General features: G+C 64.7%; 58 protein-coding genes and 1 pseudogene (2 of these 59 running past the window's edge). 36 read left to right on the top strand and 23 right to left on the bottom strand.

All coding sequences use genetic code 11. The annotated features are described in order from the left end of the window. The 6 genes in view from BLJ79_RS08125 to BLJ79_RS08100 are tightly spaced (at most 3 nt apart) and all read right to left on the bottom strand, a layout consistent with a single transcriptional unit that may run on beyond the window. Positions 1–260: the 5' portion of a lycopene cyclase domain-containing protein gene (locus BLJ79_RS08125; RefSeq protein ID WP_071214202.1), read on the bottom strand. Its footprint begins 97 nt before the window's first position; 260 of the gene's 357 nt are visible here — the first part of the coding sequence; it begins with the start codon at positions 258–260; its stop codon lies off the left edge, out of view. Continuing rightward, the gene (locus BLJ79_RS08120) at positions 257–616 is read right to left on the bottom strand and encodes a lycopene cyclase domain-containing protein (RefSeq protein WP_083411165.1); all 360 of its coding nucleotides are present in this window, start codon (positions 614–616) and stop codon (positions 257–259) included. Before BLJ79_RS08120 ends, BLJ79_RS08125 begins: the two co-directional genes overlap by 4 nt. After that, positions 613–2,235 carry a phytoene desaturase family protein gene (crtI, locus tag BLJ79_RS08115; RefSeq protein ID WP_071214200.1) on the bottom strand — a complete coding sequence of 541 codons (1,623 nt, stop codon included), beginning with the start codon at positions 2,233–2,235 and terminating at the stop codon, positions 613–615. Before crtI ends, BLJ79_RS08120 begins: the two co-directional genes overlap by 4 nt. Then, entirely contained in the window at positions 2,232–3,164 is a 933-nt protein-coding gene (locus BLJ79_RS08110; RefSeq protein ID WP_083411107.1) for a phytoene/squalene synthase family protein, read from the bottom strand. The genes crtI and BLJ79_RS08110 overlap by 4 nt, the downstream gene beginning before the upstream one ends. Before the next feature lie 3 nt (positions 3,165–3,167). After that, positions 3,168–4,286 carry a polyprenyl synthetase family protein gene (locus BLJ79_RS08105; protein WP_071214199.1) on the bottom strand — a complete coding sequence of 373 codons (1,119 nt, stop codon included), beginning with the start codon at positions 4,284–4,286 and terminating at the stop codon, positions 3,168–3,170. Beyond that, complete coding sequence (locus BLJ79_RS08100; RefSeq protein ID WP_071214198.1) at positions 4,283–4,783, bottom strand: MarR family winged helix-turn-helix transcriptional regulator; 501 nt, start codon at positions 4,781–4,783, stop codon at positions 4,283–4,285. The genes BLJ79_RS08105 and BLJ79_RS08100 overlap by 4 nt, the downstream gene beginning before the upstream one ends. A 122-nt stretch (positions 4,784–4,905) precedes the next feature. Between BLJ79_RS08100 and BLJ79_RS08095 the strand changes: the two genes are divergently transcribed. Both BLJ79_RS08095 and BLJ79_RS08090 read left to right on the top strand, forming a co-directional pair. Further along, positions 4,906–5,718: a TspO-related membrane protein gene (locus BLJ79_RS08095; protein WP_071214197.1), complete on the top strand. Its 813-nt coding sequence runs from the start codon at positions 4,906–4,908 to the stop codon at positions 5,716–5,718. Then, positions 5,715–7,187, top strand: a complete 1,473-nt coding sequence (locus tag BLJ79_RS08090; protein ID WP_071214196.1) for an SDR family oxidoreductase — start codon at positions 5,715–5,717, stop codon at positions 7,185–7,187. Before BLJ79_RS08095 ends, BLJ79_RS08090 begins: the two co-directional genes overlap by 4 nt. Here the strand turns inward: BLJ79_RS08090 and BLJ79_RS08085 are convergent. Further along, on the bottom strand, positions 7,184–7,750 hold the full coding sequence (locus tag BLJ79_RS08085) for a MarR family winged helix-turn-helix transcriptional regulator (protein WP_286135309.1): 567 nt from the start codon (positions 7,748–7,750) through the stop codon (positions 7,184–7,186). The two genes, BLJ79_RS08090 and BLJ79_RS08085, sit on opposite strands and share 4 nt — an antisense overlap. A gap of 152 nt (positions 7,751–7,902) precedes the next feature. Beyond that, on the bottom strand, positions 7,903–8,433 hold the full coding sequence (locus tag BLJ79_RS22325) for an HNH endonuclease (RefSeq protein WP_217641838.1): 531 nt from the start codon (positions 8,431–8,433) through the stop codon (positions 7,903–7,905). A gap of 412 nt (positions 8,434–8,845) precedes the next feature. On the opposite strand from BLJ79_RS22325, the gene rlmN reads away from it, so the two are divergent. The 6 genes from rlmN to BLJ79_RS08055 all read left to right on the top strand — a co-directional run bounded on the left by rlmN (position 8,846) and on the right by BLJ79_RS08055 (position 14,076). Then, positions 8,846–10,051: a dual-specificity RNA methyltransferase RlmN gene (rlmN, locus tag BLJ79_RS08080; protein ID WP_071214510.1), complete on the top strand. Its 1,206-nt coding sequence runs from the start codon at positions 8,846–8,848 to the stop codon at positions 10,049–10,051. A 54-nt stretch (positions 10,052–10,105) separates the two neighbouring features. Next, positions 10,106–10,573 carry a carboxymuconolactone decarboxylase family protein gene (locus BLJ79_RS08075; RefSeq protein ID WP_071214194.1) on the top strand — a complete coding sequence of 156 codons (468 nt, stop codon included), beginning with the start codon at positions 10,106–10,108 and terminating at the stop codon, positions 10,571–10,573. 7 nt (positions 10,574–10,580) lie between these two features. Further along, complete coding sequence (locus BLJ79_RS08070; RefSeq protein WP_083411104.1) at positions 10,581–11,411, top strand: oxygenase MpaB family protein; 831 nt, start codon at positions 10,581–10,583, stop codon at positions 11,409–11,411. A 237-nt stretch (positions 11,412–11,648) separates the two neighbouring features. Beyond that, complete coding sequence (locus tag BLJ79_RS08065) at positions 11,649–12,248, top strand: SipW-dependent-type signal peptide-containing protein (protein ID WP_071214193.1); 600 nt, start codon at positions 11,649–11,651, stop codon at positions 12,246–12,248. A gap of 21 nt (positions 12,249–12,269) precedes the next feature. Further along, positions 12,270–12,875: a SipW-dependent-type signal peptide-containing protein gene (locus BLJ79_RS08060; protein WP_286135308.1), complete on the top strand. Its 606-nt coding sequence runs from the start codon at positions 12,270–12,272 to the stop codon at positions 12,873–12,875. A 1-nt stretch (position 12,876) separates the two neighbouring features. Continuing rightward, positions 12,877–14,076: a signal peptidase I gene (locus BLJ79_RS08055; RefSeq protein ID WP_071214191.1), complete on the top strand. Its 1,200-nt coding sequence runs from the start codon at positions 12,877–12,879 to the stop codon at positions 14,074–14,076. 595 nt (positions 14,077–14,671) lie between these two features. On the opposite strand, the gene BLJ79_RS24035 is transcribed toward BLJ79_RS08055, so the two are convergent. After that, a complete protein-coding gene (locus tag BLJ79_RS24035; protein ID WP_498681093.1) occupies positions 14,672–14,788 on the bottom strand; it encodes a DUF8730 family Cys-rich protein in 117 nt (38 codons plus the stop codon). 128 nt (positions 14,789–14,916) lie between these two features. Here BLJ79_RS24035 and trxA point away from each other — a divergent pair, with 128 nt between their 5' ends. The 3 genes from trxA (at position 14,917) to BLJ79_RS08040 (ending at position 17,167) form a co-directional block, all read left to right on the top strand. Beyond that, positions 14,917–15,282 (top strand): thioredoxin, encoded by a 366-nt coding sequence (gene trxA / locus BLJ79_RS08050; RefSeq protein ID WP_071214190.1) that lies wholly within the window; start codon positions 14,917–14,919, stop codon positions 15,280–15,282. A gap of 126 nt (positions 15,283–15,408) precedes the next feature. Beyond that, positions 15,409–16,614 carry a pyridoxal phosphate-dependent aminotransferase gene (locus BLJ79_RS08045; RefSeq protein ID WP_071214189.1) on the top strand — a complete coding sequence of 402 codons (1,206 nt, stop codon included), beginning with the start codon at positions 15,409–15,411 and terminating at the stop codon, positions 16,612–16,614. 142 nt (positions 16,615–16,756) lie between these two features. Then, on the top strand, positions 16,757–17,167 hold the full coding sequence (locus BLJ79_RS08040; protein ID WP_071214188.1) for a DUF2695 domain-containing protein: 411 nt from the start codon (positions 16,757–16,759) through the stop codon (positions 17,165–17,167). A 6-nt stretch (positions 17,168–17,173) separates the two neighbouring features. On the opposite strand, the gene BLJ79_RS08035 is transcribed toward BLJ79_RS08040, so the two are convergent. Then, positions 17,174–17,659 carry a septum formation family protein gene (locus BLJ79_RS08035; RefSeq protein ID WP_071214187.1) on the bottom strand — a complete coding sequence of 162 codons (486 nt, stop codon included), beginning with the start codon at positions 17,657–17,659 and terminating at the stop codon, positions 17,174–17,176. 143 nt (positions 17,660–17,802) lie between these two features. On the opposite strand from BLJ79_RS08035, the gene BLJ79_RS08030 reads away from it, so the two are divergent. Both BLJ79_RS08030 and BLJ79_RS08025 read left to right on the top strand, forming a co-directional pair. Next, positions 17,803–18,444 carry a hypothetical protein gene (locus tag BLJ79_RS08030; protein ID WP_071214186.1) on the top strand — a complete coding sequence of 214 codons (642 nt, stop codon included), beginning with the start codon at positions 17,803–17,805 and terminating at the stop codon, positions 18,442–18,444. After that, positions 18,441–18,641, top strand: a complete 201-nt coding sequence (locus BLJ79_RS08025) for a DUF6186 family protein (RefSeq protein WP_071214185.1) — start codon at positions 18,441–18,443, stop codon at positions 18,639–18,641. Before BLJ79_RS08030 ends, BLJ79_RS08025 begins: the two co-directional genes overlap by 4 nt. A gap of 19 nt (positions 18,642–18,660) precedes the next feature. On the opposite strand, the gene BLJ79_RS08020 is transcribed toward BLJ79_RS08025, so the two are convergent. Both BLJ79_RS08020 and BLJ79_RS08015 read right to left on the bottom strand, forming a co-directional pair. Continuing rightward, positions 18,661–19,098, bottom strand: a complete 438-nt coding sequence (locus tag BLJ79_RS08020) for an acyl-CoA thioesterase (protein WP_083411102.1) — start codon at positions 19,096–19,098, stop codon at positions 18,661–18,663. 85 nt (positions 19,099–19,183) lie between these two features. Further along, positions 19,184–19,699, bottom strand: a complete 516-nt coding sequence (locus BLJ79_RS08015; protein WP_071214184.1) for a MarR family winged helix-turn-helix transcriptional regulator — start codon at positions 19,697–19,699, stop codon at positions 19,184–19,186. A gap of 92 nt (positions 19,700–19,791) precedes the next feature. On the opposite strand from BLJ79_RS08015, the gene BLJ79_RS08010 reads away from it, so the two are divergent. Together BLJ79_RS08010 and BLJ79_RS08005 are read left to right on the top strand one after the other, a co-directional pair. After that, on the top strand, positions 19,792–20,463 hold the full coding sequence (locus BLJ79_RS08010) for an NADPH-dependent F420 reductase (RefSeq protein WP_071214183.1): 672 nt from the start codon (positions 19,792–19,794) through the stop codon (positions 20,461–20,463). 39 nt (positions 20,464–20,502) lie between these two features. Beyond that, positions 20,503–21,546 carry an LLM class flavin-dependent oxidoreductase gene (locus BLJ79_RS08005; RefSeq protein ID WP_071214182.1) on the top strand — a complete coding sequence of 348 codons (1,044 nt, stop codon included), beginning with the start codon at positions 20,503–20,505 and terminating at the stop codon, positions 21,544–21,546. Between the two features lie 374 nt (positions 21,547–21,920). Here the strand turns inward: BLJ79_RS08005 and BLJ79_RS08000 are convergent, their stop codons facing one another. Then, positions 21,921–22,817 carry a hypothetical protein gene (locus BLJ79_RS08000; RefSeq protein WP_175475421.1) on the bottom strand — a complete coding sequence of 299 codons (897 nt, stop codon included), beginning with the start codon at positions 22,815–22,817 and terminating at the stop codon, positions 21,921–21,923. Positions 22,818–23,090: 273 nt separating this feature from the next. Here BLJ79_RS08000 and BLJ79_RS07995 point away from each other — a divergent pair, with 273 nt between their 5' ends. After that, entirely contained in the window at positions 23,091–23,456 is a 366-nt protein-coding gene (locus BLJ79_RS07995) for a dihydrofolate reductase family protein (RefSeq protein WP_071214181.1), read from the top strand. A 102-nt stretch (positions 23,457–23,558) separates the two neighbouring features. Here BLJ79_RS07995 and BLJ79_RS07990 read toward each other — a convergent pair whose 3' ends face one another. Beyond that, the gene (locus tag BLJ79_RS07990) at positions 23,559–24,104 is read right to left on the bottom strand and encodes a YceI family protein (protein WP_071214180.1); all 546 of its coding nucleotides are present in this window, start codon (positions 24,102–24,104) and stop codon (positions 23,559–23,561) included. A 351-nt stretch (positions 24,105–24,455) separates the two neighbouring features. Here BLJ79_RS07990 and BLJ79_RS07985 point away from each other — a divergent pair, with 351 nt between their 5' ends. After that, complete coding sequence (locus tag BLJ79_RS07985; protein WP_071214179.1) at positions 24,456–25,553, top strand: pyridoxal-phosphate-dependent aminotransferase family protein; 1,098 nt, start codon at positions 24,456–24,458, stop codon at positions 25,551–25,553. Between the two features lie 64 nt (positions 25,554–25,617). Here the strand turns inward: BLJ79_RS07985 and BLJ79_RS07980 are convergent, their stop codons facing one another. Continuing rightward, positions 25,618–25,866 carry a hypothetical protein gene (locus tag BLJ79_RS07980; protein ID WP_071214178.1) on the bottom strand — a complete coding sequence of 83 codons (249 nt, stop codon included), beginning with the start codon at positions 25,864–25,866 and terminating at the stop codon, positions 25,618–25,620. Between the two features lie 338 nt (positions 25,867–26,204). Here BLJ79_RS07980 and BLJ79_RS07975 point away from each other — a divergent pair, with 338 nt between their 5' ends. The 12 genes from BLJ79_RS07975 to BLJ79_RS23335 all read left to right on the top strand — a co-directional run bounded on the left by BLJ79_RS07975 (position 26,205) and on the right by BLJ79_RS23335 (position 36,191). Continuing rightward, a complete protein-coding gene (locus BLJ79_RS07975; protein ID WP_071214177.1) occupies positions 26,205–26,555 on the top strand; it encodes an ArsR/SmtB family transcription factor in 351 nt (116 codons plus the stop codon). Beyond that, a complete protein-coding gene (locus tag BLJ79_RS07970; RefSeq protein WP_071214176.1) occupies positions 26,552–27,037 on the top strand; it encodes an SRPBCC family protein in 486 nt (161 codons plus the stop codon). Before BLJ79_RS07975 ends, BLJ79_RS07970 begins: the two co-directional genes overlap by 4 nt. 160 nt (positions 27,038–27,197) lie before the next feature. After that, positions 27,198–28,442, top strand: a complete 1,245-nt coding sequence (locus tag BLJ79_RS07965; RefSeq protein ID WP_139194776.1) for a LolA family protein — start codon at positions 27,198–27,200, stop codon at positions 28,440–28,442. Next, positions 28,439–29,410 carry an ABC transporter ATP-binding protein gene (locus BLJ79_RS07960; RefSeq protein WP_071214174.1) on the top strand — a complete coding sequence of 324 codons (972 nt, stop codon included), beginning with the start codon at positions 28,439–28,441 and terminating at the stop codon, positions 29,408–29,410. Before BLJ79_RS07965 ends, BLJ79_RS07960 begins: the two co-directional genes overlap by 4 nt. Further along, entirely contained in the window at positions 29,400–30,215 is an 816-nt protein-coding gene (locus BLJ79_RS07955; RefSeq protein ID WP_286135307.1) for an ABC transporter permease, read from the top strand. The genes BLJ79_RS07960 and BLJ79_RS07955 overlap by 11 nt, the downstream gene beginning before the upstream one ends. Before the next feature lie 38 nt (positions 30,216–30,253). After that, positions 30,254–31,201, top strand: a complete 948-nt coding sequence (locus tag BLJ79_RS07950; RefSeq protein WP_071214172.1) for a hypothetical protein — start codon at positions 30,254–30,256, stop codon at positions 31,199–31,201. 538 nt (positions 31,202–31,739) lie between these two features. Beyond that, positions 31,740–32,546 carry a hypothetical protein gene (locus BLJ79_RS07945; protein WP_071214171.1) on the top strand — a complete coding sequence of 269 codons (807 nt, stop codon included), beginning with the start codon at positions 31,740–31,742 and terminating at the stop codon, positions 32,544–32,546. Positions 32,547–32,774: 228 nt separating this feature from the next. Further along, a complete protein-coding gene (locus BLJ79_RS23695; RefSeq protein WP_286135305.1) occupies positions 32,775–33,725 on the top strand; it encodes an excalibur calcium-binding domain-containing protein in 951 nt (316 codons plus the stop codon). Between the two features lie 244 nt (positions 33,726–33,969). Next, positions 33,970–34,674, top strand: coding sequence for an HNH endonuclease family protein (locus BLJ79_RS07935; protein ID WP_071214169.1), 705 nt, complete (start codon positions 33,970–33,972; stop codon positions 34,672–34,674). A 125-nt stretch (positions 34,675–34,799) separates the two neighbouring features. After that, positions 34,800–35,372 carry a hypothetical protein gene (locus tag BLJ79_RS07930; protein WP_071214168.1) on the top strand — a complete coding sequence of 191 codons (573 nt, stop codon included), beginning with the start codon at positions 34,800–34,802 and terminating at the stop codon, positions 35,370–35,372. Then, a complete protein-coding gene (locus BLJ79_RS07925) occupies positions 35,369–35,938 on the top strand; it encodes an OmpA family protein (RefSeq protein WP_083411098.1) in 570 nt (189 codons plus the stop codon). Before BLJ79_RS07930 ends, BLJ79_RS07925 begins: the two co-directional genes overlap by 4 nt. A gap of 85 nt (positions 35,939–36,023) precedes the next feature. Continuing rightward, positions 36,024–36,191 (top strand): hypothetical protein, encoded by a 168-nt coding sequence (locus BLJ79_RS23335; protein ID WP_175475420.1) that lies wholly within the window; start codon positions 36,024–36,026, stop codon positions 36,189–36,191. A gap of 166 nt (positions 36,192–36,357) precedes the next feature. On the opposite strand, the gene BLJ79_RS07920 is transcribed toward BLJ79_RS23335, so the two are convergent. From BLJ79_RS07920 to BLJ79_RS07910, 3 genes and pseudogenes are all read right to left on the bottom strand, one after another. Then, on the bottom strand, positions 36,358–40,194 hold the full coding sequence (locus BLJ79_RS07920; protein WP_071214166.1) for a choice-of-anchor I family protein: 3,837 nt from the start codon (positions 40,192–40,194) through the stop codon (positions 36,358–36,360). A gap of 200 nt (positions 40,195–40,394) precedes the next feature. Then, a pseudogene (locus BLJ79_RS07915) lies at positions 40,395–40,715 on the bottom strand (TAXI family TRAP transporter solute-binding subunit); the annotation flags it as partial. A gap of 131 nt (positions 40,716–40,846) precedes the next feature. After that, positions 40,847–41,632 carry an IclR family transcriptional regulator gene (locus BLJ79_RS07910; protein WP_071214164.1) on the bottom strand — a complete coding sequence of 262 codons (786 nt, stop codon included), beginning with the start codon at positions 41,630–41,632 and terminating at the stop codon, positions 40,847–40,849. A 196-nt stretch (positions 41,633–41,828) separates the two neighbouring features. On the opposite strand from BLJ79_RS07910, the gene BLJ79_RS07905 reads away from it, so the two are divergent. From BLJ79_RS07905 to BLJ79_RS07880, 6 genes are read left to right on the top strand one after another with little or no spacing between them, the layout of a single operon-like run. After that, positions 41,829–42,944, top strand: a complete 1,116-nt coding sequence (locus BLJ79_RS07905) for an ABC transporter ATP-binding protein (protein ID WP_071214163.1) — start codon at positions 41,829–41,831, stop codon at positions 42,942–42,944. Then, positions 42,937–43,581: an ABC transporter permease gene (locus tag BLJ79_RS07900; protein ID WP_071214162.1), complete on the top strand. Its 645-nt coding sequence runs from the start codon at positions 42,937–42,939 to the stop codon at positions 43,579–43,581. Before BLJ79_RS07905 ends, BLJ79_RS07900 begins: the two co-directional genes overlap by 8 nt. Beyond that, positions 43,578–44,312, top strand: a complete 735-nt coding sequence (locus BLJ79_RS07895; RefSeq protein WP_071214161.1) for an ABC transporter permease — start codon at positions 43,578–43,580, stop codon at positions 44,310–44,312. The genes BLJ79_RS07900 and BLJ79_RS07895 overlap by 4 nt, the downstream gene beginning before the upstream one ends. Next, positions 44,309–45,220 carry an ABC transporter substrate-binding protein gene (locus BLJ79_RS07890; protein ID WP_071214160.1) on the top strand — a complete coding sequence of 304 codons (912 nt, stop codon included), beginning with the start codon at positions 44,309–44,311 and terminating at the stop codon, positions 45,218–45,220. Before BLJ79_RS07895 ends, BLJ79_RS07890 begins: the two co-directional genes overlap by 4 nt. Further along, the gene (locus tag BLJ79_RS07885) at positions 45,217–46,371 is read left to right on the top strand and encodes a flavin reductase (protein ID WP_175475419.1); all 1,155 of its coding nucleotides are present in this window, start codon (positions 45,217–45,219) and stop codon (positions 46,369–46,371) included. The genes BLJ79_RS07890 and BLJ79_RS07885 overlap by 4 nt, the downstream gene beginning before the upstream one ends. A gap of 53 nt (positions 46,372–46,424) precedes the next feature. Next, positions 46,425–47,780 carry an LLM class flavin-dependent oxidoreductase gene (locus BLJ79_RS07880; protein ID WP_217641835.1) on the top strand — a complete coding sequence of 452 codons (1,356 nt, stop codon included), beginning with the start codon at positions 46,425–46,427 and terminating at the stop codon, positions 47,778–47,780. A 191-nt stretch (positions 47,781–47,971) separates the two neighbouring features. Here BLJ79_RS07880 and BLJ79_RS07875 read toward each other — a convergent pair whose 3' ends face one another. Genes BLJ79_RS07875 through BLJ79_RS07865 form a run of 3 tightly spaced genes read right to left on the bottom strand, consistent with a single transcriptional unit; the run spans position 47,972 to position 51,080 of the window. Next, the gene (locus BLJ79_RS07875; RefSeq protein ID WP_071214158.1) at positions 47,972–48,985 is read right to left on the bottom strand and encodes a TAXI family TRAP transporter solute-binding subunit; all 1,014 of its coding nucleotides are present in this window, start codon (positions 48,983–48,985) and stop codon (positions 47,972–47,974) included. Then, on the bottom strand, positions 48,982–50,415 hold the full coding sequence (locus BLJ79_RS07870; RefSeq protein ID WP_071214157.1) for a sensor histidine kinase: 1,434 nt from the start codon (positions 50,413–50,415) through the stop codon (positions 48,982–48,984). The genes BLJ79_RS07875 and BLJ79_RS07870 overlap by 4 nt, the downstream gene beginning before the upstream one ends. Next, on the bottom strand, positions 50,412–51,080 hold the full coding sequence (locus tag BLJ79_RS07865; RefSeq protein ID WP_071214156.1) for a response regulator transcription factor: 669 nt from the start codon (positions 51,078–51,080) through the stop codon (positions 50,412–50,414). Before BLJ79_RS07865 ends, BLJ79_RS07870 begins: the two co-directional genes overlap by 4 nt. A 303-nt stretch (positions 51,081–51,383) precedes the next feature. On the opposite strand from BLJ79_RS07865, the gene BLJ79_RS07860 reads away from it, so the two are divergent. Then, on the top strand, positions 51,384–52,820 hold the full coding sequence (locus BLJ79_RS07860; protein ID WP_071214505.1) for an MFS transporter: 1,437 nt from the start codon (positions 51,384–51,386) through the stop codon (positions 52,818–52,820). Positions 52,821–53,172: 352 nt separating this feature from the next. On the opposite strand, the gene BLJ79_RS07855 is transcribed toward BLJ79_RS07860, so the two are convergent. Both BLJ79_RS07855 and BLJ79_RS07850 read right to left on the bottom strand, forming a co-directional pair. Beyond that, positions 53,173–54,558, bottom strand: coding sequence for a sodium:solute symporter family protein (locus BLJ79_RS07855; protein ID WP_286135304.1), 1,386 nt, complete (start codon positions 54,556–54,558; stop codon positions 53,173–53,175). Positions 54,559–54,698: 140 nt separating this feature from the next. Continuing rightward, positions 54,699–54,793: the 3' portion of a MurR/RpiR family transcriptional regulator gene (locus BLJ79_RS07850; protein WP_071214154.1), read on the bottom strand. It continues 757 nt past the right edge of the window; 95 of the gene's 852 nt are visible here — the last part of the coding sequence; its start codon lies beyond the right edge, outside the window; its stop codon occupies positions 54,699–54,701.

The raw sequence follows: 54,793 nt of genomic DNA, 5'->3' as shown, positions 1-54,793 counted from the left end.
GCCGCGCAGAACGGGTAGCTGAAGTCCTCCAGCGGGGCCAGGCCCACGCGGATGCCCAGCAGGGTCTGGCTGTTGTAGTCAAAGAGGCCGGAGCCGATCATCACGTTGTCGAACACCGCGGTCAGCACCAGCAACACCGCCAGGGTGAGCCCGGCCGCGGGGGCGACGTCGCGCAGCCGCACACCGCGCATGCGCAGCGCTACGGCGAAGAGCACCATGGAGCCGAGCATGAAATAGAGGGACAGATGGGCGAAGCTCATGAGTTTTCCTCCAAGGTCGCCGCGGTTGCTGAGGGGCGTGTCGCCGTGGCGCGCCGTGCCCCCAGGGCCAGGGTGCCGGTGAACAGGACCATCGCGTTGTAGCAGAGGAAGAGCAGGAAGAAGGCCTCTTCCAGCGGCAGTTGGGGACCGAGCATCACCCCGGTCATCAGCGCCGACTCGCGGTGCAGGAAGATCCCCAGGTCGATGGCGATCACGTCCCAGAGCAGGAACATCGCGGTGCCGCCGGCCAGTGCCAACAGGGCGGGTGCGGGCCGGGCGAAGACGAACAGCCGGTACCTGGCATCCAGGGCGGCCATGCAGGCGATCAAGGCCAGCAGGATCAGCAGGTAGGTCACGGGCGTGCCTCCCGGGCCGCCGCGGTGCGCCCGGCCGCCCACGCCGGGTGGCCGGGGTCGATGGGCCCCTTGCCCGTGAACCCGTTGACTTTCTTGGCAATGATTTCGGCACTGATCAGGCACATGGGGATGCCGATGCCCGGACGCACCGAGCTGCCGGCGTAGTGCAGTCCGCTGACCTTCGAGCTGTGGTTCGAGGGGCGGAAGAAGGCCGACTGGCCCAGCGTGTGGGCCAGCCCCAGGGCCCCTCCCTGCCAGGCATTGACGTTCTGCGCGAAGTCTCCGGGGCCAAAGCTCTGGCGCACCACGACGCGCTCGCGCAGGTCCTCGATCCCCGCCCAGGCGGCCAACTGGTCGAGCGCGGCATCCGCCACGGCCTCCACCTGGTGCGAGCCGGTGCCGTCCGGGCCGCCGGTGCCCCATGCGGGCAGGGCGGGGGCGGGAACCAGGATGAACAGGTTCTCGTGGTCCGCCGGTGCCACGGAGGGATCGGTCGCGCTGGGCATGCAGACGTACAGGCTGGTTTCCTCCGCGAGGTCCTCCCCGCGGTGGATGCGCCCGAAGTTGTCGTCCCAGTCGGCGGTGAACAGCAGATTGTGGTGGCTGAGCTCCGGTAGCTTGCCGGAGATGCCCAGGCAGAGCAGCACGGCGCTGGGCCCCGGATCGCGCCGCTTCCAACTGGCCGCGGAGGAGGAGCGATGTTCCGCCGGGAGCAGCTCGGTCTCCAGGTGGTGCAGGTCCGCGGCCCCCACCACGGTCTGCGCCTCCAGGTGCCGTGGGGTGCCCTCCTGGATCCAGCGCACGCCCCGGGCCCGGGCGTTCGCGCCGGTGCCGGAGACCTCGATCCCGGTGACTTCGGCGCCGGTGATGATCTGCACCCCGGCATCGATGCAGAGCGAGGCCATGACATCGACCAGCTGCGCGAAGCCGCCCATCGGGTATTTGACGCCCTGGGTCAAGTCCAGGTGGCTCATCAGGTGGTAGAGCGCCGGGGTGCGCTTGGGGCTGGAGCCCAGGAACACCGCGGGATAGCCCAGGATTTGGCGCAGCCGCGGATCGCTGAAGCGCTTGGCCACAAAGGATTCCAGGGAGCCGGCCAGCAGCGGCGCGAGCCGGGGCAGCAGCGGCAGCAGCCGGGGATCGAGCACGGAGGCGGCGGAGGACAGGTCGGCGTAGAGGAAGTGCTCCAGGGCCAGGTCGTGGCTCTCGGCGGCCTTTTCCAGGTAGCTGTCCAAGGCTGTGCCGGCACCGGGCTGCAGGGACTCGAAGGCGTCCCGGGCCCCGGCCCCCGATGGCATGTCCAGCGGGGTGTAGTCGCTCTGGAACCAGGTGCGGTAGCCGATGGGCAGGTCCACCAGGTCCAGCTCGTTCTGCGTGGAGGTTCCCATGAGCTCGAACCAATGCTCGATGACCTCCGGCATCAGGTACCAGGAGGGGCCGGTGTCGAAGCTGAATCCCGCGCGCCGCAGTCGTCCGGCGCGGCCGCCGAGCTCTTCCTGCTTTTCCAGCAGGGTCACCCGGTGGCCGGAGGCGGCCAGCAGGCCGGCGGTGGCCAGGCCGGAAAATCCTCCGCCGATGACCACCACCGCGCGTCCGGAGTCGGTCGGTGTGTTTTTCATGGTCGTCCCTTGGTCGCTGAGGTGGCGGTGGCGGTGGTGGGGCGTCGGCCCAGGGCGGTGCGCAGCGCGATCAGTGCCTTGCGTCCGGGCGGCACCGAGATCCGCCGCGTCATGAGTTCGGCGGCGGGGGTGCGTTCGATTCGGTGGTTCAGTTCGCTGAACAGCCCGTGGGCCATGGCCACGGCGCGGGCGGCGCCGGGGGCCAGGTGCTCGATGCCCAGGGCTGCGGCGTCGAGGTCCGCGCGGATCTCCCGCACCAGGGCGTTTTTGTGTTCGTCGGAGAAGGTGCGCGGATCCAGCCCCGGGAAGTAGCTGCGGCCCAGCTCGGAGGTGTCGGCGGCCAGGTCGCGCAGGAAATTGACCTTCTGGAAGGCCGCACCCAGGCTCCGGGCGGCGGCCTCGGTTTCCGCTTCGTGCCCGGCCGGGGCGCCGGGCATGGAGCCGAACACCCGCAGGCACATGAGGCCCACGACTTCCGCCGATCCGTAGATGTAGCCCTTCAGGGTCTCCGCGTCGTGGCTGGCGACCTGCAGGTCACTGCGCATCGAGGCGAAGAACGGGCGGGTCAGCTCGGTGTCGATGCCCCGGGACCGGGCGGTGCAGGCGAAGGCGTGCACGATCATGTTGGTGCTGTAGCCGCTGGCCAGCGCCGCCTCGGTTTCGGCCTCGAGTTGTTCCAGGGCCGCGGCGACCTCCCGGGCCTCGAGGCCCGCCTCGCGGGCGACCCCGTCGACGACCTCGTCGGCCAGGCGCACCAGTGCGTAGATGTTGGAGATGTCCTCGCGGGCCGGGCTGCCCAGCAGGCGGCAGGCCAACGAGAAGGAGGTGGAATACCGGGTGATGACAACCCGGGCGCTGCTGCTGGCCGTGGCCGAATAGCGTTGCAGGGCGGTGGGCCCGCCGGTTCCGGCCATGGTGTGGGCGTTCATGTCCTAGGCACCCCGGTTCAGGATCAGGTCGGCGAAGTCCTCGAGCTCGGAGCTGACGGCCACGGGCAGGTTGAGCGTGCGCGAGGCCGAGGTGGCGCCGGCGCACAGGTCATGCGCCAGCTGCCGGGCGAAGCGCTCGGCGCCTGTGGCTTCCAGTGCCGAGCGCATGGCCGGGACATCCGCATCCGGATCACGGAAAAGCTGCAGGTGGGCTGTGAAGCCGGGAGTGGCCGCGGCCATGGCCGTGAGGATGGTGCTTTTGCCTTCGCGCAGGTCCGACTCGATGGACTTGCCCGTCTGTTCGGGATCGCCGAAGGTCCCCAGGATGTCGTCGATGAGCTGGTAGGCGACGCCCAGCTGGCTGCCGATGTTGGCCAGCGCCGCAGCCCCGGCGGCATCGGCGCCGGCCAGCAGCGCCCCGGTGTGCAGCGGCACCTGGAAGGAATATGCGGCGGTCTTCAGCTTCTCCATGCGCAGCACCTCGTGCACCTGGGCCGGAACCGGGTCCAACGAAAAGAGCAGGTCCTCCAACTCGCCGGCGGCGGCGTGGTGGATGGCCTGGTGGAAGGAATCCTCGATGGCCTTGGCGGCGGGCAGCGATTCCGCGGCGCCCCGGGCGAGCTTGATCGCGGCGGCCAGCAGCAGGTCCCCGGCAATGATGGCCGCCGAGTGGCCCGCGTGTTCGGCGTCCTGCGCTGACTTGCCCCGGGCCAGGGCATCGTCGCGGTACAACGCCGAAAGGGTGGGGCGCCCGCGGCGGGTGAAGTCGCGGTCTATCACGTCGTCGTGCATCAACAGCGAACCGTGGAGCAACTCGAAGGCGCAGCCGAGCTGGATGACGCGTTGGAGTCGCTCCCTGGACTCGGTTTCGCCGGCGGCGGGGGACGCGAAGGCCTCGTGGCCCAGCAGCACCAACCGTGGCCGGGTGAGCTTGCCTCCTTCCAGGGCCAGCCCGATGCGGGTCCAGAGTGTTTCGGTGGCCTTCGAATACTCGCCGGCGGCTTCCCGATGCTCCTGGATGACGGCCGCCAGGTGGAGCCGGACCCGCTGCTGGAGTGCGTCCGATGCCGGGGCTGGTCGTGGTCTGCAAGTCTGCGCGTGACTTTGGCTGGGCAGGCTCATGATCGTTCGTTCCGTTTCTTGGTGGCGGTCGGAGGGGTGAGGGCGTCGATCCGGGTTTGCATGACGGAGAGGATGTATTCCAGGTAGCGCACCACTGCGCGTTGCCCCTCGGGGCTCAGCCCCTGGATGGCGAGTTCGGCGTCGTCGACGAGCGGCCGCAGGGCGGCCATGGTCCGGGTCACGGCCCGGGCGCTGGGCCTGAGCAACAGGCTGCGCCGGTCGGTGGGGTGGGCCAATCGCACCACGAACCCGCGCCCACTCATCCGGTCGATCAAGGCGGTGGTGGCGGCGCTGGAGATGTTCAGCTTCGCCGCCAGATCCCGGGGAGTCATGGGATGGCCGAGCATCAGGTGCTGCAGGGCCTGGAAATCGGTCTCGTTGATTCCGAGATGGCGGCACAGGGCATGCTCCAGTGCGGCGTTGAGCTGCAGCACCGAATGCAGCAGTGCGGACGCCGCGTGCGGGCCGGATGTCTCGCCGGTGGAAACCTGGATCACGAATTCCTCGAATGGTTGATTACTAGCCTAACTAGATACATCATGGGTTAACAAGATAGGGTTTGTCGAGTAGGGCAGATCGATTCAGTGCATTTTTCCCCGAGGCAAAGGAAACCGAATCCATGCAATCGACACCACCGGCGTCCATCGCGAGCCGGATCATCTGCGCAGCGGCGGTTTTCGCCGCCATCGCCGGGGCCTTCATCGGAAGCGGCGCGCTGGGCGGCACGCCCATTGCCGAGGCCGCCGACGGACGCCTCGGGGCCGATTCGACACTGCTGGCCCCGGGTACCGGAGCCTTCTCCATCTGGAGCGTGGTCTACATCGGGCTCGTCGTCTACGCGATCTGGCAACTTACACCGGCGGCGGCGCGCAGTGCCACGCAGCGGCGCATCCGACCGTGGGCCGCCGGCTCCGCGATCCTCAACGCGCTGTGGATCGGCGTGGTGCAACTGGGCTGGCTCGGTGCCAGCGTCGTGGTGATGCTGCTTCTGCTGGCGGTGTTGGCCAGGATCTTCGTGTTGATGAAGCCCCGGATCGAGAGGCACGCCGAGCGCTGGATCATGGCCCTGACCTTCGGGCCGTATCTGGGCTGGGTCAGCGTGGCGACCGTGGCCAACATCGCCGCCTGGCTCTCCGCACTCGGTGTGGGGGCCGGGGCGACCTGGACCGTGGCGCTGGCGTGCGTCATGGTGGCGGTGGCGTGCGTCATCGGAGCCCTGACGGTCGCGTTTTCCGGGGGCCGGATCGCCGCCGCCCTGGCCATGGTGTGGGGCATTGCCTGGATCGGCGTAGGACGCAGCGACGGCGGACTGGAATCCGGCACCGTCGCGATCGCCGCCTATTGCGCTGCCGGGGCCCTGCTGCTCTTTGCCCTCGTTTCGGCCGCAAGGCGTCGGGTACGAGAGAACGCCGCTGCGGGGGTGGCGGCATGAGCGTCATCGCCGTCACCGGGGCCACCGGCTACATCGGCGGGCGACTGGTTCCGCTGCTGCTGGAGCAGGGGCACAGCGTGCGGGTGCTCACCCGCCGAAGCAACGCCCTGCGCGATGTTCCCTGGGGAACGCGGGTGCAGATCGTGGAGGGGGACCTCACCGATCCGCAGGCCGCTGACCAACTGTGCGAGGGCGCCGAGGTCCTCTACTACCTGGTCCACTCCATGGGCGGCACCAGCAATTTTGCCCCCGTGGAGGAACGCTGTGCCCACACCATCGTGGAAGCGGCACGGGCCGCGGGCATCGGGCGTCTGGTCTATCTCTCGGGACTGCATCCCGAGGGCGAGCTGAGCCGCCACCTCGCCTCGCGGGTCGAGGTCGGGCGGATCCTGGAATCCAGTGGCATTCCCACCATCACGCTGCAGGCCGGGCTGATCATCGGTTCCGGGTCCGCCAGCTTCGAGATGGTCCGCCACCTCACCGACGTGCTTCCGGTGATGCCGGCCCCGCGCTGGGTGCTGAACCGTGTCCAGCCCATCGCCGTGCGCGACGCCCTGCACTACCTGGGCGCATGCGCGGGCCTGCCGCCGGAGGTGTCCGGCACCTACGACATCGGCGGGCCGGAGGCGCACAGCTACGGGGACATGATGCGCCTCTATGCCGATGCCGCGGGCATCCGCCGCCCGGTCATCCTGGCGCTGCCCGTGCTGACCCCCTGGCTGGCGGCCCAGTGGGTCAACCTTGTCACCCCGATCCCGCGCGCGCTGGCCATTCCGCTGGTCGAGTCCCTGCAGCACGACTGCGTGATGCGAAACCGCGACATCGATGGGGTCATCGACCGCCCCGCCGGCGGGCTGACCGGATACCGGCGCTCCGTCGAGCTGGCGCTGGCCAAGATGCGCGACGACACCGTGGAAACCACGTGGACGACCGCCCACGCCCTGGAAGCCCCGGCCGAGCCGCTGCCCTCGGATCCGCAATGGGCCGGGCACACAGTCTTCACCGATGTCCGGGAGCGCGACACCAGCGCGAGTCCCGCCGCGCTGTTCAGGGTCATCGCGTCACTCGGCGGGGAGACCGGATACTACTCGCTGCCCGGCGCCTGGGCGCTGCGCGGATTGATGGACAAGCTCGCCGGGGGAGTGGGCCTGCGCCGCGGGCGGCGCAACCGCACCTCCCTGGCGTTGGGGGACGCGGTGGACTGGTGGCGCGTGGAGGAGCTGGTGCCGGATCGCCTGCTGCGCCTGCGGGCGGAAATGCGGGTCCCCGGACGGGCCTGGCTGGAGCTCTCGGTGGAACCGACCGAATCGGGAAGCCACTACCGGCAGCGTGCGGTGTTCTTTCCCGAGGGCTTGGCGGGCCGGCTCTACTGGCTGGCGATCCTGCCCTTCCACGGGGTGATCTTTTCCTCCATGGCCCGTCGCATCACCACCGCCGCCGAGGGGCTCGAGGCCACGGAGGAGGCCTAGCCTTCGGAGGGGTTGCGCTCGCCGACCGAGCCGATGCTGTCCTCGAGGTCCATGGCCGTTTCGGCGAGGAACCGGATGACCACCTCGCGTTCGGCGGGGCTCAGCCGTGCTGCCGCGCCGAAGCGCGCGGCGTGGTGTCGACCGACCTGCTGGCGGGCGGCAAGGTGCGTCTCGGGGGTCACGGTGATGCACAGGGACCGGCGGTCGGTGGGATGTGCCGCGCGCACCACGTGGCCCGCCTTCTCCAGCCGGTCAACCATCTTGGTCACCGAGGCGGTGGTGATGCCCAGGTGCTTGGCAAGCATGCCTGGGGTCACTGCGGTCTCGGTGTGCTTGGCCGAGATCAGGAACCTGATGGCCCGCATGTCGGTCTCGTTCAGGTTCATGTAGCTTTGCGAGGCGCGGGAGATCTTGCGTTCCACGGCCCGCAACCGACCCATTTCGGCCATGATCCGATCGATCTGCTGCAGCGTTTCCTCGCTGAGCTGCGACCTGTCGATCAATTCGCTGCGGGGATCGCTCGAGGCAAGGTTGAAGATGGTGGGAAGTTCTTCGCGGTCCACTGGATTCCACTCCCTTTCCCTTGCGCAGGCTGATAGGTTCGACGTCCCCATGATACGACCCGGTCAGGCCGCGACCGGTATCGCACGATGGAAAGCGATCGAGCAACTTCGGGGACGCTCTGGCGGACACGCCAGGCCCGCAATGTCAGACTTTAGTGGCGGATGGTCAGCCCAGACGATTTCTTGCGGTTGCAGGGGCCACACAGAATTTGAAGATTCTCTGGGTTGTTACTGCCATTCATTGCCAGCGGGATGATGTGATCAAATTGAAGTTCCGCCGTCGACCCACAGTGCTGACATCGACCTTCGTCGCGCGTCCAAATGTAGTGCTTCAAATCGTCTGGAATGCGTTGCCGGGAGGAAGCCCCTCGAGGACGGGACCCGGCTGAAACGGTCTGCTCGGCCCGTTCAATATGTTGTCGTCGTCGTTGTTCACGGGTCAGAACGAGAGCGTAAACCTCCTTGGCTCTCAGCCCTTCATCATCCCAATAGACCTTGTTTCGAAACTGCCAGTACGTTCTATCGCCAATCCGAACCAGCGCAATCGGCCGTTCCAATTGAACTTCTTGTCGCTCTATGAACTCGGTTTGCGGCATCTTTCCGACTTCGTATGTCTTCTTGCCGATTGCTACGACGATTGGACCCTTCCGAGTCCAAAAACTGGGTCGATGCGTGATTGACACATTTTCAGCCTTACGAAGCACCCAAAGCCCCCAAATTCTGATTGCATCAATTGTGCAACCAGTTCATTCATATCAGTCGGATTCCTGGCGATGCCGTCACCGAACGCGGCATGAAACCGTGCGGTGAGCACCTACTCGCCATCCTAGCGTCGGACGTACGACGATTCGATGATTTACCGGTGGAACGAAGTCCATGGTCGTGTACGTAGCGGGGACGAACGTTCCGAGGCTGGCACAGAAGTAGATATGCGTGCCCAAACTCACCGCCCGCGCTCTGGACATGCATGGGAGAATGGAAACGATGACTTCCCCCGAAATTACCCCAGTGACCGAGCCTGCCGCTGCTGCGCCGACCGCAGCTGACATAAAGGCACGCCGCGCTGCCCAGGCTGCGGCGCAGGGCGCCCAGCAAATGCGCATCTCCGAATCCCGGGCCAAGGCCGAGGGCCGCGCCCAGGTGCGCCCCACCGCCGAGGGATGGAAGCAGGCCATGGGCGAGGACGGCCGCCCGCAGCTCCAGTTCACCGCCAAGGCACGCGTCAGCCAGCCTCCGGTGCACCTGGCCGACCTCACCCTGGCCGAGCGCGCCGAGAAGCTCAAGGAGCTGGGCCTGCCCGGCTTCCGCGCCAAGCAGCTCTCGGTGCACTACTTCCAGCACTACACCACCGATCCCGAGCTGATGAGCGACCTTCCCAAGGACCGCCGCGCCGAGATCGCCGACGTCATGTTCCCCAAGCTGCTGACCGAGGTCAAGCGGCTTGCCACCGACGATGGCCGCACCATCAAGTTCCTGTGGCGCCTCTTTGACGGCTCCTTGGTCGAGTCGGTGCTGATGCGATACAGCAACCGCATCACCCTGTGCATCTCCAGCCAGTGCGGCTGCGGCATGAACTGCCCGTTCTGCGCCACCGGCCAGGCCGGCCTGACCCGCAACATGTCCACCGCCGAGATCCTGGACCAGATCGTCCAGGCCAACCGCGTCATCGCCGAGGGCGGACTGGGCGGACAGAAGCACCCCGAAGAGCGCGTGGGCAACATCGTCTTCATGGGCATGGGCGAGCCCCTGGCCAATTACAAGCGCGTTATGAACGCCGTGCACCGCATGGTCGCCGAGGCCCCCGAGGGCCTGGGCATGAGCGCCCGCGGCATCACGGTCTCCACCGTGGGCCTGGTTCCGGCCATCAAGAAGCTTGCCGAAGAGGGCGTCCCGGTCACCTTCGCCCTGTCGCTGCACGCCCCGGACGACGAGCTGCGCGACGAAATGATCCCGGTGAACTCGAAGTGGAAGGTCGACGAGGCGCTTGACGCAGCCTTCGCCTACTACGTAAAGACCGGACGCCGCGTCTCCATCGAGTACGCGCTGATCAAGGACATGAACGACCACGGCTGGCGCGCGGACCTGCTGGCCCGCAAGCTCAACGCCCGTGGCCGCGGCTGGGTGCACGTGAACCCGATCCCGCTGAACCCGACCCCGGGTTCGGTCTGGACCTCCTCGGAGCCCGACGTCACCGCCGAGTTCATCGACCGCCTCGAGTCCGCCGGCGTGCCCACCACGCTGCGCGACACCCGCGGCAAGGAAATCGACGGGGCCTGCGGCCAGCTCGCCGCGGCTGAGTAGGCTGTAACCACCACACCACGGGCGCGATGCGCCATTGATGAGATGAGTTTTTAGATGTCGTTGGCAGCACCGTTCTTCCTGGACAAGTCCGACACCGCCAGCTGGAAGGCCCTGAACGGGCTCTCGCTCAAGGTGAAGGAAGCCACCGAGGCCGCGGGGCTGGGCACCAGGCTCATCGAGTTGCTCAACGTGCGCATCTCCCAGATCAACGGGTGCTCGTTCTGCCTGGACATGCACTCGCGGATGGCCCTTGAGGCCGGCGAGACCACCCAACGTCTCGCGGTGCTCTCCACCTGGCGCGAGACCTCGCTTTTCGACGACCTCGAATCGGCAGCACTCTCGGTAGCGGAGGCAACCACCGAGCTGCCTGACTCCGAGTCCCGGATTGCCGAGCTCGCCGCATCCCGGCTGGTGCTGGACGACGCGCAGTTCTCCGCGATCCAGTGGGCGGCGATCGCCATGAACGCCTTCAACCGCGTCTCCATCCTGTCCCAGCACCCGGTGCGCCCGAGCAAGAAGTAGCTGCACCATGGCAGCGGGAACGACCGATATGCGGGGTGCACCAGCGAGTCCCGAGTCGGTGCTTTCGCGCTTTGCCCCCGAGGCCGTCTACCTGCTCGGTGGCGGACGCGCCATCCTCATGCAGCTGGCGATGCCAGGTGTCGGCCACGGCGTGGCCCGGCACTCGAATTTCGCCGCCAATCCGCTCGGCCGCCTCAACGGCACGCTGACCTACATCTACGCCCTGAGCAACGGCACCGACGCGCAGCGGGCCAGGGTGCGGGAGGTCGTGCACGCGGCGCACGCGCCGGTCAGGGCCCCTGCTGCGAAGGATGGATCGCATCCGGCGTATTCGGCCCGTGATCCGAAGCTCCAGTTGTGGGTTGCCGCCACGCTCTACGACTCCGCGATGCAGATCCAGCACGCTGTCTTCCCTCCGCTGGACGAGGAGACGGCCGAGGCGTTGTACCGCGAGTACGCGCAGCTGGGGACCGAGCTGGGCATGCCCGCACACCTGTGGCCTGCGACCCGCGCCGACTTCGCCGACTACTGGGCGACGACAACGGATCAGCTGCGGGCTGATCCTCAGATTCGAGCGGTGGCTCATGAGCTGCTGGCAGCCAAGCGTGCGCCGCTGTGGATCCGAGCGGCGATGCCGCTGGTGCGGCTGATGACCATCGGGTTGCTGCCCCAGCAGGTGCGCACCATGTATGGGTTCGAGTTCGGCCCCCGCCAGCAACGACGAATGGGCATGGTGCTACGCTGCGCGAGGGTCTCAATGCGCATCCTGCCGCGTGTCATCCGGCATTTCCCCATGCACTACTACTTGCGCCGCCTTGATGGATATGTAGCCAACTGACATGGCCAAATGTCGTGCGCGCGGCGGATTTTCTTAGCCAGCAAGCCAGAGGTTAGGGCGGGCCTTCCATACATCCTTGGCTATTGGCCATCTCTTGGCCGAATCCCTATGAGCGTGCTGTTTGGCGGCGAATTCACTGTTAGCGTCAGAAAATGATTCACCAACTTCTGACGCTTCGGCGATGGAGATCCCGTGTGGATTTCTGGATGCCCCGCAGATTTCTAGCAAGGGGGAGCAATGGCTCAGCAGGAAAAGAACCGCAAGGTACGCGCAGTGCTAGCCGGAGGGCTGGTGCTCGGTGTAGGAGTCGCCGTCACCTTGGCGGCATGGAACGATTCCGAATTTGCCGAAGGGGTCTTCGGGACCGGTCACTTCAACATGCAAGGCAGCGTTGACGGCATCAATTTCACCGATCATGCTTCGGGGGCTGCGGCGTCGTTGAGCTTTGCAGTCGAACCCGGATCGATGAGCCCGGAAGACACAGTTGCAGCGCCGTTCGTATTGCATCTGGATGAGGAAACCACCAACAATGCCAAGGTGAACGTCGCCTCGGCGCTCGGTTCGGGAACCGCTGTTGACCAGCTCAGCTACGCCATCGTGCGGGTGCCATCTTTGACGGACTGCAAGCCCGAGGCCACTGGTACGGTAATCGTCCCACCAGGAACTGCATTTGGTGCGGCCACCGGCGTGGCAACTTTCGACCTGACGAAGAGCGACGTCTCCGGCGAGCCTGGCGCTGATGCATTCCTGTGTGTTCAGGTCACAGCTGCTGAAGACCTTATCCAGGACACATCCGCCACTGCCACCTGGGAATTCGTCGGCCAGTCTGTGTCATAGCCAGCAATGGGAGAGCATCTAGTGCAGGGAGAAGGCTCCCGTTTTACCCGCCTGCGAGCAGTTCTCGCGGGCGGGCTTGTCCTTGGCCTCGGTGTTACGGCGACGCTGGCCGCATGGACCGACAAGGAACACGCGTCGGGTGAGTTCAAAGCAGGGACCTTTTCCATCATCGGCAGCACGAACGGCACGGACTACAGTGATCATCCAAGCGCGCCCGGAGCACCATTGGCTTTCACGCTGACTGCGAATTCCATGGTCCCCGGTGCAACGGTCTACGCGTTGTACTCCGTTAAGACTAAAAGTGAGAGTGTTGGTGGCTCCATCCAACTAACGGGCCATTCGGGCAATGAAAACGGGCTGGGTGCGTACCTTGAATATGGTGTCGCCAAGATCGCGGGCACGACATGCAACGCAGGTGCGTTCGCCGAGGGGACAGCGGTGGTCGGTCTGAAGTCGAAGCTGACGTCGGGTGCCGCCACAAAAGCCACGTTGCCAGCGGCAGGGACATCGCCCGTCAACTACTGTTTCGCAGTTTCTTTGCCCCCGAATGCACCTAACGAGGCCCAAGGCACCGCGCTCGACGGACAGTGGACGTTCCAGGCGACCACCGATCCCGCAGGAACCTGACGTGGGCAGACGGGTCAAGGGCGTCGGGCAGTTCATAGGTGGTGCTGCGTTGAACCTGGCCGCATTGGGTGGAGTCATCTGCTTGGCATTTGTCGCTTTGGCCTTCATATTCAACATCACCCTGATAATGTTCAAGACCGGTTCCATGAGTCCCACGATTCCGGCGGGTTCCCTATCCGTGGTTCGGGAAATCCCGGCGACCGAGATTAAAGTCGGAGACGTAGTGACGGTGGATCGCCCGGCTGCTCTGCCCATCACGCATCGGGTGACGTCCGTAGCCGAGGTGCCATTGAGTACCGAGCGGATCATCACCATGAAGGGCGACGCCAACGAGGCCGAAGACCCATTCCCCTACACCGTCAACACTGTTCGGCTTGTCCTCGCTTCGGTACCCAATCTGGCATACGGTGTCATTTGGTTATCGAATCCGTGGGTAATGGCCGTCCTCACGATCGGCGCCTCGACATTGGTCACATGGGCTTTCTGGCCACGGGATCCGTCGGAGGACGACACCGATTTGCAAGAAGATCCTATTCCCCGACGGGAACCACCAAACAATTTCTCGCAGCTTGGGCTGATCGTGTTGATCGCTCCCATTGTCCTCGACCTGGCTTTGGCCGGCGCCGCCCCGACGGTCACAGAAGTCGCCTCCAGCAGCGGGCAACTGACAATCATCTCGATCGGTGATGAAACGGCCATGGCTCAGCTGGCTCCCGGTGACCCCGTGCAATGGCAGGTCGGCGTTACAACTACGCAGAGAGCATCCGGGGAAGTCAAGATCGAGTTGCTGGGTGCTGGGAACGCACGTATGGGGCTGAAGACGGATATTCGATCCTGCGACCAGCGGTGGGTCAAGGGCAATTGCGGCGGTAACGTCATCGAGGTCCAAACGTCTGGTCTGGTTGCAGTCGACGGAATGAAGCGTCAGCTCACGGCCATGACCGCGGAAGAGGAGCGCTGGTTGCTATTTGATCTGTGGCTGCCGATGGACGGCCCGGCAGATGCCGGCGACGAGTTGGTGCGCCTGCAGGTGCACGCGTCGGGCTCAGGAGACGAAGTCGCTTCGTCCCCTCGGCCGATCGGTACCTTGCCCCCAACTGGCGCAAACCCGATAGTGCCCTTGCTGGCAGCGGTGGGCGCAATAGTATTCGGTCTCGTTTTGGCCGTCTTCGCCAAAAAGCGGAGGAGCCGAGGATGCTGAATCGCATGGCCTCGCACCGGGATAGGAAAAGGCGGCGAGTTGCCTTGACCATCTGCGCGGTCTTTGTCGTCTCCTCCGGACTTGTTGCTTCCTTGGTGCAACCCTTAGTGACAGAGGCAGCGTGGATGGACGCAGAGGTAGCTCAGGCACACTTCTCTGCCGGGACCTTACCTGCTCCCAACTCACTTGCCTGTCAAACCCAGGCGGGCGGTCTACTCGGGACCGATAAGGCACATGTTTCTTGGAACACGAGTGCGTCGTTGCAGCCCGGTGCGAAATATGAAATTGTCATGCAGAAGGTGGGAGGGGCAGCAGGGACTCTGCCACTCCAAACCGAGCGACAGATAACTGTTGTTCCGGGACTTCTCGACAGTCTGCTTGGCTTGGTCTTGAACTTGCTGTCCCCGCCTGCCGAGTATTCCGTGAAGGTCAGCGTTGTTTACCCTGGAACTCAGTGGCGTTCTATGCCGAGCACACCGCAGTCGGTCCGGTACACGGGGGCGCTACTCGGGCTTCTCGGCGGATTCCAATGCTTGTCGTAGTCCAATAGAAAACGGTGGGCCAAGCAATCGCCGGTGCTCACGTCAAAAAGCGATTATTTGCAGCCGCAGCGATCAGCCACAGCAACGTCACCGAGTGCATCCTCGATGTGCTCGCCGCAGCCTTCCCAGGTCGGCTTGGCGCAGGCTACGCAGGTGATTTTCTTGCACATGTTTGACTCCTTGGGAGATAAGCGTTTACGAACTCATAGGAATATTACCCCTGCGGGTATGGTTGTGCCATTTGCGGGTGCTCCCGGTATCCGCGGCAAACGCAACATCTCGAAGGGAAGAAGCACGCATGGCTTCCGTAGAACTCACCGCAGCAAATTTTGAATCCACCATCTCGGGCAGCGGTACGGTCTTTGTCGACTTTTGGGCCGCATGGTGCGGTCCGTGTCTCAACTTCGCCCCGGTCTTCGAAGCAGCCAGCGAGAAGTACCCCGACATCACCTTCGGCAAGATCGACACCGAAGCCGAGCAGCAGCTGGCGGCAGCCGCAAACATCACCTCCATCCCCACACTGATGGCGTTCCGCGACGGGATCCTCGTGTTTTCCCAGCCCGGCGCACTGCCCGCAGAGGCTCTTGAAGACCTCATCGGCCAGGTGCAGGGACTGGACATGGAAGCGGTCAAGAAGGACATCGCTGCAGGCGCCCAGGTGTAAGCACCGGCGTGTCCAAGGTTCGTAGGCCTCACCCGCATGTGTTGCGGGTGAGGCCTTCGGTCTGTCCCGGTGCCGTTTGTGACACCCTTGGGGAGAGTAGGAACGCACAAGTTCACTGGAGGAAGAGTGCAGCGCAATTTGAAGGTCGCGGACCGGGCCAAGGTTCCGGCGTTTGAGGTCATGAATATCCTGGATCGGGTAGCCCAGTTGCGGGCCGAGGGCCGGGATGTCATCTCCTTGTGCGCAGGCGAGCCTGGCGATGGCGCACCGAGCGCCGTTTCGCAGCGCGCAGCCCAGATCCACGCCGCCGGCACCCCGATGACCTACACCCCGGCCCTGGGCATCAGGGACCTGCGCGAAGCGGTCGCCAAGCACTACAAGCGTTGGTACAACATCGACGTTTCGGCGGACAACGTCGCGGTTACCACCGGCAGTTCCGGCGCCTTCTTGCTGATGTTCCTTTCCGCGTTCAACGCCGGCGACAAGGTCGCGTTGGCGCGTCCCGGCTACCCCGCCTACGCGAACATCCTGCGCACATTGGGCATCGATGTCATCGAGCTAGATGCTGGGCAGAAGTCCCGCTACCAGCCCACCGTGGAACTGCTTGAAGCGGCCTGGCAGCAGCACGGGCAGCTCGATGGCCTGATGCTGGCCTCGCCGGCGAACCCGACGGGCACCATGGTCTCCGGAGACGAATTGGCTGCCCTCACCGGTTGGTGCAAGGAACGCGGGGTCCGGCTGATCAGCGACGAGATCTACCACGGCATCGACTTCCCGGAGCCGGGCACCGAAGCCCGCCGCTCGGTCAGCGCCTGGGAAATGAACACCGACACGGTCGTGATTTCGAGCTTTTCCAAGTACTGGGGAATGACCGGCTGGCGTCTGGGCTGGGCGCTGGTGCCCGACGACATGCTGCCCACCGTTGATGCGTTGGCCGGCAATGTGGCGCTCTGCCCTCCGGCGCCGGCCCAATACGCCGCGCTCGAGGCCTTCACCGAGGCCTCCTACGCAGAGGGCGAAGCCCGGGTGGCCGAGTTCGCGCGGACCCGCAAGACGGTCCTGGATTCGATCGGACGCCTGGGATGGGGCGAATGCGCACCGGCCGACGGAGCCTTCTACCTGTATGCGGATCTGGGCGACAAGCTTGGAAACCACGCGAATGCTGCAGCGTATTGCACCGCTTTGCTCGAAGCCGAGGGCGTTGCGATCGTGCCGGGCAATGACTTTGACCGGGTCAACGGGAACACCCACGTGCGCCTGAGCTTCGCCGCCGGGTACGAGGCCGTCACCGCGGCCATCGAGCGAATCGTGCGGTTCCAGGCGAACGCCTGATTCCTTGCGGCAAAGCGCCGCTTCTCCGCACAGCTGTGGTTGGCCCAAATCGGTTCCGCTTGTGCACAGCAGGGGCGCATGCCGGCCCGGCGACAGCATCCAGTGTCCATGCTGAAGACTCCACAGATCCAAGGAGTCCACCATGGAGCAATACACGGTCACGGAACTTGAGGACGCACTCAAGGTCGTAAAGAGGCTGCTGCCTCCGCGCTACGAATGCCTGGCCTGCTACGTCAATCGCATGCTCGACCACGGGTGCAACGGACTGAAGTGGTGCACCACGTACCGGGACCTGCGCGCGCCCCGTGCCACGGCGATGGAACGGAAATTCCCGGCGCTCGGCGGCTACTGCGACTGCGAGGTCCTGGCCAACGTTTTCCGGATCAACGACGGGCTCTGGCCGCACGCGGAAGACGGAAGCATTGACGACACCTACGTCCCGCAGTGCCACAAGGTCCGGCTGGGCACCATCAAACCATGCGAACTGTGGCTCATGCGAAGCGGGGTCCAGTGGGGCGGGGGAGTCTTCCGGCAGGCAACGAAGGCGTCGTAGCCGGGATTATTGGTTGGCACCGGCCAAGGAGCCCGTGATCTTGGGGCTGTCGGGATCCGTGACCAGGCAATGCACGAGCCTGTCGCCCTCGGCCCAGCTGCTTTTGGTGGGCTGCATCGAGGTGTAGTCCAGGCGGGATTCCTCGTACGAGCGCCCCACGAAGGACCTGAATGCGGGGTCGCACTGCTCAAACGTCAGGTCGTCCATGGCCTCCGCAGTCTCGGGATAATCTGCAGTCTGGATGCTGAATTCGTGGAAGACCTCGAGTTCGTGCGGTTCCGCGCAGGGGACCACCGGGACGCGGTCGATGTTGCCCTCACCCGGATCGTTGATGCAGTCGCCGACGCGGATGGAGAAGGCATCGGCGTCGGCTTTCTTGTCGATGGCCCCGGACTCGTCGCGCGGGGCCTCGCTTGCTCCGAGCAGAGCACAGCCACTGAGCGCGAGGGCGCCGGCAACGAACAAGATGGCCGTCTTCGTCAATCGAATCATTGCGGTGTCCCCTGCAGCTGGGTGATGGTTGGGATCATCGTAACCGTCGATTGCACGTGGTCTGCCAGTTGCCCATGCGTGTCGCGAGTGCTCCCGGCCTAAAGTCCCTGTTTGTTGGAGGAGCGCGGTGATGGACTGGGGGCATGGCACAGGATTCGCGGGCCGAGAGCCTTGGATCAGTCTTGCAAAGCAGACTCACCACCGGGTCGTTGGCCGTCCTCGTCCTGGCCGGTGGATTTCACCTGGGTCGCGGCGCGCCCGTCGACGGGGCCGCCTACCTGGCGCTCGCGGCCATCGTCTTCTTCTCGGAGCGTCATGGCCGCAAGGAGCCCGAACGGTCCGGTCTGCGGCAGTGGCCGGCGTTGACGGCGACCGGTCCATGGCTGTGGATGGCCGTGGTGGTGCTGGGCACGGCCTTGGCCATGTTGCCGCTGGGTGACGGGCTGGCGACCGTGCTGCTGGCACTTGGTGCGTTGATGGTGTTGCTGGGGTGGCGGCAGCCGGCCCGCCGATTGACGCCGGACCACGCCCGCCGAAAGGCGGTGCGGCGGACTTCCCTGGCCTGGTCGCTTCTCATCCTGTACCTGTGCGCCTGGGAGCTGGGAATGTTCTTCAGCGACCACTACCACCCGCAGGGGGCCAGGACGTATCCGCCGCTGACCGACTTGGTGGAGCCGTCCTTCCAGCAGCCGTTCACCCGCTGGCTGGCGACGGTGACCTGGCTGGTTGCCTGTGCGCTGGTGCTGCGTGCGCGCCGCGGCAAGGAAAGGGTGGGCGAGCCATGACCCGCGGCATCGCGATCACCGGCTACCTGCTCGTTCCGGTGCTGGGCCTTGTGCTCTTCCTGCTGCCGCGGCGGTGGCCCGATTCCTGGGTTCCGCTCTCGGAAATCACGGGGATGCTGTGGGAAAACCGGGCCGCCCGGCTGACGTTGGTGCTGTTCTGCTGGTGGTTCGGCTGGCACTTCCTGATGGACGGATAGCGGCCCCGCCAGGGGAAGGCTAGCTTTCGTCGGGCTGCTTGATCTTCAGGTGCTCGCCGGGGATGCGGTCGCGATCATAGGTGATCTCCGAGTAACCATGCGGAGCGGGGATTCCGTCCGGGCCCATGTTCACGAACACGATCTTCTCGATGGTCAGGATGGACTGGCGGGTGATCATGTTGCGGACCTCGGCACGCATGGTCAGCGAGGTGCGCCCGAAGTGGGTGGCGGTCAGGCCCATCTCGATGAGGTCGCCCTGCTGCGCGGAGGAGACAAAGTTGATCTCGGACATGTATTTGGTGACGGCAAAGCCGTTGCCCAGCTGGACGATGGCGTAGATCGCCGCTTCCTCGTCGATCCAGCGCAGCAGGCTGCCTCCGAAGAGCGTGCCATTGGCGTTGAGGTCTTCGGGGCGGACCCATTTGCGGGTGTGGAATGTAATGTCGCCTGCGTTCATGGAACGAGTCTATGGCGTTGGTGCCTCGTGGAACGTCCATCGTGACCGGAGCCATGGGTGTGGCAGCCGGCTGTGCCCAGGGGGACTACCCGAGGTGGTCCATGGCCTCGCAGGGATTCGCGCCCGGCTGCGCGCGATGGATGGCCATGGAGAGCTTGGAGACCAGGCCCGCGAGCTGCGTGCTCTCCGCGGCATCGAGTCCGGCAAGCAGGGTCTGCTCTGCGGCGGCGACGCGCGATTCGAGCCGGGTCAGCAGCTCTGTTCCCTGCCGGGTGGCAACGATTTTCCGGGCCCGGCGGTCCGTGGGCGCGGGCACGCGTTCGACGAGCCCGGCCTCGACCAGATCGTCAATGAGGTAGGTCAGCACCGTGCGGTCGATGCCCAGGTGCGCGCCCAGGGCCTGCTGGTTGGCCGGATCGTGGTGGACGACGGTGGAGAGCATCTGGTATCCGCGCACCGAGCAGGGCATTTCCTCCACGGCCTGCGCAAAATGGGTCTGGTGGCCACGCAGGATCATGCCGAGGTGCCACGCGAGATCGCCTGGGATGAATCCCGGCAAAGGCTTGTCCAGTGAAAGGGGTGCGTGTGCAGTGGTAGCCATGGCACCCATCATACCCGAATATGTGGAGTTGCACAGATGATCTGTTCGGAATATAGTCTGTGTAACAGCATATATTTCGGAGAGTAGGACACATGGACATCGGCGAACAAGAGCTCACCGCCTCCCGCGGCACCATCGGCATCCTGGGTGCGGGCCGCGTGGGAACGGCCATCGCACGCCTGGCCGTCGCCGCCGGGTACCGCGTGAAGATCGCCACCTCCAAGCCGGCGGCCGAGAACGCCTTGATTATCGAGATCGTGACCCCGGGCGCCGAGGCCGTCGATGCGGCCGAGGCCGCCGGATCCGACCTGGTGGTTGTGGCCGTTCCGCTGCACAAGTACAAGTCCGTCAACGCCGACGCGCTCGCCGGCCGGGTCGTGGTTGACGCCATGAACTACTGGTCCGTCACCGACGGAGACATTGCCGACTTCGAGGCCGACGACCGTTCCTCATCCGAGGTCGTCGCCGCACATTTGTCGGCCTCGCGGGTCGTAAAGTCCTTCAACCACATCGGTTACCACGAGATGGAACCAGACTCCGCGGCGCCCGGCACCGCCGACCGCCGAGCCCTGGCCATTGCCTCCAACGACGCGGCGGCCAAGGAACAGGTTTCCGCCTTCATCGACGCGCTCGGCTTCGACTCCGTGGACGCCGGGGATCTTGCATCCGGCAGGGCCTTCGAGCCGGGCACGGATGTCTTCAACGGCCGCTTCAACGCCGATGAACTATCGGTGAAGCTGCACACCAGCCTCGTCGCCGCCTGACACGCTTCCCGAAACCTTCAACGAAAGAGACGAACCCACATGGAAATCGGTGCCTACAGCTTTGGCGACACCCAACGCAATTCCGACGGATCCCTGCGTTCCACGACCGAGGCCATCGCGAACCTCTTCGAAGCCATCAAACACGCCGACGCGCAGGGCCTGGACTACTTCGGGGTCGGCGAGCACCACACCGCAACGATGCCCGCCTCCTCGCCCGGTGCCATGATCGCCGCCGCGGCGGCAGCCACCGGGCAGATCACCCTGGGCAGTGCCGCAAGCATCATCGGCACCGACGACCCGGTGCGCATCTTCCAGCAATTCGCCATTGCCGACGCAATTTCCGGCGGGGGTCGGGTGGAAATCACCGCCGGGCGCGGCTCCTCCGTGGAAACCTTCCCGCTCTTCGGTCACAGCCTGGAGGAATACGACGAGCTCTACGCCGAAAAGCTCGACCTGCTCATGACCATCAACAACGCGACCAGCGAGAACGTCACCTGGTCCGGCACCGTGCGCCCCGCGCTCGAGGACCTGGCCGTGGTGCCGCGCCCGGCCTCCGGCAAGCTGCCGATCTGGCTGGCCACCGGCGGCAACGCCAGCTCCTCGGCCCGTGCCGGCCAGCTGGGCCTGCCGGTGTCCTACGGCATCATCGGCGGGGCACCGCACCGCTTTGCCCCGCTGGCCGAGCTCTACCGCCGCTCCGGCGCCGCCGCGGGCCACGCTCCCGAAACCCTGAAGGTCTCAGTCGGAGCGCTGGGCTTCGTGGCGCCGACCAAGAAGGAAGCGCTGGAGCGCTTCTACCCGGGCTGGCACAACCTCAACGTGGAAATGGGCCGGCTGCGCGGCTGGCCGGCACCGGACAAGCGGGCCTACCTGGCGCAGGCCGACGCCCCGGGTGCCTACTACGTCGGCTCCCCGGACGAGGTCGCCGAGCGCATCGCCCACCTGCACGGACACCTGGGCCACATGCGCCACTTCCTGCAGATGGACATCGGCGGCATCCCGCAGGAACAGCTGCTCGAATCGATCACGCTGCTGGCCACCGAGGTCAAGCCGCGCGTGGCACGCCTGCTGGCGCAGAAGTAGCGGACCTGCGGCGGCGCGGCCACGTCCCGCCGCGGGACCCGGCTGGGTGCCCCCGCGTGGGTTGGCCCAGATGCGTGTAGAACCCCGGCCGGCTCTTTGCTTGGATTGAGGTTGTGGTTCCCATTCATGGGGCAAAGCATTCCACCGACGGCGCGTACGCATCCGGGGGAAGGCCGAACCCATCGTGGAATTCGGCTTGGCGTGTCCAATCGGGGAGTAGCGGATGCCCGCTGGATCAGGAACCACCTGTGTTGCGGCGCATGCGTCAATGGCACAGCCGGGGCGGGAGCGCCTGGCCACTTGGGGGTGGCCGGCTCCCGCCCCCATCAATCTTCACCAGCGTTCTCGGACGCCGGGGAACCCTGGTCCGACGGTCAGGTTGAGCGCCGCTGGTGTATCCCGAGTTCGGCGGCCCGTTCCAGGGACAGGCCGTCGCCGGGATCCACGAGTGCCATGAACAGTGCCAGCGCCGCGGTGCCCAGCAGGGATGTCTTCGTCTCGTGGTCGAGCACCGGCTCGTCCACCTCGGAAAGCAGCCGAAGACCCAGGCCCTCGGCCATGGCCTGCAGCAGGATGTTGAACTCCTGCATGCCAATCCCGGGCCTGAACCTGAATCCGTAGTGCTCAAAGACCTGGGTGTAGAGGGTCATCCACACCTGCGAGAGATTCTTGTACATGCGGTTCAGGGCCACTGCGGACGCGGAGTCGGACTGGGCCGTGGCCACCGCCAGCAACTGGAAACGGTAGGCCGGAAGTTCCATGATCAGCTTGAGGTCCTCGTAGGCCACCCGGTGCACGGCGCGGGAAAAGTCGTCGTCGCTGGTGAGCAAGTCCTTGGCATGGTGCGAGAGTGCCACCTGCAGGCTCCAGTGCTTGTCCGCCAGCGCGTAGGAAATGAAATCCGCCAGGAAATCCCCGTGCGAGCTCCAGCGGTGGCGCATCATGTTTTCGCTCAGCGGGAAGTTCTCGCCGCAGTTGCTTCGTGCCTTGGCCAGGACCTTGCGGCGCGAGAGGTAGGACATCACCGGGCGCGCGTCTTCCTCGTCGGCGTCCAGGAGCTGCTCGGACAGGCCGGGCGTGAACAATTCCGTGGTGAGGTCCAGCGCCGCGTCAAGGAAGGCCCTGGTCTCGCGGCCGTTGGCCAGGCGCTTGCGGGTCAGCGCGGTGCGCCCGGACACCTTGGTCACGATCTTGGCGTCGTACAGGTCCAGGTCGTTCCCCGGGCGCCGATGGGCAGAGCGGTCCGGGGGCGTCTTGTTCCATGAACCCATTGGTGCCTCCAAAACCGGACCTGCTCGTTAAACGCATGACTGATCCCAACGTACAACACCCCGCGGGCGCAAGCGGAGGTCAGGAGCCGAAAAGTTATGTCCGTCCGTTGCACCGCCACCGACTCCGGAGCAAGCCCGTGCCGTGGTTTCCCGGTCGCGTTCCCTTGGCCGCCGCGGGGGTGGCCTCGAACTCCGGGATGCCGGAGACCCCTGGTTCACCGTCCTCTGTCCGGGAAACCGGCACCGGTCCGCACCGGGAGCCGACGAAGGAAGGTGCCGGCCAAGCGCAAGCTGGCGGTGTTGAACAACCTGACCATGCATGTCGCTTCCCGGACGCTGGCCGAGCCGTGGCCCTGGGCGAACTCCGTGCTCCTGCCGCCCGATGCCGCGGACGGCGTCGCGGAGCTCAAGAGCCAGGTTGGCCCGGACCTGCTGGTGATGGGCAGCGGTAATCTCTTGCGTTCCCTGATCGCCGAGGGACTGGTCGCCGAGTACACCTTGCCGATCCATCCGCTGATCCGGGGGAACGGTGGCCGCTTCTTTGACCGGGGTTTGCCGGCCACCGACCTCGAACGGGTCGAAACGCTGGATACCACGACCGGTGTCATCATTGCGGTGTACCGCCCGGCAAATCGGTAGGGCAAGAGGCATGCGGTGCTCAAGGCGCTTCCGCATGCGGAGGTTAAATGCGTGTGGTGCCGCCCGCAACTGCGGACGGCACCACACGAAGGCAGAAGAATATTAGTTCTGCGAAGCGAGCACGAATGCGGAATCGATGTTGATGGTGACCTTGTCGCCAACCAACACGCCCCCGGCCTCGAGGGCGGCGTTCCAGGTGATGCCGAATTCCTTGCGGGAGATCTGCGTGGTGGCGGAGAATCCTGCGCGGGTGGCACCGAACGGGTCAACGGCCACGCCGCCGAACTCGACCTTGAAGCTGACCGGCTTGGTGGTTTCCTTGATGGTCAGTTCGCCGCGCAGTTCGAACTCTTCCGGGGAACCTGCAACGCCGGTGGACACGAAGGTCATTTCCGGAAACTGCTCAACGTTGAAGAAATCCGCGCCCTTGACGTGGGCATCGCGGTTGTTGTCGTTCGAGTCGAAGGACTCGGTCTTGACGATTGCTTCGACCTTGGAGGAATCGATCGAATCGCCCACGGTCAGGGTGCCGGTGACGTCGGTGAATGCGCCGCGGACCTTGGAGATGCCTGCGTGGCGGACCGTGAAGCCAACCTCGGTGTGCGAGGTGTCGAGGTTCCAGGTGCCGGGGATGATTTCAAAGCTCATGGGGAAATTCCTTCTCTCGGAAGCCGGTGCAGCTGACCGGATTGCATGTGTATGCATATAAATATGCCACAGGATGATTGACGTGTCAACCATTTCTTTTGGATGGTGAAACATTCCTTAATCTGCCGCACCCCGGCTGCGGCCCGGGGAACGCTTGGTTGATGCGCGATGAACACCTGGTGCACATGTCGGAGGCAGGTTTGTGAAGGGGTCCTCCCGGTTGCTTGGACGATTGGACGACAGGGGCATTGGTTTCGTTGGCCCAAGGCTTCACATGCGCCCGGGCAGGGACCTTCCGGCATAGGCTGGCTTCGAGGTATCCAGCGATTGCAGTGAGAAGAGAGAGATCAAATGACCCAGATCGTTCCAGTTCGCCACCTTTTCGGGCCGGGCCCGTGCAACCCCTACCCGGAAGCCACCGCAGCGCTTGGCCTGCCCCTGCTGGGCCACCTTGATCCGGCATTCATTGCCCGTATGGACCGCACCTGCGACGGGTTGCGCACCTTGTGGGGAACCGAGAATTCCCGCACCCTGCCACTCAGCGCCACCGGTTCGGCCGGCATGGAGGCCTCGTTCGTGAACACCGTGAAGGCCGGCGACGTTGCGGTCATCGCCGTCAATGGGCTCTTTGGCGAGCGCATGTGCGAGGTCGCTTCGCGCGCCGGCGCGGAAGTCATCCGCGTGGACCACGAGTACGGCACCTCGGTCGACGCCCAGCGGGTCGCCGATGCGCACCCGAATCCGACGGTCATTGCCGCCGTGCACGCGGAAACCAGCACCGGTGTCATCTCCGACATGGCCGCGCTTGGCGCCATCAAGGGCGACGCACTGTTGATCATGGATGCCGTCACCTCGATCGGCGGGATGCCGGTGAAGGTGGATGAATGGGGCGTGGATGTCGCCTATGCCGGAACGCAGAAGTGCATCGGGGTGGCCCCGGGTCTGGCCCCGTTCACCATTTCCGAGCGTGCGTTCGAACGCCGCGTGCAGAGGCCGCAGTCCTGGTACCTCGACCTTGGCTTGCTCGGCGGATACACCACCGGAGGTGCCGGCGGCGGGCGCACCTACCACCACACCGCGCCGGTGGGCATGGTGGCCTCGCTTGAGGCCGGCATCGACCGGATCCTGGCCGAAGGCATTGAAGCTGTCACCGCCCGCCACCAGGCCGCCGGCCAGGCATTGCAGGACGGACTTGAGGAGATGGGCCTGACGCTCTTCGCCGCCGAGGGCCACCGCCTTCCGCAGCTGACCACCGTGTATGTCCCGGAGGGCGTGGACTCGGCCAAGGTCCGTAGCTACCTGCTGGAGCGATTTAACATCGAGATCGGCGGCGGCGTGGGCAAATACGCCAGCACCGTATGGCGCATCGGGCTCATGGGCCCGAACGCCAACCCGACCTCGGTCGCACTGATCCTCGCCGCACTGAAGGAAGCGATCGCCAAGGCCTAACGCCGATCCGCAACCGTTTGCCTGCTGCCCGTCCCGAATCCGGGGCGGGCAGCAGGGTTTTGCGCTAGTACTGGCGGTGGCGCACCCGCTGGCAATGCCCAATCACCCTGTGGGCATCGCAGGAGCGGATGGAGTCCAGCGATTGGAACGGGCGCCGGAGGATCTGGCTGACGTTGCTGAGTACTTCATCCGGGTCGTTGCTGCCCAGAATCCTCAACTCGCGCAACATCAGGTCCTTCTCGGCCCGGCTTGCCGTGTGTGTCGGCCTGTCCAGCAGCATGGTTTCTTCAAGGATCTCGTATTGGTTAGGCATTTCCCCTCTGCCATTCCCCGCCCCCAAGGCGGTAGTGCTCCGGCCATATGACCGTAGTGTCAGTAGAACACAGACCTGGGACATTTTGGAGCGCAGGGCGGCCGAAAAATCCGGAAGTTTTCCTCCGGGACGTTCCATCGGAAATCCATGCACTGCTTGCCGATGGAGCTGGCCGGGGAAATCGGACAAGATTCGGTGACGCGGCCGTAGGGTCACGGCAGGCGGACTTCGGGGTTTGTCCAGTGAAGCGGCGCATGTGGGGGTGTTCGGCGGGGTGCTTGAAGGTCGTGCGGCAAACCCATTGCATCGCGTATCCAAGCGGAGTAACCTACAACCAAATGGTTGTACATGAACTGAGCGAAACCGAGATCGACCGCATCTTCCATGCCATGGCGGATGCAACCCGGCGCGACATCATCAAGCAAGCAATGCTCCGGGAACAATCGGTCTCCGAACTGGCGAAGCGCTATGTGATGAGCTTCGCGGCCGTGCAAAAGCACGTGGCCGTGCTCGAGCGGGCCTCGCTGGTTGCCAAGCAACGGCGCGGGCGGGAGCAGATAGTGCAAGCAAATCCCGAATCACTGCGCTGTGCAGCGCGGCTGCTGGAAGCCTACGAAGACATCTGGCGCGAGCGGGCAAACCGCATTGGGGAGATACTCTCCAACCAACCCGAAGGAACGAAACCATGAGTGTCATCAGCACCCAGAAGGATACGGAGAACCTCACCCTGACATTCGTCGCGGAATTTGCCGCCGACATCGATCGGGTTTGGCAAATCTGGGAGGATCCGCGCCAACTCGAACGTTGGTGGGGCCCTCCCACCTGGCCGGCCACGTTCGTGCGCCACGAGATGTTTGTCGGCGGGGAATCCCGGTACTACATGACCGGGCCCGACGGGGAAAAGGCGCGTGGCTGGTGGAAGATCATCGCGGTCGATGGCCCCAGCGGCTTTGAATTCGAGGACGGGTTCGCCGGGGACGACGGGGAGCCCAGTGGATTCCTCGGCAGCACCCGCTGCGTGGTGACCCTTGAGCAAAACGGCGGGACCACCAGGATGACCACGGTTTCCTCGTTCGAGAGCGCCGAGCAGCTCGAAGAAATGGTCAAGATGGGCATGGAGGAAGGAATGGGCCTGGCCATGGGACAGATCGACGCTTTGCTCGCCGAATAGACGAGTCCGCGGGCGGGCGGGGCCGGCAACAGCACGCCCCGCCCGCTTCCGGGCCAGAACACAGCGTGTTTAAAGGTCGAGGCAGGCCGTGGGCCATCGCCAAGCCCGCGGCTGCGGCGTACCGTGGAGATACCAGGCCGCTTCAACCGGATCGCAGATCATGAAACCCGCTGTGCTCAAGAAATGGATACCTGCCGTGCTGGCGCCCGCAGTCATTGCGGCCTTCGCCATCGGGGCCTCGATCGCCGCCGACGCGCAGGTGCAGCTCGAGCCCAAGACGCCGCAGCAGGTCCTGCAGATGATTGCCGATTCCAAGGTCACCGACTTCTCCGGAAGCACGAGTGCAACCCTGGACCTCGGAATTCCCCGGCTGCCGGATCTGGGAAGCAACGGCACGATGGCAACCCCGGGCACGAGCCCTGGCCCCGGTGCTTCCGCCTCGCCCGATTCAACCACTGCTCCTGACGAAGCGCACCTGATGGAGATGCTCGCGGCACTCTCCGGCACCCACAAGGCCCAGGTCTACGTCGACGGACCCGACAAGGCACGGATCCAGGTGCTCGACGGCATGGATGAACAGAATTTCATCCGCAATGGTTCTTCGCTGTGGCATTACGACTCCTCCAGCAACACCGCGGACCACATCGTGGTTCCCGGGTTCCCCAAGAAGGCCGCCTCGAAGCATTCGACGATGCCGCCGACACCCGGAGCCATGGCAGACAAGATCCTGGAAGCCATGGGGCCAAGCACCGACATGAGCGTGGCCGACGGGCCCCGGATTGCCGACCGCGACGCCTACACCCTCGACTTGGTCCCGCGCAGCGACGACTCCCTGGTTGCGAAGGTGAGCATCGGGGTCGACGCGGCCACCGGGACACCGCTACAGATCGTGGTGGACGCCGTGGGACAACCGACCCCCGCGGTATCCGTGGGATTCACGACCTTCACCCCGGGCACTCCCGCAGCCAACCTCTTTGAGTTCACCCCGCCGGCGGGAGCCAAGGTGAACGAACACAAGGTCCCGCCGCAGGCACTGAAGGACAAGCCCGGACACCATCCCGATGCCGCCAATCCCGGCAAAAAGTTGGGCCACAAGCCCGGCAATGCCAAGCCTGGCAAGCAACCGGGGCACCGATTCGATGCCGCCAAGCCCGGCCACAAGAAAGCAATACAACGCCCCAATTCCATCAGGGGCACCGGTTGGGACACCGTGGTGGTGGTCCAGGCCAAGGACATCCCCAAGGAGGTGGCCGGGAACGCGATGCTGAACCAGCTGGCAACCCCGGTGGAGGGCGGCAAGCTGCTGCACACCTCGCTGCTCAACGTCTTGCTCACCAATGACGGGCGCATGGTCCTTGGCCCGGTCTCGCTGGCCCGGCTGCAGGCCGTCGCCAACGGCCAGTGACCGGGGTGCCGGACATCGGCGACCTCGCCATCCAGACCACGGGGCTGGGCAAGAGCTTCGGGAAACGCCGCGCGGTCAACAACCTCGATTTGGCGGTGCCGCGCGGCTCGGTCTTCGGATTCCTGGGACCCAACGGCTCCGGCAAGACCACTACCATCCGCATGCTGCTGGGCCTGGCAACCCCCAGCAGCGGAACCATCTCCCTGCTCTCCCAACCCATGCCAGTAGCGGCAGGCGAGGTGCTGCCGAAGGTGGGTGCCCTGGTCGAAGGCCCGGCCTTCCACCTTTTCCTCAGCGGCAGGGCCAACCTCACCCGCCTCGATTGCGCCGATGCCACCGCCGACCGCTCCACCCGGACCCGCCGCGTGGAGGAGGCACTGGAAAAGGTCGGGCTCGGCAAGGCCGCGAAGCTTCCGGTGCACGCCTACTCGCTGGGCATGAAGCAGCGGCTGGGGATCGCCAACGCGTTGCTGCGCGAACGCGAGCTGCTGGTGCTCGACGAGCCGACCAACGGCCTGGACCCGCAGGGAACCCGCGAGGTCAGGCACCTGATCAGCGCACTGGCCACGGAGGGGACCACGGTGTTCGTCTCCAGTCACCTGCTCTCCGAGATCGAACAGATCTGCAGCCACGTGGCGGTGATGAGCGTGGGGAACCTCGTGGCCCAGGGAACGCTGGAGCAGTTGCGTGCCCAGGGCCGGCGCGGGGTGAAGGTGGCAACTCCGGATACGGGCGTCGCCATGGCGGTGCTGTCCCGGCTGGGCCTGGACCCGCACGTCGAGCCGGTGCCCGGCGGGGAGGACGGGATCGTGGGCGCGGTCCTGGGCCCGGAAGCCCCGGAACCCGAGCACCTGGTCGAGGGGCTCGTGGCGGCCGGGGTGCGCGTGCGCGGATTCACGGTCCAGCCGGCAAGCCTGGAGGAACGCTTCGTGGCGCTGACCGGGGAGGGGTTCGACCTTGTCCAATAGGGGATTGCTGGCCAACGAAGTCGTCCTGCTGTATCGGCGGCGCCGCACCTGGGCGATGCTGCTGGCCCTGGGCGCGGTGCCGGTGCTCATCGCCGTCGCGGTGCGCCTGACCTCGGGACCGCCCACCGGGCGCGGCCCGGCATTCCTGGACCGGGTGGCCGGGAACGGGTTTTTCGTCGCCATCACCGGCCTGCTGGTGTGCATCCCGCTCTTCCTGCCGCTGACCGTGGCCGTGGTTGCCGGGGACACCATTGCCGGGGAAGCCGGGAGCGGCACGCTGCGCTACCTGCTCACCGCGCCGGTTTCGCGCCCGCGCCTGCTGCTGGTCAAGTTCGCCGTGGCGGCGCTCTTCTGCCTCTCGGCCACCGTCATGGTCGCCCTGTGCGGGCTGGGCATCGGGTCCTTGCTTTTTCCCGTGGGGCCGGTGACGCTGCTCTCCGGGACCACCGTCTCCGCGCCGGCGGCGCTGCTGCGCGTGGGCTTGATCGCGCTGTATGTGGCGGTGTCGTTGATCGGCCTGGCCGCCGTGGGCCTGTTCATCTCCACGCTGACCGACGTACCCGTCGGCGCCATGGCCGCCATCGCGGTGCTCGCCGTGGCCGCGCAGATCCTGGGCCAGCTGCCGCAGCTTGACTGGCTGCATCCGTGGTTGTTCAGCCATCACTGGCTCGGCTTCGCCGACCTGCTGCGGGACCCGATCCGCTGGGCCGAATTCGGGCAGAACGCGCTGCTGCAGGGCGGGTACCTGCTGGTCTTCGGTGCCCTGGCCTACGGCAGGTTCGCCAGCAAGGACGTGCTCTCCTAGGGCAGGTGCCCGGCAGTCCGCCACGCAAGAATGGGGGAATGGACATCGCGACCTGGCTGCTCGACTCCGATCCCTCGCTCCGCTGGCAGGTCATGCGCGACCTGTTGGACAGGCCCGAGCCGGAGGCGGCCCGGGAACGGGCCCGTGTCGCGCTGGAGGGGCACGGTGCACAGGTGCTCGCGCTGCAGGATGCGCGCGGCTACTGGAACAACGACGAATACGGCGAGGACCAGGACCGCCGCTCCGTGTTTTGGTCGCTCGCGCTGCTGCGCCGGCTCGGTGCCGACCCCGCAGCTCCCGGCGTGCACACCGCCGTGGATCGGGTCCACAAGTCTGTCACCTGGAAGTACTGGGACAACCTGCCCTACTTCCACGGCGAGGTCGAACCCTGCATCAACGGCGGCGTGCTCTCCCAGGGCGCCTACTTCGGTGTGCTCGGCGAAGGCGCCGAACGGATCACCGCCCGGCTGCTCGCCGAACAACTCCTCGATGGCGGATGGAATTGCGAGGCGCCCGAGTCATCCACGGTCTCCTCATTCGACACCACGCTCTGCGTGCTCGAGGGACTGCTCGAACACGAACGCGCGGTGGGCCAGGTTCCGGCCGCGCTCGCCGAGGCCCGGAAGCGAGGCGAGGAATACCTGCTGAAGCGCTCGCTCCACCGCAGGCTTTCCACCGGGGAGGTGGCCAACGGGCGCTACCTGAACTTCTCCTTCCCGCCGTACTGGTTCTACGACGTGCTGCGCGCCCTGGACTATTTCCGGGACGCGGGCGGAACATTCAACGCGCGGCTGGAACCGGCCATCGAGGCGCTGCTGTCCCAGCGCGGTGCGGACGGGCGCTGGGCCTCCGGGGTTGCCTGGCCCGGGGATGTCTACCTGCAGGTCGATGCGCCCGAGGGCGAACCGAGCCGCTGGAACACCCTGCGCGCCCTCCGGGTGCTGCGCTGGGCCGGGGCGGAAACGGATTCCTGGGCCGCGGGCTGAACCACTTCGGGACGGACGGCTGAAGTTTGCCGCCGGTTAACGCAACGCTGGGGAAGCGTTGGGCCTGGTGCGTCAGGGTGGGAAACACATGGGTGTTGGGGCGCCCCGGCCACACTTGCTCCAACGAACCGAAGGACATCCACGACATGCCGCAAAAGCCCATGCCCATCACCGCCGTACTCTGTCTGGCTCTCGGCCTGCTCGCCGGGCTCGTTGCTCCGAGCGCGGCACTGGCCGCCGGCACCCCCGATCCACAAGGACCGCCCGTGCACGCGGCACCGGAAAAGGCCATCGACCGGTACCCGACGAGCATCGACTCCGGCTCCTGGGACGCCGGGCACATCCAGGGCATCGCCATCGATGAAAAGGGCGGCTTCGTCTACCACTCGTTCACCAACATGCTCGTGAAGACCGACCTGGACGGCAACGTCGTGGGAACCGTCGAGGGTTCACCGGCCACCTCGGCGACCTGGACTTCAACACCCAGGACGGCCGCGTCTACGGTTCGCTCGAGTACAAGGCCGCCGAGTCCTTCTACATGGCAATCTTCGACGTCGAGAAGATCACCGAGATCGGCATGGACGCGGAGAATTCGGGCATCGTCACCGCCGTCTATCTGGAGGAAGTTGTCGACGACTTCACGGCGGACCTGGACGGCAACGGGATCTTTGACGGAGACACCGCCAACACCGCCGACCACCGCTATGGTTCCAGCGGCATCGACGGGGTTTCCTTCGGGCCGGCCTTCGGCGCCGCCAACGGCAAGCAACAACTGATGGTCGCCTACGGGATCTACCGGAACAACCAGCGCGAGGACAACAACCACCAGGTCATTCTGCAGTACGACGTCTCCCGCTGGGGCAAGTTCGAACGACCGCTGACCCAGCAGGACCCGCACTCCTCGGGACCGGCCGAGGTGGACGGAAAGTTCTTCGTACACACCGGAAACACCAACTTCGGTGTCCAGAACCTCGCCTACGATGAAGCCAGCAAGAACTGGTACCTCGGGGTCTACCGCGGGTCCAAGCCCGGCTACCCAAACCGCACCCTGTACGTCGTGGACGGCACCGCAGCCCCGACCGAAGGGACGCTCCACGGGCAGCCGGGCAATGAGAGCGGGCTGCTGCTGTCGTTGGTCCAGGCCGGCATCCCCGATGAGTCCACCGGCATCTTTGGCTGGGAGTTCAAGGCGGATGTCGGCATCGAGCCGGTCGGCCACGGCTACTTCTACGTCGCGCGGGACTTCGACGACTATTCCAGCGGGCACACGCAGGAAGCCGCAACCCTGGAGCTGTACCGGTGGACCGGTGCCGGCGGCGCCGGATTCGAGCGCGTGGTCCGCTGACGACGCCTGGCAACCCAACCGAAGGCCGGGGAACGCATCTTGCGCGTCCCGGCCTTCGGCGTATCACCGCCAGGGGGTCACAATCGGTGCGCACCGCAGCGCATTCATCGCTGTCACCCGACGTTTGGGTGAATTCGAGGACGGCAACACGAAGTAAGAAATGACCACCCGCGCAATCGTGGCTATGGTTTGGCTATTGGTTGGAATAGTTGAAGGTTTGGGGAAATCGTGAGCTGGAGCAATGAATCGGTGCCGTTGAAACGGCGGAAGAACGTGCGTTGGATTTGGTTGGGGCTTGCCGTTGCGGTCCTGCTCCTGTTGGGTATCGCCGGGGCGCTGCCGGGGTTGATGATTTTTGCCGGAATCATCGCCCTGATCCTCGGCATCGTGGCCTTGCTGGCCAACGGCATCAAATGGGCAAGGATCCCGAATCGCAAGTTCGGGGCCGAGGTCGCTGGCGCGGCGCTGGTCCTGACGATTGCTGGCGGTGCCTTGAGCGGCACCGAGGGGACTGCCAACCCGGAGGCCTTGCTCGAAGAACCAGCGGTGGCCGAGACGCTCCAGGCGGACCTCGCGAGCTTCATCGGCAAGTCCTGCGAATTCGACTACCAGGTCATGACCCAGGGCGATGACAACAATTATTGCGACGAGGATTCAACCGGCGGGCTGATCTGGGTCGACCAGGAGACCCACGATCGTGCCGAGACCGACCTTGCGGTAGCCCGTGAAGCCGAAACCCAGAAGAAGTTGGACGAGGCAGCGGCAGCCGAGGCGAAGGAAGCCGAGCAGGCCAAGACGGCGGCAGCTGCGAAGGCCAAGGAAGCAGCCGAGGCCAAGAAGGTGGAAGCTGCGGAATCGGCGAAGGCCAAGGAAGCGGCCGACGCCAAGAAGGCGAAAGTGGCGGCAGCGGCGAAGGCCAAGGAAGCGGCCGACGCCAAGAAGGCGAAAGCGGCGGCAGCCGAAAAGGCCAAGAAAGCAGCTGAGGCCAAGGCAGCCCTGGCCGCAGAAAAGGCCCGCAAAAAGAAGATCGCCGAGGCAGAGGTTCGGAAGAGTCCCTCCAGCACCTATTACAAGAACTGCACCGCGGTGAGGAATGCCGGGGCTGCCCCGATCTACAGGGGCGAACCGGGATACAGCCGCAAACTGGACCGCGACGGCGACGGCATCGCCTGTGAGTAGCGACGAAGGGTCGACACCGGCTGGTTCCACAACGCGGAGGAACCCGAAACCCAGCAACAGGACCGGAACTGCCGTCCTTCTTTCGGGGATGGCCTTGGCACTCGGCTTGGTGTTGGTATCTTGCACGGGAGCGGGCATCGAAACCCCAGCTGGTGCTGCGCCGGTTATCTGGTCAGAGGCTCCAACCGCGGAACCCTTGGTGGTTTGGTCGGAGGCACCCACGCCGGAGGCACCAGCAGTTTCCGTGTCCGAACCCGAACCGTCGGCCGAAAAGGCCCAGGCGCCGGCCGAGCCATCGCAGGCACCTGCAGACGCCTCTGCGGCACCGGCACCACCGTCCGGCAGTGAAAACCCCACCCAAGCCAAGGCCGGCACGACGCTGCACCAACTTGCGGGCATCCAGATCAAGGGGCGGGCACCGAAGACCGGTTACGAACGCAGCTTGTTCGGCAGCGGCTGGAAAGATCCGGACCGCAACGGCTGCGATGCCCGCAATGACATGCTGCGTCGTGACCTGAAAGGGATCGAGGCGAAGCCGGGGACCAACGGCTGCGTCATCACCAGCGGTGTTCTCGCGGACCCGTTCACGGGAAAACGCATCGATTTCGTACGCGGGCAGGGGACCAGTACCAAGGTCCAGATCGACCACGTCGTGGCGCTGTCCGATGCCTGGCAAAAGGGTGCACAAAAGATGACCGAAGAGCAACGAGTCGCCTTTGCCAATGACCCACTGAACCTCTTGGCGGTCGATGGTCCGTCAAATGCTTCCAAGGGCGATTCGGATGCGGCCACGTGGTTGCCGCCGAACAAGCCGTTCCGTTGTTCCTACGTCGCACGGCAGACCGCGGTCAAGGCCAAGCACGGCTTATGGATGACCAAGTCCGAGCATGAAGGGATCAAGCGAATCCTCACCTCGCAATGCCCAAAGCAGGCGATCCCCGCGGGTTGAAGATCCAGGGACTGGACCCAAGCTGTCTTAAATGGTCTTTGACATGGGAATCCGGAACAATTGAGGGTTGATCCCCGAGCCCATGGCGGGAACCGACGTCTCGCCGATACACCACCTGGAGAGTCATGAGACCCGTCTTTTCCCTGGTTGCCGCAGGCCTTCTGGCCACCGCTTTGCTGGCCGGATGCAGCGTTCAGAACCAGGCGCCCGCCTCCGCGGAAACCAATTCACCGGTTGAAGCCGCCGCCGCGGACGAAGGCGCTCCGGCTCGCGTCGTGTCGGTCGATACCGGGACGGTGATCGCCCAGCAGGAGTACAAGATTCCAGGCTCCAAGGACGACAAGGTGACCTTCGGCGTCCAGTCCCTGGCGGTCGAGGGAAAAACGATGGTCCTGAAGTTGGTGCTCACTCCGAACTTCGCGTCCGTCAGCGATTCCGAGGCCGTTTCCGTCTACGACATGACCGGAAACGTAACGTTCAATCCGCGGCTGGTCGACCGGGAAAACCTCAAGGAATATTCGCTGCTGACCGAATCCGTTTACACCTGGGCGACGGACCGCGTGCACACCGAGACGACCAACCATGAACCGGTCATTTGGTGGGGCGTCTACGCGGCCCCGGAAGACGAAAATGAATCTTTTGACTTGCGCGTGCTTGATGCAATGGCCGAATTCCCCGACATGCCGGTGCAACGATGAGCGGCACTTGCACGCGGGCAGTGCTCGCCGTGCTCCTTGCGGCGTCCCTCGGACTGCAGGCCCTCCCGGCCCAGGCATCCTACGACAGCCCCCGGGAACTGCCCGAGCCGACCAGGGAACAACTGGACAGGTCGGTGAGCTCCTGGGACACCCGTGGAAGCATCCGCGTCTGGGCCGCCGACCGTTCGGTCAAGCCGGTCGAACAGGTGGATACCACGGCGGGGGAAACAACGATCAGCCTGGCCACCGACATCTTGTTCACGCCCGACAGTTCCAAGATCCCCTCCGCCGCCGGAGCTCGGCTGAGGGCGCTCGCGAACAAGATCCCAAAGGGTGCAACGGTGGAAGTGAACGGCCACACCGACTCGGTCAAGAGCACGGTGGGCAACAAAAAGCTTTCCACCGACCGGGCCAATGCGGTTGCAGCCGTCCTGAAGGCGGAGCGCAAGGACCTGACGCTGAAAGCCAGGGGACTGGCCGCCACCGTGCCGGCCGTGCGCGAGGACCCCAAGGAGCCCTCGACCTTTGCGGCAAACCTGCGAGTGGAAATCATCTACACCCACTGACCCGATAGCCCCGCGAACAACCTGTTGCCAAGAAGCGACGCCGGTGCAACTGTGGAGGTAACCGAACCCTTCCGGGAGGCACACCATGGGCAACAACCACCACGAGGACGAACGCTACAAGAAGTTCTACGACCGCCCGCCGCATGGCGAAGTGCCCAGGGATCCACGGATCAGGGAGGCCAAGGAAGGCGGTTCGGAGCCCGTCGAGAACGGCGCGGACGCGAGCGCAAAGCCGGACCCGTCCCGCACCTAGGAAGTGTTCCAAAGCGCGGCCTGCCCATCGCAGCGGGGCTGCCCCTGGCCTTCATCCTCACGGACACACTCATCGATCGGGCAGGCAGGTCCGCCCGCTTAACGCAATCGTCCCGCGCCCCCACCGATGGCGGGGACGCGGGACGAATGGCGCTGGAGGAGCGTGCCTACTCGGCGCTGTCCACCGTTGCGCGGTGGCGACGCCAGAGCAAGAACCCGCCGGCCGCAGCCAGCAGTGCGCCGGCACCGGCAATCACGCCGACGGTGGCACCGGTGTTGGCCAGGTCGCCGTTCGGCTGGGGTGCAGCAGCTTCCGGCTCGTCGTCGCCGTCGTTGGCCTGCGGTCCGACAGGTGCCTTGGAAGGCTCCTGATCCTCCGCTGCGGGAGTTTCGCTCGGTGCAGGCTCCTCGCCCGGAGCGGTCGCGGCCGCAACCTCGACCTCGACGGCGATGTCCTCGTGGCCCACGGTCGAGACCAGCAGCGTGTGGGCGCCGGTCTCGAAGTCGGCCGGAACCGCGATCTCGAACGCGGTTTCGCCCTCGGCGTTGGCCGCGGGGATCTCGAGCGCTTCGATCGGGTCCGAGTGCAGGACCGCGGAGATCCGCATGCCCTCCGCAAGCCCGGTGACCTCGGCCTTGAGGGTTTCGCCCTGCGTGACGGTGGCTGCTTCGAGGTCGACCGTGGCCCACTCGGTGCCCGCCACCACGGTGCGACCCAGCGGGGCGGGGTCGACCAGCGGGTGCGCCTTGAAGTACTCCACGGCGGCGACCAGGTCGATCTGGCCGCTGTCGGCGGCGTTGGCGCCCTGGGCGAAGGTGGTGAAGTTGTCCCCGCCCTCGGCCAGGAAGGAGTTGGCCGCCACGCGGAAGACCTGCTCCGCGGTGACTTCCTCGCCCTTGAACGTCATGGACTTGATGTGCTCTCCCCGTGCGGCATCCGGGTCATAGCTGTAGGCCAGGTCCGCGGAGATGCCCAGGTGCAGCTTCGGGCGCGAGGATCCCTCGGGCTGCCACTGCTCCTCGAGGATGTCCTTGAGCTGGGCACCGGTGAGGTCCTGGGTGATCAGGGTGTTGCCGAAGGGCTGGACGCTGGCCGCGTCCTGGTAGCTGACGGTGCCTTCCTTGCCGAAGAGCAGGTCGGCGCGCAGGCCGCCGGGGTTCATGATCCCGATGTCGGCCTTCTCGCCGCCGAAGGACTCGTTGGAGGTCGACCAGAGGTGCATGTCGGCCACCAGGTTCCCGAGGCTTGATTCGACGCCGCGGTCCGAGCCCTCGGTGCCGCCGCGGGTGATGTCGGCGCTGATTTCGCCGACCCGGACGGCTCCGGCGACCTCCGCCTCGGCGGTGGCCTTCTCGACGATCTTGCCCACCGAGGCCAGGGCCTCGTGGTTCGCGGTGGTTTCCCCGGCCTCGTCGGTCGTGGTCAGCGCGAGCAGCTCGGCGTCGAGGGAGAGAACGTCCTTGGTTTCCGGATCGACCTCGAGGGCCAGGGCCCCGAGGGTCGTGCCGTACTGGTGGGACTGGACGACGGGGCGTTCAAGTCCTGCCGCCCAGCCCTCGACGGGGAACGAGCAGTCGTAGGACTGGTGGGTGTGCCCCGAGAAGATCGCATCGATCTTCGGCGAGGCCTTGCGGACCAGCTCGCCGTAGGTGGTCTTTTCCGTGGCGATGGCCTCGCAGGTGTCCACCGCCGACCCGTCGTGGGTCAGCAGCACGATTGCGTCGGCTTCCCCGTTGGCGTCCTGGCCGTCGGTCAGCTGCTCGGCAACGCGGTTGGCTGCCTCGAGCTGGTCGCCGAACTCGATGTCCTTGATGCCGTTGGGGGAGACCATGGCCGCGGTGGATTCGGTGACGGTGCCGATGAATCCGACCTTCACGCCGTCGACCTCGCGGATCGCGTATTCGCCCAGCGCAGGGGTCTTGGTGCCCTTCTGGTACACGTTGGCGCCCAGTGCGAGGTCGGCCCCGTTTTCGCCGGTGGCGGTTGCGTAGCGCGGGATCACGCGGTTGAGCAGGTCGTCGAATCCGGCGTCGAATTCGTGGTTGCCCACCACCGAGACATCCAGGCCCGCCGCGCCGAGCGCGTCGATGGCAGGGTTGTCCTGCTGGGAGAAGGAGGTGAAGGTCGAGGCGCCGATGTTGTCGCCCGCCGAGACGAAGAGCGTGTTGGGGTTCGCTTCGGTCAGTTCCTTGACGGCTCCGCCCAGGACCGCGGCGCCGGCCTCGGAGCCGTTGGCCTCGATGCGGCCGTGGAAGTCGTTGATGCCCAGCACCTGGATGCTGGTTGTTGCCGGCTTCTGTGGTTCCGGTGCGGGCACGGCGTCCCCGGTGATGGAGAACAGCGTGGTGGTGCCGGAAACCTCATTGCCCACGGCGAGCATCGGGGCGCCGGTGGGCGAGCCCTCGGCCGGGATGAAGGCCAGGCCCTCCGGTCCCAGGTCTCCGGCCGCGGCGAGGTCCCCGCCGTCTTCGACGGATTGGGAGAAGTCGCGGTTGTTGACGTAGGTGACGAACGTGGAATCCGTGGGCTCGGTGATGTCGTAGACCATGACACCGCCCACGCGCTCGAGGCCGATGAAGGCATAGGTGGATTCGCCGATGGTGCCGATGGCCAGGTTCTCGGGCTCGGGACCCTTGTCCTCGCTGCGGCCCTCGAGGTTCGACTCGGAGTGGTTGGAGTTGAAGAATCCGGGGTTGGCTTCGGCGGTGATCTGCTCGAAGTCGTCGCCCGAGTCGAAGACCTGCTTGCCGTTGGTGTCCCAGATGGAGAAGGAGCGCGAGCCGAAGGAAACAAGTTCCTCGTAGCAGCTGCCGTCGGCGTTCAGCCCGGAGGTGGTGGTGACGTTCAGCCGGCCAAGGTCGGTGTCCGCCAGGAGGCCCGCGGCGGGGCTGTCCTCGCAGACCGGGTCGAGTCCGTCCTGGCCCAGGTCCTTGACGCGGGCGCCCTCCTCGTAGCCGCCGAATTCACGGGCATCTCCCTCGTTGGCCGTGACCAGGTGCGTGATGCCGCCGGCGGTGGTGTAGGCGTTGATGCCATCGGGCATGTAGGCGCCCTTGAGCCCCTCGAAGGTCCGGATGTCGATCTTGCCGTCCTTGTCGGAGGCGTCCAGGCCCTTCCCGGGCAGCGAATGGTCCTTGAACCCGAGGGACCGGATCGCGGTGACGGTGGCGGTGGGCAGGTCGATCTCGGCGATCGCGTTGGCTTCCTGCAGGGCCGCGTAGGCGGTGTTGCCGTCGATGGCGATGTACTCGGGTTCCAGGTTTCGCGAGACCGGCTTGTCCTCCCCGTGCGGGGTCGGCCCGAAGATGCGCACCTCGGCCGGCAGCTTCTTGGAGCCACCTGCCTCGAATTCGTGGAAGTCGGCGGTCTTGACCGCGGACTGTGCCGGGGATGCGAGCTTGGCCGGGAGGGAAACAACGCTGACCGACCCCTCGGGGTCGCTGCTGAAGTCGTCGGCCGGTTCGCCCTCGTTGGCGACCACTGCGTAGCTGCCGTCCGCCGAAATCGAGACCATGTCAGGCAGGGCACCGACCTCGACGCTGCCGAGCACCTTGGCTTGGCCCGCGGTGGCATCGAAGAAGAGCAGCGAGCCCTTGGCGGTCTTGGTGGAAGACTCCAGGGCGATCGCGCCCAGTCCGTCGGCGCGCACCGCCACGGAGTTGGCGATGCCTGAGCCGGAGATCGAGTAGAGCTTGGCGGGCTTCGTCGGGTCGGCGATATCCAGGACGTCGACGGCGCCTGCCTGCGCGTTGACCACAAAGAGGCGTTTGCTGGCGGCGTGGTAGGTGACGATTTCGGCTGCCGACTTGTCGAAGATGCCGGTCTCGTAGGAGCCGACGGCGGACAGTTCGAGTCCGGCGCCCTTGGCCGAATGGGTGATTGGATCGGGCACGATTCCCGCGGCTGCGCTCGAGGCGTAGAACGTGGAACCGGCGAGTGCAAGCGCGGCAATGGCTGCCGAGGCTCGGGTCAAGCGACGCGATGGTCGCCCTGTTTTAGACATGGTTTTCCCAACAAATAGCGAGTGTGCAGGAGTGAGTACACCAATGTCTATCGGTTGAAGGTTTCCGATGGGTGAACGGGGAGCAACGCGGAGGAGCCGGGGCCCAGTTCACCTCCGGGCCCCGGCGCTCGCGTCCCTGGGACATGTCGGGCCGGAGCCGCCACATATGGCCGGCCCAAGCCGTTGCCGTCGCAGGGAGGTTAGCCGTGCAGCGCCCGGTAGGCGTCCGCGGCGGCCGGGTGCAGCGGGATGTCCGCGGTGTTGATCAGCGAATCGGCGCTGAGGAACTGCACCCCGACGCTGGAGCGCGGGATCAGTTCGTCGGCGTGCCCCACCAGCAGGTTGACCGTGGCCTTGGCGGTGTCGGCATCGAGGTCCGCGCGGCACAGCAACAGGTTCGCGACCCCGACGGTCCACACCGCCTCCATGCCCGCGTAGCTTCCGGCCGGGACCAGCACCTTGTCGTAGAAGGCCCCGTACCTCGCCCGCAGCCCCGGCAGCAGCGCCGAGAGATCCAGCAGCTTTCCTTCCGGGGCTTTTCAGGCACTGTGGGGCTGGGAACTCCCGGCTAATGATGGGGCTACGCGGACTCTCAAGCGTTTCGACCTGTGGTTCGGGTTCCTGATTCGCGTCAGGTCCCGGCGATTGTCGATTACTCGAGTTTCTTGACACCACGTGTCAAGGACTCGAGGGCCCGCTTTCGGAATTCCACGGTTAGTCGATGGGTTGGCAGGTAGACCGCGAGCATGCCGGACAGCTGTCCGTCGCGTCGAACGGGAAGGGCCAGCCCGGCTAGGCCTTCTTCGAATTCGTCGACAACAACTGCGTACCCATCCTTTCGGATCTTCTCAATAGCCCGCTTGAGGGTTTCGCCGTCGACAATGGTCTTAGGTGTGTGGCGTTCAAAGATCATGCTGTGGACGATCTTGTCCGATTGAAGTTTGGGCATTTCGGCCAAGAGCTGCCGGACAAACCCGGATGCGGGTGAGTCGATGCTCTGGCCTGCCCACGGGGATGTTACCCCGATGAGCTTCGGTCCCCTGATTTCGTTGATGACGCGGGCCGTTGTTTGACCCGTGGGCACGGCCAGCATCGTGGTTTCTTCCAGCTCATCGGTGATTTGCTGCATGATCACGCTGCTTCGCTCCGGCAGGTCGAAGGCGGGAGTCACGGCCCGGGTGAGGCGCATGATGGTTGGGCCCAGCACCCAATGCCTGTCGCTACCTGGACGAGCTACAACGCCAGCGTCAAACAGGGAAGCCAATAGCCTGGCCACGGTGGAACGCGGCAAGTCGGATGCGATGCTCAGCTGGGCGATGGAGGCACCTTGAGGTATTTGCGCCATGACTTCAAGCAGGTCAAAGGCCCGCTGAAGTGATTCGTTCCGGCCCGTTCCAGGCAGCAGGGAATTCGTGCGCAATGGATCTGCACTGCTCATGCGAATCGTCCTTACAAGGTTGAGGTTGTCCGTTTGTCGATGGAGATCAATCTACCATCTCGTAAGAACATGACCGCAGAGTGGTTGCATAATGACCGCATAGTGGTCATAATCGATTAGGAAATGAGCTAGGTCACACCTCGTGCATGACCGGCTGTTGCACCGCTATCTCCAAGTCTCATGAACGGGAGCCCAGATGACCGCAAAAATCCTCGCATCGGCCCACGACGGCGCCGTCGATGTGGTGTTCGAAAAAGTAAGCAAGCGTTTCCCCGACGGCACGTTGGGAGTCGACAACGTGGACCTGACTTGTGACGCCGGAAGGATCACTGTCTTCGTGGGACCGTCGGGTTGCGGCAAGACCACGTCGCTGCGAATGATCAATCGCATGATCGAGCCAACGGATGGCAGGATCTTGATCGGTGACAACGACGCGGCAGGGCTCAACGAGTCGGAACTGCGGCGAGGCATCGGCTACGTCATCCAAAACGCGGGGCTTTTCCCGCATCGGAATATTCTGGACAACATCGCCACGGTGCCAATGCTTCTGGGTGTCCGCCGTAATGCGGCCCGTCTGGAAGCCGCGGAACTTCTCGAGCGCGTGGGTCTGGATCCGTCTCTGGGACGCAAATACCCCTATCAGCTGTCTGGTGGCCAGCAACAGCGCGTCGGCGTCGCACGTGCGCTGGCCGCCAACCCGCCGGTGCTGCTGATGGACGAACCGTTCTCGGCGGTTGATCCGGTGGTGCGACTGGATCTGCAGAACGAGCTTCTTCGATTGCAGCGTGATATCGGAAAGACCATTATTTTTGTAACCCACGACATGGACGAGGCCATCCGGCTCGCTGATCACATCGTTGTGTTCCAGAAGGGCGGAACCATCGCCCAAGCCGATACGCCGGAGAAGCTGTTGACACAGCCAGTGAATGCGTTCGTTCGTGACTTCACGGGAGACAGCGGAGTCAAGTGGCTCTCCCTGATGGGGACCGCGGGACTTTCAATAAGCCGCGAATTCTTGTCAACGGCCCACTCCGGCAGCACGCATACCGACAGGTGGCGTTTGGCGGTTGACGAAGCCAACCGGGCGGCCGGATGGCTACGACCTGGCCAACCACACGGCACCGAGCTCATCCCGTGCCGAAGAACCTTCGTGATTGGAGCCGACCCCATGCGGTCAGTGCTGGATTCGGCACTGCTTTCTCCGGCTGGATATGCCGTTGCCGTGGACGCAGACGGCGTCGTGCTGGGGCTTACTGACATATCCGCCTTGGAGCCCTCCATCTCAGCACACCGGGAGAGGGTCAATGTTTGACTTCGCCTGGGTCATCCGAAACCTGCCGCATATCTGGGAACTGCTGCAGGAACACGTCTTGCTGTCGTTCATTCCCATCTTGATTGGACTGGCGCTCGCCCTGCCCATCGGCGTTCTTTGTGTTCGGTGGGCTTGGACGTACCCGATCGTGCTGTTGTGCAGCTCAGCATTCTTTGCCATTCCTTCCTTGGCATTGTTTGTGTTCATGCTCCCGTATACCGGTCTGGGACGCATGACGGCGATCCTTCCGCTGAGTCTCTATACCGTTGCGCTGTTGATCCGGAACGTCGTCGATGGGATCAAAGCCACGGACGAATCGGTGCGCCAAGCAGCATCCGCCATGGGCTACGGGAGGGTTCATCGCTTGGTTGCGGTTGAACTTCCCAACGCTGTACCCGTGATTCTTGGCGGTCTGCGCGTGGCCACGGTGGCCAATATCGGCATGGTTTCCGTGGTGTCAGTCATCGGGCTGTCGTCCTTGGGTGACCTTTTCGTTGATGGCACCCAGCGCTTCTTTGCCACGCCCATTTTCGTGGGCATCGCATTGACGGTGGTCTTGGCGCTAATTGCGGACCTGTTCTTGGTCGGCATCCAACGCGGATTGACACCCTGGTCACAGAACAGGAGAACTCGATGAATGTTTTTGAGCTTATGGACACCTGGTTGTCACTGCCAAGCTCGTGGAGCGGCCCTGAATCCATTCCCGTCCGCATCGGGGAACACCTCTTCTATTGCGTGATCGCCATGCTGATTGCCGGGGTGATCGCTGTGCCCTTGGGCGCGATCCTCGGGCACCTGGGACGCGGTGAAGTCGTGGTTCTTACGATCGCAAACTCAATTCGGGCACTTCCGACGTTGGGCTTGCTGACGCTCATGGTGATCCTGACCGGAATCGGATTGCTCCCGCCGTTGATTGCCTTGATCATTCTGGCAATCCCGCCCATGCTCATCAACGTTTTTGAAGGCGTCCGTGGCGTCGATCCGGCAGTGGTGGACGCGGCACGCGGCGTGGGGCTCACACCAGCGGCAACGCTGGTGAGGGTCGAGCTTCCCGTCGCCTTGCCGTTGGTTCTACTGGGGATTCGTCTGGCCGCCATCCAGGTCGTTTCCGCTGCCACCATCGCCGCCTATGTGGGGCTGGGTGGTTTGGGCCGCTTCATATTCGATGGACTGGGACGCCGCGATTTCGGCCAGGTTGCCGGTGGATCACTCGTGGTGGCGGTAGTAGCCATCGCCACCGAGATCGTGTTCGTCCTCGGCGCATGGGCCCTGACATCGCCAGGTGTTCGGCAGCGACGACGCTTCTCATTTACCGGTCCAGGGCAGCCCGGATCACCAATTTTCAATCGAAAGAAGGTATCAGCATGACCAACCATGTTAAGAAGACTGCCCTGGCGCTTGCAGGCGTCATGCTTCTAGCCAGCGGATGCGCAGCATCGGATCCCCTAGCGGCAGCGGATCCGACAGATGCCGCCGGCAGTATCACCGTTGGATCCGCAAACTTTCCCGAGAATGTCATCCTGGGAGAGATCTACGCAAAGGCCTTGGAAGATGCCGGCTTCAACGTGGAACGAAAGCTCAACATCGGTGCCCGAGAGGTCTTGTATAGCCAGGTCGAAAACTGCACGCTGGGCGTGGTCCCCGAATACAACCAGGCGCTGTTGTCGTTCGTTGCAGCGGATGAACAAGCAAGCGGAACCGAAGCGGTCGACAATGCCCTGAAAGAGAAGCTGCCTTCCAACCTCGAAATCCTTGGCTCATCGCCGGCACAAGACAACAATGCCGTGAGTGTCACGGCTGGCACTGCAGAAAAATACGGACTGGAAAGCATTGAGGACTTAGCCAAGGTGTCTTCCGATCTCGTAATCGGTGGTCCAACCGAATGGAAAACCCGCCACGACGGCTACGCGGGATTGGAAAAGGACTACGGAATCTCCTTCATGGAATACAAACTTCTGGACTACTCCGGTCCGATCACCATTTCGGCGCTTGAGAAAGGCGACGTTGACGCGGCCTTGCTGTTTTCAACGACACCGCAAATCCAGTCCATGGGTTTCAAGGTGCTGGAAGACCCCAAGAGGACTGTTGGTGTGAACAACATCGTCCCGCTCATCTGCAAGGAAGCCGTGAGCGATCCAGCCCGGGAAGTGTTGAACGCCGTTGGCGCAGCACTGACCACCGACAGCCTGACGGAAATGAACGCAGCATACGTTCTTGACCACCGCGATGCAGCCGAAGTCGCGAGTGAATGGGTAGGAAAGCAGGATCTGAAATGACCGCTAGTAGCCAAACGCCCACCGCGGAAGTCGTTGACGTGAAGAAGAAACCATCGGACGCCCAATGGTTCCGGCAAGTGATGGGTCGATACCCCACCGGTGTCGTCCTGATCTCCTCTGTCGAGGACGATGGGACCCCGGTCGGGATGATTGTGGGGACCTTTGCCTCGGTCTCGCTGGATCCGCCCTTGGTATCGTTCATGCCGGCCCGGACCTCGACAAGCTGGCCCCGCATTCGTGCCACAGGACAGTTCGCAGTCAATGTGCTGGGTGCAACGCAGGAACAGGTGTGTCGAGCCTTCAGCGGGCGCAACGGCACAAAGTTTGACGAGGTCGGGTGGAGCCCTTCTCCGCAAGGATCGCCCGTTCTTGACGGCGCAGTGGCCTGGATGGACTGCACTTTGACCGACGTGTTCGAAGGCGGTGACCATGAAATTGCCCTGGGGAAGGTCGAAGACATGGACATCGCCAGCGCAGATCTGCCCCTACTGTTCTTCCAAGGAGGATTTGGCCAGTTCACCCCGCATTCCATGGTGACGGCCGGCCCGGGGCTGGCCCGCGAGCTGGCGCTGGTCGACCGTGCCCGCCCCGAAATCGAGGCACTGGCACATAACCTGGGGTGCGACTGCCTCGTCGGAGGACGGGCCGACAACGAGATCGTACTGTTGGCAAGCGCCGGCCAAGGCCATGCCCAGTGGATCCCGGCAGTAGTCGGTGAGCGACTGCCGCTGGCTGCGCCGGTGGGGCGCACCGCCATGGCATGGGCGCCTCCGGAGGAAATCGAGCAGTGGGTCAAGGCCGGCTCCACCGTTTCACTCGATGAAGCCCACCACATGCTTGACATGATCCGGACCCGTGGGTATTCGGTATCCATCGACGGGGATGCGCTGGAACCCGACGTGATTTCGGGCGGAAGAATCGATGCCCGCCGAGCCATGGATCCAGGAACAGAAGTACTGGGACAAATGACAGCGGGCGATGTTCATTCCATCGCTGCCCCGATTTTGGGAGCAGACGGAACCGCGCTGTTGATCGTCTCCCTCTACGGATTGCCGAAGAACATGAGCTCCGCGGACGTTTCACGGTACGCCAACGCATTGGTCGCGACCACCAACCGGATCTCGGCCGCATTGTCCGCAAGCATTTCCTGAGCTACCTTCCCACCCAGTCACAGATACCAGTCCTCAAGAATTGAAGTGAAAACGTGAACAATCCGCACATGACCCTCGGACTCCTGCTTTCTCCCGCAAGCTCGCACATCGCCGGTTGGCGCCATAAAGACGCCATCTCCAATGCCGGTGCGGAGTTTGAAGACATCCTGCAAAATGCGCAGGCCGCCGAGGACGCCAAGCTCGATTTCGTGTTCCTTGCGGATGAACTGTGTGCGCCCGAAGGTGACGCGGAAATCCTGAGCCGTGATCCAGTGATCTACCGTTTCGAACCCTTGACCCTGCTCGCGGCCCTCGCCGTCCGGACACAAAAAATCGGATTGGTTGCAACACAGACGACCACCTACAACGAGCCGTACCATATTGCCCGAAAGTTCGCCTCGCTGGACCAGCTCAGCCGCGGACGTATCGGCTGGAACCTCGTCACCTCGTATGTCGAGGCAGAGGCCCGCAATTTCAGCCAATCGGAACACCTGAAATATGCCGATCGCTACGAAAGGGCCAACGAGTTCCTGCAGGTTGCTCTAGGACTGTGGGACAGCTGGGACGACGACGCGTTTATTCTGGACAAGAAGTCCGGCCGGTACTTCGACCCGGAGAAGATGCACGTCCTGGACCACCACGGCGAGCATTTCGATGTCAGGGGTCCCTTGAACGTCTTGCGTTCGCCTCAGGGACGACCTGTGCAGGTCCAGGCCGGCTCCTCCGAGGCTGGAAGAAGCCTCGCCGGGAACTACGCCGAGGTCGTGTTTACCGCGCAGAACACGCTTGAAAAGGCCTTGGAATTCCGCACCGATATCAAGGACCGCGCCGAACAAGCCGGTCGGGGCCGTGACAGCGTCAAGGTGGTGGCAGGGGTGCAGCCCATTATCGGGGCCTCCATGGAAGAGGCCGAGAAGAAATACCGCCACATGCAAGAACTGATCCACCCGGTGATCGGGCTCACCCGACTTTCACAACTGCTGGGCTTCGACGTTACCTCGTTGCCGCTTGACGAGCCGCTTCCAGAGGTCATCCCGGAAACCAACTCCTACCAGAGCCGACAAAAGCTCATCGTGGAGGCTGCCCGCCGCGACAACCTGACAATTCGCGAACTCTACTTGCAGGTCGTCAGCTCCTACGGCCACCGCGTGGTTGTCGGAACCGCCGAATCGGTGGCAGAGGAGTTAGCCGAATGGTTCACTGCGGGAGCCGTCGACGGATACATCTTGTCCCCGACCTACCTCCCGGACGGTTTCGATGACTTCAAGGACCTCGTCCTCCCGATCCTGAAGGACAAGGGAATGTTCCGCACGGAGTATTCGGGGAACACTTTCCGCGAGCATCTTGGGCTTGACCGGCCCGAACGAGGCGATTTCCACGCCGAGAATGCAGCGAAGTCCTTGGCCTAGCTGGCGCAAACTCGGCTGCAATATTACCTAGGAAACCGCGCATAAGAGTTGGCGGTGCCCGACCGTGGTCGGGCACCGCCAACTTTGTCAAGAACGATTCCACGAAGTGGGCATGCTGGCAACGCCGTCCAGGGCCAAGGAGCATTGTCCAGGATGCAGGCTTGAGGAGCTCAGCCCCAAACCAGACCTGGCTACCCGTGCAGAGCCCGGTAGGCGTCCGCGGCGGCCGGGTGCAGCGGGATGTCCGCGGTGTTGATCAGCGAATCGGCGCTGAGGAACTGCACCCCGACGCTGGAGCGCGGGATCAGTTCGTCGGCGTGCCCCACCAGCAGGTTGACCGTGGCCTTGGCGGTGTCGGCATCGAGGTCCGCGCGGCACAGCAACAGGTTCGCGACCCCGACGGTCCACACCGCCTCCATGCCCGCGTAGCTTCCGGCCGGGACCAGCACCTTGTCGTAGAAGGCCCCGTACCTCGCCCGCAGCCCCGGCAGCAACGCCGAGAGATCCAGCAGCGCGAACCCGGTTTCGGCGTGCGCCTTCGCGATGGCCGCGGTCGGCACCCCGCCGGACCAGAACAAGGCGTCGACCGTTCCCGCGGACAGCGCGGCGATCCCGTCGTTGAGTCCCAGGCTGCGCACCGTGGTGGCACCGGAGGACCTGGCGCCTGAGGCCGGGGCCGAGACGAGCCCGGCGACCTCGAAGAGCCGCGGGGTGATCAGCGAGGTGCCCGAGCCCGGCCGGCCCACGGCCACGGTGCGCCCCGCCAGGTCGGCCAGGGAGGAGATGCCGCTGTCCTTGCGCACCACCGCGTGGACGTAGTTCTCATACACCTTGCCCAACGCCGCGATGCGCCCGGGGTTCTGGCTTTGCGGCCCGCCTTCCAAGGACGCGGCATCGGCAAGGGCCACCGCGAGCGTCGCCTCGCCGCGCAGCAGCGTGCGCACGTTGTCGAGGCTGCCGCCGGTGGACAGCACCGTGGCGGACTCGGAGACACGGTGCCGTTGCAGGGAGTCGGCCAGCAGCGTGGCGAATTCCAGGTAGAAGCCGCCGGGTTCCCCGCCGGCCACCACGATGGGGCCAGCGTGCGAACCGGTGGTGCAGGAGGCCAGCGCCGGGGCCAGGACGCCTGCGGCAGCGGTGGCCCACGCGGCGCGCAGCAGCGTTCGGCGGGACAGCGTTGCGGGGGAGCCCGGTTCGTTTCTCATCGGCTGTCTTCCCGTCCAGGGCCGGGGACCACGGCATCGAACACGATCCGGGCGCGCAGCCCGTGCGGCTTGTTGCCACCCAGGACCAGGTGCCCGCCGTTGGCCGTCGCGAGCTTGTCCACGATGGTCATGCCCATTCCGGTGCCGCGGATCGAGGCGTGCTCCGGGGCGCGCCAGAAGCGGGTGGTGGCCGCGGCCAGCTGCGCCGGTGCCAGGCCCGGCCCGGCGTCGGCGATCTCGAGAATGATCCGCGAGCCCACCTGGAGGACCTCGGCGGTGATCTCGGTGCCCGGGGCGTACTTGATGGCGTTGTTCAGCAGTTCGCCGAGCATCTGGGCCAGCTCGATGCGGTTGCAGTCGATCTCGATGCCCGGATCCTTCCCGGTGGCCAGGGTGATGGCGTTGCCGGCCTTCAAGGCGGCGGGTCGGGCGCGGTCGACCTCCTCGGCCAGGACCACGAAGGCGTTGACCCCGGAGGGGACCAGGGCCTCCAGCTCGCCGGGGGCCGTGCCGGCCGAATCCTCGATCACCCGGTGCTCGGCCACCGCGAGCCGAAGCACCGAGTCCAGGATCTCCTCGACGCGTTCGAGCTCGGCCAGCACCCCGGCCCCGGCTTCCCGCTCGTCCTTGTTCTTGAGCTTGAGCAGCAGCAAGTCCACGCGCAGGCGCAGCGCGCCGACCGGGTTGCGCAGGTGGTGGGAGGTGTCGGCGATGAGCTGGCGCTGGGACTCGATGACCTCCCCGAGCGTGGTGGCCATGGCGGTAAAGGAACGGGAAAGCTCGCGCAGCTCCGGGGGACCGGCCTCCGGGAGCCGGGAGGTCTTTCCGGTGTCCTTGAGCTCGCGAACCGCCGTTCCCAGTCGCTGTACCGGGCGCAGCACCCAGCCGGTGACCCGTCCGGCAAGCAGCAACAGCAGCGTGGCCAGCGCGATGGCGGCGACGCCGGTGGCCAGCCAGCGGGCGCGCAGCTTGGCCCGTGCCGCGTCGAGGTTTACCTCCATCACCGCCTCGCCCAGCACCTGGCTCGCGGACCCGAAGGACCGGGAGATCACCTCGGTGCCGGAGCCAAAGGGCGTGACGGGGTCCAGCTCGGTGTCGGAAAGATTCAGCGAGGCCCGGGCAAGTGCGTCGCGCACATCGGGCCTCTCGGGGTCCAGTCCGCCGGAGACCAGCGTGCCGGATTGCAGGCGCACCACCAGTCCCTCCTCGTAGAGCCCGGAGTAGGTGTCCATGTCCCGCTGCAGCACCGTGGTGTCGGAATCGGTCGCCGCATCGAAGGCGACCTGGGCGATCCGGTTCAGCGAGGCGGCCCGGTTGATCTGCAGCGCGGAGGTCAGTTCGCGCCCCGCCGAGGAGAGGATCACGTTGGAGACGATCAGCACCAGCAGCAGCGCCAGCACGCTGAGCACGCCCAGGACACGAAGCTTCACTGCGGGTCGGCTTCGATCCGGTACCCGACGCCGCGGACGTTGACGATGAATCCGGGCAGCGCCAGCTTGGAGCGCAGCCCGGTCAGGTGGACATCCAGCGAGCGCGAGGAGGCCAGAAATGCATCTCCCCACAGCGTGTCCAGGATCTGTTCGCGGGTCACCACCGATCCGGCGTTCTTCGCCAGCAGGGCCAGCAGGTCGAACTCGGTGGGGGTCAGCGCCAGTTCCGTGCCCTTGACCTGGACCACGCGCCGGTCCGTATCCAGTGCCAGTTCCCCGAGGCGGATCAGGGAGTCCTTGCGCCCGGAAGCGGGCATCGCGCGCCGGGTGACGGCCTCGATGCGGGCGAGCAGTTCCACGAGCTTGACCGGTTTGATCAGGTAGTCGTCGGCGCCCGAGCGCAGCCCGAGGACCACGGAGCGTTCGTCGTCGCGGGCGGTGAGGATCAGGATGGGGACGTCGGTGACCTGGCGCAGCTTGCGCAGCACCTCGAGCCCGTCCATGTCGGGCAGCCCCAGATCCAGCAGGATCACGTCGAAGTCCCGGTGGCGCAGCAATGCGTCGGTTCCGCGGGCCACCCGTGCGGCGCCGTGCCCGGTGGAGGACACCGCCGCGGTGAGTGCCGCGGCCATGGAGTCGTCATCCTCAACGATGAGTACGTCCATGGACCGGTTCCTTAGCTTTGTGGATGGTGTCGTAAAAAAGTTGTAGTTCACGGCCTTCTTGTGCGTGGCGTGTCCGTCTTGGAGATTACCATTTCCTCGGGGTTCCCGCCGTTCCGTCTTCGGTGCCGCGGGAACTCCCGGCCGCCCCGGGGTCCGCGGGCGAGTCCTAAGGAAGCGTTAGGAATCGGCTCTCGCGTTGGATGCCGCCGCTGGCGCGACTACCTTGGTTGAGGCCCTCGATGCATTGTGGGGGCCGCCAACGCAAGAGGAGGAACACCCATGGGCCAAGCCGCCCTGGACAACATGAAGAAGGCGCCGCGCCGCGGCGCCCGCGTCAAGGACCCGGTTGAGGCGGCCGCGACCCGCAAGGCCGTGAGCAACATCCTCAAGGGCTCGGCCGGAAACCTCGTGGAGTGGTTCGACCTCTACGTCTACACGGTGTTCGCCGCGTACTTCCAGTCGCACTTCTTCAACTCGACCAACGAGCTGCAGGCCGGCCTCGAGGCCATGGCCGTGTTCGCCACCTCGTTCCTGATGCGCCCGGTGGGTGCCTGGTTCTTCGGCCGCTACGCCGACCGCCACGGCCGCAAGGCAGCGCTGACCCTGTCGGTGACCCTGATGAGCGCCGGCTCGTTCGCCATCGCGATCCTGCCGACCCAGGAAGCGATCGGCATGTGGGCCATGATCCTGCTGGTCTTCGTGCGCCTGTTGCAGGGCTTCTCGGTGGGCGGGGAGTACGGCACCAGCGCCACCTACATGTCCGAGGCCGCGACCTCCAGGCGCCGCGGGTTCTTCTCCTCCTTCCAGTACGTGACCCTGATCGGCGGCCAGATGCTGGCCCTGCTGGTGCTGGTCATCCTGCAAAACACGATGAGCCACGAGACGCTCAGCGCGTGGGGCTGGCGCATCCCGTTCGCCATCGGCGGCGTGGCCGCCCTGGTGGTGCTGTGGCTGCGGCGCACCATGGAGGAAACGGTGTCCGCGGAGCAGGTCGCCGCCGCCAACAAGCCCCTCGCCGCGGGCGAGGCCCGCCCGGGCACCATGAAGCTGCTGTTCACCCAGTATTGGAGGCCGCTGCTGGTCTGCATCGGCATCACCCTGGGCGGCACCGTCGCGTTCTACACGTACACCAACTTCATCCTGAAGTTCATGAACGACACCTCGGGCATCGAAAAGACCCAGACCTCGGTCATCAACTTCTGGGCGCTGTTTATCTTCATGCTGCTTCAGCCGGTCTACGGCATCATCTCGGACAAGGTCGGACGCAAGCCGCTGCTGCTCTGGTTCGGCATCACCGGTGTCCTGTTCACCTGGCCGCTGCTCTCGATGCTGTCCAAGACCCAGAACCCGCTCTTCGCCTTCCTGCTGATGATGGGCGGGCTGGTCATTGTCGGTGGCTACACCTCGATCAACGCGCTGGTGAAGGCCGAGCTGTTCCCGGCCTCCATCCGTGCCCTGGGCGTGGGCCTGGGCTACGCGATCGCGAACTCGCTCTTCGGCGGAACCGTCCCGCTGATCGGCGCCGCGCTGCAGAAGGCCGACCGCGTTGACCTGTTCTTCACCTACGTCACCGTGGCCATCGGGATCTCGCTGCTGGTCTACATCTTCGCGCTGAAGAACAAGAAGACCACGCACCTGGACAACGAACAGGGCCATGCCTGGACCGGGAAGAACCCGGACGCCGGGGCTCCGGGTGCCACGGACGCGGACGACGACAAGAAGGAACTCGTCGACGCCTAGTCCGGATCTGCGCAATCCGCACCAAAAGCCACCCGCCTGCGCGCGTCCCAACGTGCAGGCGGGTGGCTTTTTCGTTGATCCGGAAGGCCTCCGCTGAAAGTGCCCTGTGGTGGGCACGTGCAGCTGGATCGATCGAGATTATCTAGGACAGCGGGTTGCTGATCTGTGCGAGAACACCAACGAATCAAGATTTGAGGCGAGGCACATGCGGATGCCATCGTTGGTGCTTTGCCAGCCATGGCCTCAGGAACGTTGCTATAAGGTACCGGTGAGGAAGAAACCAGGCGGCAACATTGGGAGTTTCCAATGCCGGGTCAGCGCGGGCAGCAACCGGCTCGCCCCCGCTGACGAGCTATGACTGAATATGCTCGGCTTGGGAATCCGCTGTGGTTTTCGCTGCCGGCGCAGGTTTCCCCAAGAGACTGACCACCACCATGACGACCAAAGCGACGGGCAGTGAAACAATCACACCGTTCATCACTGACTGAGAAAGACCGTTGATTTCCCACAAGATTGTTGCCAGGCCGCCGGCGACCATGGAAGCTGCAACACCGGTTCCGGTGGCGCGTGGCCAGAACAAGGCAGCCAGCAGAGCCGGCGTGATGGCAGCGCCGTACATGGTGTAAGCGTACATTTGCAGCGAGAGCACGCTGGGGAAGAACTGGACCATGACAAAGCCCAACACCGCTAGGAGCAGCACTCCCCAGCGACCGATGATCATGGCCTGACGATCGGTGGTTTCCTGGGTCCGCAGCCTAGCTACGAGGTCATGGACGATGTTTGCCGAACATGTAAGCAGGTACGACGAACCGGTGGTGACGATCAGGGCGAACGCACCAGTCAGCAACAATCCTCCGAGACCCGCTGGACTGAATTCTGCCCCACCCAGCGAGAGGATGGCAGTATCCGGGTCAATGCCGTCTTGAAGGACTGACGACGCCGAGGCCAAGAGGATAACCGGGACGATGATGAAGAAGGCTCCGAAGAAGAACAGCAGGGTCGCGAAGCGCGCTGTCTTTTCACTGGCTGCCGCGGCAAGACGCTGGTACATGTTCTGATCCCCAAGCAAAAGCAGGAAGACCGGCAGGAAGTATCCCAGCAGCTGGATCGGCGAGAGACCGCCGGTGAGAGTTAGTTGGATCGGGTTAAGGCCATCTACGTAGGTTGCAAGCCCGCCGAAGTCAACGGCGAAGATGTAGATCATCAGCGCGATCAGTGAAATTGCGACAATTGCGATGGAAATGAAGTCGGACCAGGCCACCGACTTCAACCCGCCGCTCAGGGCAAGGAAGGTGATCAGGACGGTGGCCGCAATGGTGCTCTGCGACGGGCTAAGCGGCGTGATGAGGCTGATGATGTAACCCGCACCAGTGAACTGGTAGGCGGTGATGCCGACGAAGGCAACCAGGATAATGACTGTGGCGATGAGGCGGACAACTTTTCCGAACCGCATCTCCAAAATTTGTGGAACTGTGTACTTGGCCAAGCGCTGTACGCGTGGAGCAAGTATCAGTAGGCAAATAATGCCGATGAACGTACCGCTGAAGAAGAACATCCCGGCCCAGGGACCATATTCATAGATAAAACTTGCGGCGCCGATAATGGAGCCCGAACCGACGAAGGTTGCAAGCATTGTGCCGGCGAGGACCGGGGCGGGCAGCGATCGTCCTGCCAGCAGGAAGTCGTCACCAGTGGAGGTCGCTTTTGAACGACTAAACCAGGCTCCGATCAGGATCATGAGGGCTACGTAGCCCACGAGAATCAGAACATGAGTAAGTTGCATAGGGAACTCCAGCGATGGATGAGGTTAACGCCAACTACAGTGACACGTATCTCAAATCTATGCAACGTTTGTTGCAGTAACGTTACTGCTCGAAGTTAGTCGGTGGGTTCCACCAGATTCAGTTCCTTCCAGATCTCCTCAACATCCATCAAGTTCATGGCAGAACGATCGGGATCGAGTGCTGCAAGCT

Origin of the sequence: Arthrobacter sp. UCD-GKA (assembly GCF_001863355.1) — a bacterium.
Lineage (GTDB): Bacteria > Actinomycetota > Actinomycetes > Actinomycetales > Micrococcaceae > Paeniglutamicibacter.
Note: the sequence above shows the minus strand (reverse complement) of the source record. Positions and strands in the feature narration are given on the sequence as shown.

What these genes read in the sequence shown, in the direction of transcription:
- BLJ79_RS08035 (WP_071214187.1), bottom strand. Translation starts at nt 17,659, where the DNA reads ATGATTCGATTGACGAAGACGGCCATCTTGTTCGTTGCCGGCGCCCTC.
- BLJ79_RS07865 (WP_071214156.1), bottom strand. Translation starts at nt 51,080, where the DNA reads ATGGACGTACTCATCGTTGAGGATGACGACTCCATGGCCGCGGCACTC.
- BLJ79_RS07930 (WP_071214168.1), top strand. Translation starts at nt 34,800, where the DNA reads ATGAGACCCGTCTTTTCCCTGGTTGCCGCAGGCCTTCTGGCCACCGCT.
- BLJ79_RS08000 (WP_175475421.1), bottom strand. Translation starts at nt 22,817, where the DNA reads ATGGGTTCATGGAACAAGACGCCCCCGGACCGCTCTGCCCATCGGCGC.
- BLJ79_RS08020 (WP_083411102.1), bottom strand. Translation starts at nt 19,098, where the DNA reads ATGAACGCAGGCGACATTACATTCCACACCCGCAAATGGGTCCGCCCC.
- BLJ79_RS07965 (WP_139194776.1), top strand. Translation starts at nt 27,198, where the DNA reads ATGAAACCCGCTGTGCTCAAGAAATGGATACCTGCCGTGCTGGCGCCC.
- BLJ79_RS07945 (WP_071214171.1), top strand. Translation starts at nt 31,740, where the DNA reads ATGGCAATCTTCGACGTCGAGAAGATCACCGAGATCGGCATGGACGCG.
- BLJ79_RS08070 (WP_083411104.1), top strand. Translation starts at nt 10,581, where the DNA reads ATGGCAGCGGGAACGACCGATATGCGGGGTGCACCAGCGAGTCCCGAG.
- BLJ79_RS07875 (WP_071214158.1), bottom strand. Translation starts at nt 48,985, where the DNA reads ATGAGAAACGAACCGGGCTCCCCCGCAACGCTGTCCCGCCGAACGCTG.
- BLJ79_RS07950 (WP_071214172.1), top strand. Translation starts at nt 30,254, where the DNA reads ATGGACATCGCGACCTGGCTGCTCGACTCCGATCCCTCGCTCCGCTGG.
- BLJ79_RS07905 (WP_071214163.1), top strand. Translation starts at nt 41,829, where the DNA reads ATGACCGCAAAAATCCTCGCATCGGCCCACGACGGCGCCGTCGATGTG.
- BLJ79_RS08015 (WP_071214184.1), bottom strand. Translation starts at nt 19,699, where the DNA reads ATGGCTACCACTGCACACGCACCCCTTTCACTGGACAAGCCTTTGCCG.
- BLJ79_RS08090 (WP_071214196.1), top strand. Translation starts at nt 5,715, where the DNA reads ATGAGCGTCATCGCCGTCACCGGGGCCACCGGCTACATCGGCGGGCGA.
- BLJ79_RS07860 (WP_071214505.1), top strand. Translation starts at nt 51,384, where the DNA reads ATGAAGAAGGCGCCGCGCCGCGGCGCCCGCGTCAAGGACCCGGTTGAG.
- BLJ79_RS08010 (WP_071214183.1), top strand. Translation starts at nt 19,792, where the DNA reads ATGGACATCGGCGAACAAGAGCTCACCGCCTCCCGCGGCACCATCGGC.
- BLJ79_RS07900 (WP_071214162.1), top strand. Translation starts at nt 42,937, where the DNA reads ATGTTTGACTTCGCCTGGGTCATCCGAAACCTGCCGCATATCTGGGAA.
- BLJ79_RS07895 (WP_071214161.1), top strand. Translation starts at nt 43,578, where the DNA reads ATGAATGTTTTTGAGCTTATGGACACCTGGTTGTCACTGCCAAGCTCG.
- BLJ79_RS07985 (WP_071214179.1), top strand. Translation starts at nt 24,456, where the DNA reads ATGACCCAGATCGTTCCAGTTCGCCACCTTTTCGGGCCGGGCCCGTGC.
- BLJ79_RS08030 (WP_071214186.1), top strand. Translation starts at nt 17,803, where the DNA reads ATGGCACAGGATTCGCGGGCCGAGAGCCTTGGATCAGTCTTGCAAAGC.
- BLJ79_RS08110 (WP_083411107.1), bottom strand. Translation starts at nt 3,164, where the DNA reads ATGAACGCCCACACCATGGCCGGAACCGGCGGGCCCACCGCCCTGCAA.
- BLJ79_RS07910 (WP_071214164.1), bottom strand. Translation starts at nt 41,632, where the DNA reads ATGAGCAGTGCAGATCCATTGCGCACGAATTCCCTGCTGCCTGGAACG.
- BLJ79_RS08005 (WP_071214182.1), top strand. Translation starts at nt 20,503, where the DNA reads ATGGAAATCGGTGCCTACAGCTTTGGCGACACCCAACGCAATTCCGAC.
- BLJ79_RS08040 (WP_071214188.1), top strand. Translation starts at nt 16,757, where the DNA reads ATGGAGCAATACACGGTCACGGAACTTGAGGACGCACTCAAGGTCGTA.
- BLJ79_RS07990 (WP_071214180.1), bottom strand. Translation starts at nt 24,104, where the DNA reads ATGAGCTTTGAAATCATCCCCGGCACCTGGAACCTCGACACCTCGCAC.
- BLJ79_RS07925 (WP_083411098.1), top strand. Translation starts at nt 35,369, where the DNA reads ATGAGCGGCACTTGCACGCGGGCAGTGCTCGCCGTGCTCCTTGCGGCG.
- BLJ79_RS07885 (WP_175475419.1), top strand. Translation starts at nt 45,217, where the DNA reads ATGACCGCTAGTAGCCAAACGCCCACCGCGGAAGTCGTTGACGTGAAG.
- BLJ79_RS07970 (WP_071214176.1), top strand. Translation starts at nt 26,552, where the DNA reads ATGAGTGTCATCAGCACCCAGAAGGATACGGAGAACCTCACCCTGACA.
- rlmN (WP_071214510.1), top strand. Translation starts at nt 8,846, where the DNA reads ATGCGCATCTCCGAATCCCGGGCCAAGGCCGAGGGCCGCGCCCAGGTG.
- BLJ79_RS07975 (WP_071214177.1), top strand. Translation starts at nt 26,205, where the DNA reads ATGGTTGTACATGAACTGAGCGAAACCGAGATCGACCGCATCTTCCAT.
- BLJ79_RS24035 (WP_498681093.1), bottom strand. Translation starts at nt 14,788, where the DNA reads ATGTGCAAGAAAATCACCTGCGTAGCCTGCGCCAAGCCGACCTGGGAA.
- BLJ79_RS07980 (WP_071214178.1), bottom strand. Translation starts at nt 25,866, where the DNA reads ATGCCTAACCAATACGAGATCCTTGAAGAAACCATGCTGCTGGACAGG.
- crtI (WP_071214200.1), bottom strand. Translation starts at nt 2,235, where the DNA reads ATGAAAAACACACCGACCGACTCCGGACGCGCGGTGGTGGTCATCGGC.
- trxA (WP_071214190.1), top strand. Translation starts at nt 14,917, where the DNA reads ATGGCTTCCGTAGAACTCACCGCAGCAAATTTTGAATCCACCATCTCG.
- BLJ79_RS07890 (WP_071214160.1), top strand. Translation starts at nt 44,309, where the DNA reads ATGACCAACCATGTTAAGAAGACTGCCCTGGCGCTTGCAGGCGTCATG.
- BLJ79_RS08075 (WP_071214194.1), top strand. Translation starts at nt 10,106, where the DNA reads ATGTCGTTGGCAGCACCGTTCTTCCTGGACAAGTCCGACACCGCCAGC.
- BLJ79_RS07920 (WP_071214166.1), bottom strand. Translation starts at nt 40,194, where the DNA reads ATGTCTAAAACAGGGCGACCATCGCGTCGCTTGACCCGAGCCTCGGCA.
- BLJ79_RS23335 (WP_175475420.1), top strand. Translation starts at nt 36,024, where the DNA reads ATGGGCAACAACCACCACGAGGACGAACGCTACAAGAAGTTCTACGAC.
- BLJ79_RS08095 (WP_071214197.1), top strand. Translation starts at nt 4,906, where the DNA reads ATGCAATCGACACCACCGGCGTCCATCGCGAGCCGGATCATCTGCGCA.
- BLJ79_RS08025 (WP_071214185.1), top strand. Translation starts at nt 18,441, where the DNA reads ATGACCCGCGGCATCGCGATCACCGGCTACCTGCTCGTTCCGGTGCTG.
- BLJ79_RS08065 (WP_071214193.1), top strand. Translation starts at nt 11,649, where the DNA reads ATGGCTCAGCAGGAAAAGAACCGCAAGGTACGCGCAGTGCTAGCCGGA.
- BLJ79_RS08105 (WP_071214199.1), bottom strand. Translation starts at nt 4,286, where the DNA reads ATGAGCCTGCCCAGCCAAAGTCACGCGCAGACTTGCAGACCACGACCA.
- BLJ79_RS07855 (WP_286135304.1), bottom strand. Translation starts at nt 54,558, where the DNA reads ATGATCCTGATCGGAGCCTGGTTTAGTCGTTCAAAAGCGACCTCCACT.